Raw genomic sequence first — 56,167 nt, 5'->3', positions numbered from 1 at the left:
CGAAGAGCCCGCAGACGGCGGTGGCCGTCACGTGCTTGGCCAGGTGATGGGTGACCGTGTTGAGCCAGGACAGCAGTTGGGCGGGGCCGGCGCCCGTGACGGCGAGGCCGCGCAGCGCGTTGCGCAGGACGACCATGCCGGTGGCCGCTTCGATGCCGTGGCCCGCGACGTCGCCCACGGACAGCAGGATCAGCCCGGACGGCAGGACCACCGTGTCGTACCAGTCACCGCCGACGAGCGACTCGGTCTCCGCCGGCCGGTAGCGTACGGCGACCCGCAGGCCCGGCGCCTCGATCGCCGGTGGGGTGGGCGGCATGATGGCGTGTTGGAGCTGGAGGGCGAGCCGGTTGCGTTCGGCGGACTCGGCCTCGGTGTGGGCGAGCTGGTCCCTGGTCGCGGCCAGCGCGACCTCGGTCCAGTGCTGGGCCGAAATGTCCTGGTAGGCACCGCGTACGGCGTGCAGCCGCTGGTCCGCGTCGAGGACGGGCTCGGCGACGACCCGGATGTGGCGGGTGATGCCGTCGGGTCTGCGGAGGCGGAGGTTGACGGAGGCGGGCCGGCGGTGGCGGAGCACCGCCCGCAGGAAGCGGCCGAGGGCGGCGGAGTCGTCCGGGTGGGCGTGGCCGGGCAGGTCCCGCAGCCGTACCGGGGGCGCGGTGGCCGGCAGCCCGTGCAGAGCGTAGAGCTGCGCGTTCCAGGTGATCTCGCCCGTGGCGAGGTTCTCCTCGAAGCCGCCGATCCGGCCCAGGCGCTGGGCGTGCTGGAGCAGATTGGCCAACCGGGCCGTCTCGTCCTCGATCCGCCAGATCAGCAGGACGGCGGCGCCGTGACGGCTGACGCTGATGTCCGCGACCGAGGTGAGCGGGATCTGGTCGACGAACGCGGTCAGGCTCATGCGTTCGGCCCTGAACGGCTCGCCCGTCGCGTGGACGCGCTCGATGATGTCGAACAGACCGCTCTCGCCGGCGGCCGTCGGGTAGGCCTCCAGCAGCAGCGCGCCGTTGACGTCACCGCGCGGCCGGCCCACCGGGTCGACGAACCGGCTGCCCGCGTGGCGGATGCGGAAGTCGCTGAGCCGGCCCTCGGAGTCGAGGACCGGCGTGAGCACGATGGCGGGGTCCTTGAGTCCTTCGGCGAGGTCGATGAGTTCCGCCACGTCCGGGAGCACCGCCTCGCCGGCCGCGAGGTCGCGCGGGGGCGCGGTGTCCATGGTGCGGGCGCACAGCTCGGCCAGAGCCTCGACCTGGCGCTCGATCCGCGGCGGCTGCGGCGCGAGGGGCCGCGGCCAGCAGATTTCGAGGACGCCGTGGATCCGTCCGCCCGTCCCCGTCGGCACGGCCATCCGTCCGCCGTCGGGCCACTGGAGGTGGCCGATCGAGGGCATCCCCTCGGACTTGAGGCGCGCGAGGGTGACCAGTCGGCGCTCCCCCAGGGCGAGGCGGGCGACGGTGGAGACGCCGGGAGGCACGTGGCGCCAGCGAGCGGCCTCCCCGTGCGGGAACCCGGCGTGGCCGGCGAGCGTCAGCGAGCCGTCGGGCACCGCGGTCCACACGGCGACGGCGGTCGCGCCCAGGGGGCCCAACGCGTTCGTCAGGAGGGACTCGGCGACCGCCTGGGTGTCGGCGGCCGCGGCCAGCATGCCGCTCTCGGCGGTACGCAGCCGGACCGACACCGCGGAGTACCGCCCGGCCGGGGCGTCGGCGTGGGAGTCGGCCTCGGCCCGGTCCGTACCCGCATCCGTACCGGTGCGCTTGACGAACTCCGCGGCGATCTCGCTGACGTGGTCGCGGGACGCCTGGTTGACGATGTCGGCGGCGAGTTCGAGCGGGGACATCCCGCCTTCCCGGCACAGCAGGTCGAGCTGCCGGGCCGCCGCGGCCGGGGTGCAGTTCAGCTGCCCGATCAGGATGCCCTTGGCCAGTTCGATCAGGGCCCGGCCGTCGGCGGTCGCCTGCGCCTCCAACACCTCCCGGCGCAGCCGTTCGACGGTGGCGACGAGGCGTCCCATCGGGGTCGGGGCCTGGTGCGGGACGGTGCTCGCGGCCGGCTCTTCGCCGATGGGCGTGCCCGTGGGGCCGGCGCCGTCGTGCTGTCGCGTGTTCGCGGTCATCGCGTGAGCCAGTGACGGACGCGGGCGAGGAGGTCGGCCTCGGTGCCCACCTCGCGGGCCACGCGCGTCACCTCGGAGGTGAAGAGCGGGAGTTGGTCGACCATCCCGTTGAAGACGGTGGCGATCTCCCCGAGCAGCCCGTCCGCCGTGTCGGGCAGCCGGGTGCGGAAGTCCCCGTCCCGTACCGCGGTCAGCCCGGCCGGGAGCCGGCGCGGCTCGGACCCGCCGATCCCGCTCCCGCTCGGCACCGCCGGCAACGCGCCCGCTGAACCCGTGTCCGGCCGCTCGGCCATGACGCCAACCTCACTTTCGCTACCACCGCTCCGGCACCCGGGACAGCACGGCGCTCGCCGAGCGCCCGCCGCGGACCCGGCGCGCCGTTACGCGCTCGCGGCGTCCTCGACGCTCTCGTACAGGGAGAGGACGGTATCCGCGCCGGTCAGGGCGAAGAGCCGGCGCAGCTGCTCGCCGGGGGCGGCGATGCGCAGTGCGGTCAGCTGGTGCAGCCGCAGGAGCAGGTTGAGGAAGGAGGAGTCCCCGAAGGTGATGGCGCCCGCGTCCAGGACCACCACCGGGTGCCGGTCGGCGGCGGCGACGAGCGCCTCCTCCAGGGGGCCCAGCGTGTCCTGGTCGAGCTCGCCGCGGGCCGCGACCACCCAGCCGGCCCCGGCCGGGTAACTCTCCCCGACCACGCCGTCCTGGTACGCGTCCCTTGCTCCGGTCATGTCCGCCTCCCCGGATCGCCACCTGTAGGTTCTCCACAGGGAGTATGCCTGGTCCTCGCTCCGGCGAGTGACCCCCGGGTGCACAACCCCGGGGAAGAGATTCATGCCACCCACGTGTGTAGAGCGGCGGAGCCGGGGCAGAAGCGCCCCGGCAGTCGTCAGTCAATCGGGAGGGAGCGGCCACCATGTCTCGCTCGGCCACCGCAGTAGGCCACATCCGCGCAATCGAGGCACACGTTCCGGCGGGTGATCTGGGCCCCGCGGAGTCGCCGACGCCGGATGTGGCACCGCTGCGCGTGGACAACCCCCGCGAGATGGCGCCCTCCGACGCACGCGAGCTGTCGCGGGTCTTCTTCCAGCGGCTGCGCGAGCTGGAGGAGGGGACCCGGGAGTACCAGTACACGCGCAACTCGCTCATCGAGATGAACCTCTCCCTCGTGCAGTTCGCCGCGCGGCGGTTCCGCGCCCGCGTGCTGGGCGGCGGCATCGACATGGACGACATCATCCAGGTGGGGACCATCGGGCTGATCAAGGCCATCGACCGCTACGACCTCGACCGCGAGGTCGAGTTCTCCACCCTCGCCCTCCCCTACATCACGGGGGAGATCAAGCGCTACTTCCGCGACACCACCTGGGCCGTGCACGTCCCCCGGCGCCTCCAGGAGCTGCGTACGGAGCTGGCGAAGGCCCAGGAGGTCCTGACCGACGTCCTGGGCAGGGCGCCGACGGTCAAGGAGGTGGCCCAGCACCTGGAGCTGTCCGAGGACGAGGTCATCGACGGCCTGGTGGCCGCGAACGGCTACACGAGCGGTTCGCTGGACACCTCCGGCGCGGAGAGCGACGTACCGTCCACGGCGAGCCGGACGACCCGGCCGCTGGCGGAGCGCCTCGGCGAGGTGGATCCCGCGATGGAGCTCTTCGAGGAGTTCCACACCCTCGCACCCCTGCTGGAGCAGCTGGACGAACGCGACCGGCTCATCCTCGCGATGCGCTTCGGCCAGGACCGGACCCAGGCCGAGATCGGCGCCGAACTGGGCATCTCGCAGATGCAGGTCTCCCGCCTCCTGTCCCGGACGCTGGCGCGGCTGCGCACCGGCATGCTCGCGGAGTAGGCGCCGGCCATGGCGTCCGTCCACCGACCCGACGACTCCACCTCCCCCGCCGGCCCCCTTTCGGGCCGGGCCGACGAGGCGGGGGCGGACGTCGCGCGGTGCGCGGGAGCGCGGGCGGCGACGGGCTCGACGGCGCCGCTGACCGTCCTGCCGTTGCCGCACCTGCCCGGCGCGCGCCTGAGCGGCAGCTGCGACCTGGACTCGCGGAACGAGCTGTCGGCCGCGCTCGGTACCCTGACCGGCATGCCCGGCCCCGTCGTCCACCTCGATCTTTCCGCCGTGGCCTTCCTCGACCCGGCCGCTGTCGCCGCGCTGGTAGGGGCGGCGGCCGACCTCAACGGGCAGGGACGTCGTCTCTTGCTCCACGACCCGCCATACTCGCTGCGCAAGGTAGTGGAGATGTTCCCGGACGAATGCGCCGCGCTGGAGGTCGCAGCATGATCACTGTTCCTGCGACCGCCGACCCCGGGGCCTTCGTCCACCCCGCCCTCTTCTACCAGGACCTCGACGAGTACCTGGCCGGGGTGGGTGGTTTCGTACGTACGGCCCTGGACGCGGACGAACCGGTCCTCGTCGCGGTGCCCGGAGCGCACCTGGACTCCCTGCGCGAGAGCCTCGGCCGGAGCGCGTCGGAGGTCACTTGGACGGACATGACGGATCTGGGCCGCAATCCCGGCCGCATCCTGTCCGCCCTGCAGGACTTCGCCGACCGGCACGCGGGCCGCCCGGCCCGGATCGTCGGCGAGCCGATCTGGCCCGGGCGCTCCCCCGCCGAGGTGCGGGAGGCCACCCGCCACGAGGCCCTCATCAACACGGCCTTCGCCGGACGCCCGGCCACCATCCTGTGCCCGTACGACGTCGAGGCCCTGGCGCCGGCGGTCGTGGCCGACGCCCGGCGCACGCACCCCACGCTCATAGAGGGGGGCCGGGACGTGCTGAGCCCGGCCTACACGGATGCCGCGCGGGTCAGCGCGGACTGCGATCTGCCGCTGCCCGAACACGACGGCGACGTGCCCCGGCTCGACTACTCCCACGGTGAGCTGGCCGAGGTGCGCGAGCACGCCGAGCGCTGGGCACGCGGAACGGCCCTGACCCCTGCGCGGCGGGGCGATTTCGTCCTGGCGGTCAGCGAGGCGGCGGCCAACTCCCTCTCCCACGGGGGCGGGAAGGGCACCCTGCGGATGTGGATCGCCGCCGGGACCGGAGTGGTCGCCGAGATCCACGACGGCGGCCGGCTGGCCGATCCCCTCGCGGGGCGCAAGCGTCCTTCGCTGGCATCGGCGCGAGGCGGACGCGGGCTGTGGATGATCCACCAGCTCTGCGATCTGGTCGAGGTCCGTGCCATGGAAACCGGCTTCACGCTGCGGCTTCACATGGCGACGGCCTGAGACCGGCTGTCCCCTACACTGTCACGGGCACGTTCGCGTGCCCCCGCGCCGCCGGGGGGCGTACGGAAGATCCGGGACACCGGGCGCGGCCGCGCGCCGGGCAGGGCCCGTGAGCACAGATCATGTCGACGTGGGGGGCGAGAAACCGCAGTGGAGACCGTCGGACCGGAAACAGGCGATCCCGTGGGTACCGGCCTTCCCGTGCGAGGGCAGCGCCGCCGGCTCGCCCTGGCGGGCGTCCGCGGTCCGGTCGCCAAGGGCCGCGACTTCACGCGCGAGGCCCTGCGGGACTGGGGCTGGGACGGGAGCGAGACCGCCGAGGACACCCTGCTCCTCGTGTCCGAGCTGCTGACGAACGCGTCACTGCACGCGGGCGGATGCCTGGAGCTCGTACTCACGGCCGGCGAGGCCCTGCGCATCGAGGTGTACGACGGCACGACGACGCTCCCCCGCCGGCACCCCGCTCCGCAGCGCGGCGTCCCGGGCGGCCACGGCCTGTACATCGTGGAGCGCCTCTCCGATCGCTGGGGCGCGGCCGCGCACGACCACGGGAAGGCCGTCTGGATCGAGGTCGAGGCCACCCGGCTGAAGTCCGGCAGGCCCACCGGGCAGTGACCTCCGCGGCCCGCCCCGGCGGCCTCGCGCATGGGGCCCTCGGCGGCGGGTAGCCGCGCCCGTGGACGTCCTGACGGACGGACGGCCCGCACCTCGGGGGTGCGGGGCCGCCGACACCACGGAAGGGGTGCGCATGTCGCACGTCGAGGAGTATGTCGAGGTCAACGTTCCCGTACGCACGGCCTACAACCAGTGGACGCAGTTCGAGGACTTCCCCGCCTTCATGGAGGGGGTCGAACGCATCGACCAGCGCACGGACACGCTCACTCACTGGGTGACGAACGTGAACGGTGTGCAGCGCGAGTTCGACGCCCAGATCACCGAGCAGCTCCCGGACCGGCGCGTCGCGTGGATGACGGTCGACGGTGAGGCCCGCCAGGCGGGGCTCGTCACTTTCCAGCCGATCGACGCGACCACCACCAAGGTCGTCCTGCACATGAACTGGGTGCCCGACGGCCTGGCCGAGGCCGCCGCCGACAAGCTGGGCTTCGTCAAGCGTCAGGTGGCGGGCGACCTCAAGCGGTTCAAGCTGTTCATCGAGTCGCGCGGAGTCGCGACGGGCGCCTGGCGCGGCGAGGTCTGACCCCGGCGGGCGGGGGCAGTACGGGGCCGGCCTTCAAGGGGATTACCCGCCTACCGTGAGCACATCCTCGGAGCATCTCGGCCAAGTTGGCCGTACGCCCCTTCCCGCCCCCCGCAGTGACGTTCCATCACCCCTGTACGGGGGCACCCGCGAGGTGCCGTTGGTTCGTCTACTCGGGAGAACACGCGATGACGAAGGTCCTCGTCCTGCACAGCGTCAGCCTGGTCAGGTCAGCACTGGCCGCCCTACTGAGATCGGAAGGGCCCTTCGAGGTCGCCTCGGCGACCTGGCGGGCGGCGGCGCGTGAGGCCGAGACCTTACGGCCGGACGTGACGGTCGTCGACCTCGACTGTCCGGGCGCGACGGCCGTCCTGGACGACGACGGACGAGGGGACCGCCAGGTCCTCGCGTCCCCGTCCTCGGTACTGGTCCTCGCCTCGACCGGGGCACCGGGGACGTTGCACCGGGCGTTCCGGGCCGAGGCCCGCGGCTACGTCGACAAGGACGGCTCGCCGGGGCGCCTCGTACGGGCGGTCCGGAAGGTCGCCGCCGGAGAGCGCTTCATCGACGCCTCACTGGCGTCCGCCTTCATGGAGGCCGACCCCGTACCGCTGAGCCCGCGGGAACTCAGCGTGCTGGCCCGGGCGGCGGAGGGCGATTCCATCGCCGAGATCGCCCGCACCCTGCACCTGGCCAGCGGCACGGTACGCAACTACATGGCGGCGGCGACCCGCAAGACCGGCGCGCGCAATCTCATCGACGCGATCCGGATATCCCGGCGGGCGGGCTGGGTCTGATCCGCCCGGGAGCCCGCGCCCACGCGGCGGACGATCGCGGCCCCCCATGCCAGTCCCGTCGGAGTACGACGGCCGCGGCCCCGCAGGACGGCCGCGGCCCGGCCCGACAGACGCGGCCCCGTAGCACGGCGGCGGTGCGTCGCGCCGGACGCGTCATCCGTCCGTGAGCCGGTCCCAGGTCCCCACCAGATCGCGGTACAGGGGCGACCTGTCCGGGAGCTCCGCGTGCGTACCGCAGACGGCGCGGGTCCCGTCGAGGACGAGGACGCGGTCGGCGCGCGCCGCGGACGAGACGCGGTGGGCCACGACGACGAGGGTGCCGGGCCGATCCGCGAGGGCCCGTTCGGCACGCTCCTCCGCGCGCGGGTCCAGGTGGCAGGTGGCCTCGTCGAGCAGCAGCAGCGGGGCCGGTGAGAGGTAGGCGGCGGCGAGGGCGAGGTGCTGGCCCTCGCCCCGGGACAGCAGCCGGGGGGACACCTCGGCGTCCAAGCCGCCCAGCCGGTCCACCAGCGCCTCCAGCCCCAGGGCGGTGACGGCGCGCCGTATCCGGGCGTCGTCCGCCGCGGGGGCGCCCGGGCCGCGGGACAGGTGGGTCAGGTTCTCCCGCACCGTGCCGGTGAACACGTAGGCCTGCTGCGGCAGCAGGGTCCGCCGCGGGTCCGGTCCCCCGGCCCCCGCCTCCCGGCGGGCTGCCGCGCCGTCGACGAGGACCGTCCCCGCGTCGGGCGACAGCATCCCGGCGAGCAGTGCGGTGAGGGTGGACTTGCCGATGCCGCTCGGGCCGACCACGGCGAGGTGCTCCCCGGGCCGCACCACGAGGTCGAGCGAGTCCAGTACGGGGGCTGCGCCCGGTCCGTAGGCGAAGGTGACGCCCCTGAGCTCGGCGGCCGGGGCGGTGCGCCGCCCGGTGCGGGCAGGGGGCGGCGGTGGTCCGGTGGCCTCGCGGCCGCCGTCCGGGGCCGGGGTCGAGGGCTCACAGAAGCGTTCGAGGACCACCAGCAGCCGGGTGCCGGCGGAACCGAGCGCCGTCATCAAGGAGTTGAGGGCGGGCAGCATCGCCTGCACCAGGTACATGAGGCCGCCGGCCAGCGCGCCGGCGGTGACTCCTTGCCCGAGCAGCCAGGGGGTCGCGGCGAGCAGGGCGATCACCGGTAGTCGGCCCGCCGTACCCAGGGCCAGGGTGCGCAGGGCCGCCCAGCGGGCGAGCGTACGCGCCAACCGCTCCTGGGCGGCGATCAGCGGTTCGACACCGGCTCGCGCCCGGGCCTGTCCACCGCAGGCGACGACGTCGCGCAGGCCCTCCCCCAGCGCCGCCACCCGGTCGGCCAGCGCCTCGTCGGTGTCCAGGGACCGGCGCTGCACGGACGCCATGGGGCGCAGGGTGGCCAGGAACGCGGCCACGCCCAGCAGCAGGGGCGGCAGCACGATCAGGAGCAGTACGGGTGCCAGGGCCGCCATGCCTGCGAAGGCGCCGACCGCGGTGAACAGGAACGAACGGGTCGTCAGGACCAGTCCGGCGAAGGAGTCCCGGGCCATTTCCGTCTGCTGGGTCAACCGGGAGACCGCGCCCGTGTCGGCTCCGCGCGCCGGGTCGGCGACCGCGCGTTCCAGTGCCTGCCGCACCGCCCGCCGCACCAGGCCGTCCCGCAGCGGCTCCACGAGGTCCGCGAGGCCGCCGAACACACCGCGCAGCGCGAATCCGCCGAGCAGTGCTCCGGCTCCGGCCGCGCCCAACCAGGCGAGGCCGATGGCCGTGCGGCCGGCCAGGAAGCCGTCGTCGAGGGCGCGGGCGACGCCGTACCCGCCGAGGAAGGTGTGCGCGGATTCTAGGAGCGACCAGCCCGCCAGTCGTGCGAGGGCGCGCTTGCGGCCGCGCAGGAACCGCCGGCCCTCGGGCGCCACCCGGCGCCAGGTCTCGCTCTCGGTCACCGCGCCGCCTCCTGCACTCCGGTCTCGGCTGCCGGTTCCGCGTCGGCGGCGAACACCGCCCGGTAGTCGGGATCGCGCCGCCACAGCTCGTCGTGGGGGCCGACCGCCCGCACCCGCCCGTCCTCCAGCCATACGACGAGGTCGGCGCGGACGGCGGACGAGATGCGGTGCGCGACCACGATCCGGGTGCCGGGCCTGATCTCGCGGGCGAGCGCCCGCTCGACCTCGCGGGCCGTGACGGTGTCGAGGCTGGAGGTGGCGTCGTCCAACACGAGGAGTCGGCCCGCGTGGCAGAACGCCCTTGCCAGCCCCAGCCGTTGGAGTTCGCCTCCGGACATCGGGGCGTCGGCGAGGCGCGTGCCGTAGCCGTCGGGCAGGCGCCGTACGAACAGGTCGGCGCCCGCGGCACGGGCCGCGGCGCGCACGTCTTCGGGTCCTGGGTCCGGACCCGCGCCGAAGGCGACGGCATCGGCGACCGTGTCCCCGAACAGCACGGGCCGGTCGAACGCGTGCCCCACCTCGCGGCGCAGCGCTGCGGCGGTCGCCTCCCGCAGGGGCACGCCGTCCAGCAGCACCTGGCCCGCGTCGGGGTCGGTGAGCCGCCCGGCCACGGCGGCGAGCAGTGACTTTCCGGCGCCGGACCGTCCCACAACCGCGACCGTGCTGCCTCCGGGGACCACCAGGCTGATGTCGCGCAGGACCGCCGATCCGCCGCGCACGACCCGTACGTCGCGCAGTTCCAGGGTGCCGGGGCCGCCCTCCGGCAGTTCGGCCGCGCCGTGGTCGAGTACGGGCAGGGCCAGGAGCTCGGCGGTCCGGCGGGCGGCGGACCGGCCCCGAACGACGGCGGCGAGTCCGCCGGTGACGGCGCCGACCCCGGCCGCGAGGGCGGCGTAGCGCAGGGCGGCGAGCAGTTCGCCGACGCCGATGGCCCCGGCCGACAGGCGGATGCCGCCGACGGCGAGGACCCCGTACAGGAGCATCGGCATGAGGGCGCCGGACCGGGCCGTCGTGCCGCCGTAGACCTGCCACATCCGCCGGCCCTCGGCGCCGAGCGCCGGCAACCGCGCCAGGATCCGGGCGCGTTCGCGGTCGGCGGTACCGGCCGCCGCGATCGTACGCGCACCGGCGAGTGCCTCGACGAGGCGGCCGGCGGTCGCGAGCTGCACCTGCTGGTAGCGGGCGACGCTGGTGTGGGTGTCGCGGGCGAAGGCCCGCAGCAGCAGGATCAGCAACGGGAGGCCCGCGAGGAAGGCGAGCGCGGCCCACAGGTCGATCAGGAGGAGTGCGACCACGGCGCCGAGCGGCGGCAGCAGTGCGGCGAGGGCGTGCGCCACGGCGGCCGGGACCTTCCCCGCCTCGGTGGCGTGTGCCGTCAGCCGCGCGGCGATGTCGCCGGGGGCGTAGCGGGCCGCGTGGTGCGGGGCCGTCCGCAGCAGGCCGCCGAGTGCGAGGCGGCGCAACCGGGCGGTCGAGCGGCCGTCCACCTCGCCGGTCAGCCGTGCGGCGGCCGCGTCCAGCAGTACTTCGGCCGCGATGACCGCGGCGCACAGCAGGGTCCAGGCGGCGGCGGACGGGGATCCCCTGAGCAGCAGGTCGAGGGTGCGGCCGAGGACGGCCGGTTCGGCGAGGGCTGCCGCGGCGGCCGCGAGCTCGCATCCGAGGACGGCCGCGGTGCGCCCGCGGCTGTGCCGGGCCGCTGCCACGAGCTCCCTGTCGGCGGCGCGCGCTGCGGCCGACGGCCCCGCCGGGTCGGCCGCGGCGTCGGAGGGGCTCATCGGCGGATGCCTCCAGTGAGGTGGTGCGGGCCCGGTGGTGCGGGCCCGGGCGGCGAACCGCCCGGGCCCGGGGTGACCCGGTCAGTTACAGGTCGTGACGCTCAGGCTGCTGTCACCGCAGAGCAGCAGGCTGGCCCGGCTGCCGCCGCCCGTCATCGCGGCCTCGGTGGTCTCTTCCTTCGGGGTCTCCATCGACTGCAGGTCAAGAAGGGTCATGTCGGTTCCTCTTCTTCTCTTGAGTGGTGCGATGGGTCACGGTCCCGGACGGGACCGGCTCAGGGGCCGCCGCGCGATCGCGCAGCGGCGGGAGGAACGGCAGGTGCGCGCGCCCGCCGGGCGCCGCGCTGCCGAGGGCGAGGAGAGCGCCGGCGGTGCCCGTGGCGAGATCCATGGACAGCCGCATCATCTGCTCGCCGGGGAAGGCCAGATGCCCCTGGTACGGCACGGCGTGCCGGGCCAGGGCGTCGATCTGGCGGGCGATGGCGTCGGGCCCCGTGCCCGGGCCCGGGGTGGTGGTCCGGGCCAGGTGGAGGATCATGCCGGCGGCGCCGCGCAGCAGGCCGGGCTGGGCGTAGAAGGTCGCCTGCGCCGCCCGTACGATCTCGCGCCGGGCCTGTTCGAAGCGCTCGTCTGGACCGTGCTCCAGCCAGTCGTCGAGCACCATGCCGATGCCGACGCTGCCCTCGCCGAGGTACGGCATCGTGCGCCAGCCCTCGTTCACCTGGAGGGTGCCGTACGCGCTGGTGACGCAGCGGTCGAGGTCGCGGTGGAGCGCGCGGGCGGCCTGGAGCAGCAGTTCCTTGTCGCCGGTGCGCTCGTACATCCGCACGAGGAGCAGGGCGGGGCCGGAGTTGCCGTACAGGAGTCCGGCGCGGGTGGGCCGTTGCTCCGGCCGGGCGACCAGGTCGGCGCAGCGCAGGGCCGCGGCACGGAGTTCGCCCTCGCCGCTCGCGGCGCCGAGTGCGTCCAGGGCCAGGCCGATGCCGGCCAGTCCGCCGTGCAGGTCGGGGCCCGTGCTCTCCCAGGGCTGGTGCAGCAGCTGCTCGACGAGGGCGAGGGCGCGGTCGTGGTGGCCGAGCCGGTGCAGGGTCCATGCGGTGCCGGCCAGGCCGTCGTAAAAGCCGAGCGGTGTGCCGGAGGCCGGTTCCGCGGTCCGGGCGAGCAGCCATTCCTCGGCCTCGGGCCAGGATCCGGCTCCGGTCTCGGCGAGCGCGTGCAGCACTCCGGCGATGCCGTTGCCGAAGCCGACGCCTCCCCCGGCGGTCGCGAACTGGGCGATGTCGCCCGGGACCAGGCGGTCCTCGCGGTCCGGGGTGGCGCTCGCGCGCAACGCGGCCGTCATCGAGGTACGGGCGGCGGGCCACTCCCCCGGTTCGACGGGCAGGTAGGGACCGGTCGGGGCGGGCAGGGGGGCGTGGGCGCTGTGCGTCGCGCGGTGCGTCACCCCGTGGGATGCCCCCTGCGGTGCGCCCTGCGGTGCGCCGGCCAGGATCTCCTCGACGGCCTCGTCGAGGAAGCTCCGCGGTACGGGGAACTGCTCGGCGGCGACGGCGGCCAGGTGCGCGGCCTTGGCCCGGTCCAGGACCAGCAGGCTGGTCAGAGGAAGGAACAGGGCGAGCCGCAGGCAGGCGAGGGCGTAGCGGTCGACGGAGAACCCGCGCCGTTCGGCCGGTGCGACGAAGGCGGGGTTCGCCACCGTCTGCCGCAGTCCCTCGTCGACGTGAGCGGCGGCCTCGAAGTCCAGCAGCGCGACGGAGGGTTCACCCGTCTCGTCCTCCGCCACCATGATGTTGAAGAGGTGGAGGTCGTTGAACACCACTCCGCGGGCGTGCACCGCGTCGACGGCCTCGGTGACCCGCTGGTGGATCGTGAGCGCCCACTCGGTGTACGAGGCGAGCTCCGCGGGGTCGGGATCCGCCTCGATCAGGGGGTGGCGGCGGGCGAAGTAGGTGTTGAGCGGTTTGCCGGCGAGGTGTTCCAGCACGAGGAAGTGGTGGTCGCCGACCGTGAAGGTGCCGCGGACCGCGGGGACGCAGTCCAGGCCGGCCAGCCTTTCGAGCGCGGCCTGTTCGCGGTGCAGCCGGGTCACGGCGTCGGCTCCGTCGGCGGCGAGGCCGGCGTGCGGCCGGGCCTCCTTGAGGACCACGGGTTCCCCGGTGCGGCTGTCCTTGCCGGAGTAGACGCCGCCGCCGTTGGAGAAGTGCAGGGCCCGTTCCACCGTGAAGGGGACATCGGTCAGGGTGACCGCGGAGCGGGCGTCGAGGTGCGGTTTCAGGAAGGCGGGCAGGTCGAGCCACTCGGGCGGCTGGAAGACCGGTCCGCGCCGGTCCGGTACCAGCCGCCCCTCCGGGGTCTCGATCGCCGGGACCAGCTCGCCGCGCTCGTCGTAGCAGTGCCGCAGGGTGAAGCTGCCGTAGCGCAGGTGGACCGGTCCGGCGGCCCAGCGCAGATCACTGAGGATGTACGGGCCGGGCGCTCCGGCGAGCGCGGCGTCGAGGTCCTCGGCGATCCGGCGGCACTGCTGCTCGTCGGCCGGATAGACGGTGATGAACTTCCCGCTCGCCGCGCGGTCGGCGTACTTGGCGTTGCGCAGGTGCAGCAGGTACCGGCTCGGTACGAACTTGAAGGCGATGCTCCGGGCCGTGCAGTACTCGTACACCGTCGTCAGCACGGCCTCGGCGTTGTCGAGGGTGGCCGACACGTGGATCTTCCAGCCCTGGGAGGGCAGTTCGGCGTCGACGGGCCGCAGCGCGAGCCAGTCGCCGCTGCGGTGCGAGCGCCAGCCGGACGGGACGGGGGCGTGGGCGGCCGGGTAGCTCTCGCCGGTCCGCCGGTACGGCGCGTCGTAGAACCAGCGGTCGGCGTCGCAGAAGGCGGCGTACCCCTTGTTCACTCCTGCTCCCTCGGTCGGTGACAGACCCGACCGTGTCACGCCCGGCGGACGCGGCGACAGTCACCGCTGTCACCATTGGGGTGTGCAGTACTCACGAGTCACAAGTCGCGAGGCACGTGCCTTCGTTGTGGGTCCCGGTGGCCGGTGGCGAGCCGGTAGGCGTCGATCTCCGCCCAGACGGTCTTGCCGGCGCCATGGGTGGAGGAGCCCCAGCGGTCGGCGAGCCGCTGCACGAGGTGCAGCCCGTGGCCGCCGAGGGCTCCCGGCCGGCGCGAGGTCCAGGGGTGCGGCGCCGCCGTGGATCCGTCGAGTACGTCGATGCGCAGGGCCACACCGTCGGCGGTCAGTACGAGCTCGTGGCAGCCACCCGCGTGCAGTGCGGCGTTGGTGACGAGTTCGGACACGACGAGGACGGCGTCCTCGGCGCTCTCGTGGCGGTCCCATCCCCAGTCCCGCAGCGTCCGGCGGGTGAACTCGCGGCCTGTGCCGACCGCGCCGCGGACCTGCCGCAGGAAGAGCCGGCGGCTCTGGCCCATGACCGGCGATCCCGCCGTCGGAGGATCGTTGATGGTCGCTACCGTCATGTTCACTGTGCCTCTCCCCGACCGTTGCCGCTGTGGTGGATGGGGGCGGGCGACTCCATGTGCGCGCGCCACCCGGGGCGGTCGTCCTGTGACCGTCGCCCTCGGCCCCCGGATCTCGCGTATGCCCGCACCGACCGCCCGGACACATCGGTGCGTCATCGGGCGAAGCGGGGGCAAAGGCGGTACATGACCACAAGGAAGCAGTCTTGGTTACGGGACATCGGTGGCGCGGCGGAGGTCGGGGACGACCACGGGGACCACACGGACCACGGGGGGCGACGATGACGGCCGGTGGGAGTTTCACGGACGTCCCCGTATGGGTGCACCTGGCGGTGATGGCCGGGGCCCTGCTGATCCTCGTCTACAACCTGACCAGGGACGGCCGGTGACGGGTCCCCCGGGTCGCCCCGGGGGACCTCTCTCAGGAAGCGGGCGCGGCGGTGATGTCCGCGCAGCCCAGGACGACCGAGGCGAGGTCGCCCCGCGCGCTCAACAGCCGGCGCTGGACCCGGGCTCCGTTGCCCCGTTCCAGGAGATCGGCGATCCCCGCACTCACCCGTTCCTGGTCGCCGTGGTCCTCAAGTGCCTCGCGGACGTGTTCGTGGAGGGCCCGCACGGCGTCGGCGGGAGAGGTCTCGCGCATGGTCCGGGGGTCCAGCAGCGGTCCGTCGAGCCCCGACCGCCCGGCCCTCCAGGCCGCCAGCCGCAGCAGGCCCGTACTGACCCTGGCCGGCGGTTCCCCGGCCTGCCAGGCGCGAGCGGCGGTCTCGACGAGTCCGCGGGCGAGGGCGGCCAGGAGGACCGGGCCCGACGCGTCCAGGCAGACGTCCGCCACCCTGATCTCCACCGTGGGGTACGAGGCGGACAGCCTGGCGTCGAAGTAGATCATCCCGTCGTCGTGCAGCACACCGGTGTCCACCATCGTGCGGACCTGCTCGTGGTAGCGGTCGGCGGACCCGAAGAGGCCCACCGGCCCGGCCGAGGGGAACCGGTTCCACACCCGGCTCCGGTAGCTGCCGTAGCCGCTGTCCTCGCCCTGCCAGAACGGGGAGTTCGCGCTCATCGCGGTCAGTACGGGCAGCCAGGGGCGGATCCGGTCCAGGACGGCCACGCCCTCCTCGTCCGACTCGACCGAGACGTGGACGTGGCAGCCGCAGGTCAGCTGCTCCTGCGCGGTCAGGCCGAACTGCTCGGCCACCCACTCGTACCGCTTCCCCGGGCTCAGCGAGGGCTGTACCGGTAGGGGGGACGTACCGAGGGCCGCCGGGCGGGCTCCTGCCGCCTCGGCGTGCCGAGCCGCCTCCGCACGCCACCGGACGATCTCCTCCGCGAGCTCGCCCATCTCCGTCACCGGCTTGGTGGCGAACTCCACCTGCTCCTTCTGCAGTTCCTTCTCGAAGGCGTGCTCCTGCGGTTCTCCCGCCTCGGACCGCTGCCCCGCCGAGCGGTCGGCCTCCGCGAGAACGGCGCCCGACACGGCCAGCGGCTCACCGCTGGACGCGTCGACCAGCAGCAGTTCTTCTTCCACGCCCACGCTACGCATTGCTTCGTCACCCATCGATCCGTCATTGAGGGGCGGGACCCACGTACCGGGTCCCGCCCCTGCCTGCGACTGCTGTGTGTCCCTACGAGGTGTGTCCTCCGGGCGGCCGGTCGTCGCGCGCCGCGTCGCCGCGGGCGTGCGGTACCGGCCCGGGGCACCGGCTACCAATAGTGGCGGCGACCGCCGACCGCGTGGCCGACGGAGCCCAGGATCCACAGCACCGCGCCCACCACGAGCAGGACGATCCCGATGGTCCACAGGATCGAGATCCCGGTCAGGAAGCCGATGAGCAGGAGGATAAGTCCGATGAAGATCATGATTCTCTCGTTCTCCCGTTGAAAGGGCGGCGGACCGGTGGTCCGCCGTGCGTCTCAGCGGCCGTCTACCCTCGAATGCGGTCCTTATGACCGCGGCCGGAGCGGACGTCGACGTCGGCGCCGGTGTCGACGTCGGGATCGGTGTCGCTGCCGACGTCGCGCCGGCGTCGCTGCCGGCGTCCGGGTCGACGTCCAGGCCGAGCAGGGCGTTCTCCCGGACGGTGACCCGGTCGCGCACCCGCCGCCGGCGCACCGCTCTCAACTCGGCGTCCACCCTGGGTGGGGCGCGGCGGTGCGCGGCGTGCGGTGCGTGGAGCCTGGGCCACAGGATCGTCGTGGCGGGCCGCCGACCCGCAGTGCGCGAGAACCGGACGGTTCAGCTCCCTGCTCCTGCTGTCGATCGCCCACACAGGACCCGATCGCCCCTACGAAAGTCAGTTGTGGTCGAGCCGGCTGTGCACCAGAGCCTGGGCTTCGGCCGTGACCTCGGCATCGAGCTCGGCCAACGTCCTGTCCCCGTACTCGACGATGTCGTACTCGTCATCAAGCTCCGCGAGACGCTCGGCCAGGGGCAGTTGATGACCGAACCGCTGGTGGATACGCAAGGCAAGGTCTCGTGGTGTCAGCTTGCCCGCCATCAGCTGGTGCGCGAGTACCCGCACGGCAGCCTCTTGACCGGCCTCGCTGTCGCGCTGGTAGAACACGAGGTCCAGCTCATCGAGTACGAAGGGAAGCAGGTCCGGCACCTCGTGGTCCGCCTCGGCGCGGGTGTATCCGGCCAGAATGCGAAGTGCCGGGCTGTCGAGTCCGGCGACGAGTGCTGCGCAGGCAACGTCAACGACATCGTGCGCGCGGGCCTCGCCAACACTCCAGAGCACGGCAAGGTTCTGCAGGTCGTCGGCTGCTGTTTCTCTTGCTGCTGTTTCTCTTGTTACGGCTTCTCTTGCTGCTGCTTCTCTTGGCGACACCCCCACATGATCCCCGGCACACGGTGATCCCGTCGAACACATTTCGACCCGGCGCCGACCTGACAGACGATCCCTTCCGCGGACTGCCGCCCACGACCAGCACGAAGACGCCGGGGAGCCGTCACACCAGCCCTTTGACCTGCGGCTTCAAGGTGGCGGAGGCTCGTGGGTGCGCACCGCGGCGCGGCCATCGGGCCACGGCGGCGCGGACGGCGGTACGCGGCGGTGCACCCGTCCGCGCGCGGGGAGCCGGCGGAGAACGCACGTCCCCCAACGATCCGCCGGCGGGCGCCGGTCCGCCAGACGCCCACGGCTTCCCTCTCGGTACCCGTGCGTCCGATCGCCCGGCGGGGTCACCGGGCCGGGCACCGCCCCCTGTGTCCGTCCCGCCCCCTCGCGGAGGTAGGCCGCACCGGCGATAGGTTGTGCGCATGAGGAACGCACGCGCGACGGGTCCCACCGGCTTCAGGTAGCCCGCCAGGAGATACCTGGCGGTCGCTACCTACGGAGTCCCGTGGCACGCACCGCTCACCACCTGCCCCCGTCCGTCGGTCGGGACGTACACGACTGCCCACCCGGGAGCCCCTGGCATTCCGTCGATCTCCACGATCTCCGCTACAGCGCCGGCAGCCTCGCCGAGGCGGCGCGCGACCGCAGGAGGCCCCACCCGCGCCCCGTCCGCCGCACGGTGGACGTGTACTCGTACCCCCGCCACCGCGGGGACCGTTTCGTCTCCGCCTGGTCCACCGTGGAGGAGCGCCGCGCACGGCAGCGGCTGCGTCGGCGGGTGGGGGTTGTCCTCGGGCTGGTGAACTCGGCCGGCGGACTCGCCCTCGACGCTGCGGACGACGTGGACGTTCCGCCGGCACGTCACCGGCGCGGCGCGCTCTGGCTCGCCTGACGTACGCCCTCCGGCATCCCGGACGCCCTCGCGGTCACCTCGGACCGCGAGGGCCTCCGCCTCGCTCGCGGGAGCGCCAATCGGCGCCCTGGCCGGTATCACGGGAAGCACGCTCGCCTCCTTCGAGGCCAAGAACACGCACCGCGAGGAGGCCGGCCGGCGCGCGGCACGCTGACATCCGGCGGGCCGCGTGCGTCGGCCGTGATCTCGGGGCGTCGCCGTTACCGGGATGAAGCACCGGGAGGAAAGGCTCCGATTGGATCTTGTCCCGTTACGTGTAACCGAGAAAGAATCGTGGCATGTCCAGCGACCGTCTCATGCGCATCCACAGCGCCGAGTTCCAGGCCATGGCCGAGAGGGTCCTGCGGGTCACCGGGCTCACCTCCCGCCTGAACGTCCTGCCCTTCGAGGACGAAGCGGGCAAGGCCGAACTGTGGGAACAGATCCTCGGCAGGCCGCTGCCGCCGAGAGTCACGATCTATCCGCCTTTTTACACGGACCACGGTCTCCACCTCGACCTCGCCGAGCGCGTGTTCATCAACCAGAACTGCACGTTCCTGGACTACGCCGGTATCCGGCTCGGCGAGCGCGTGATGGTCGGCCCGAAGGTCACGTTCATCACCAGCGGCCACCCGGTCGATCCCCAGGAGCGGCGGCTGTACCTCACCGGCGCGCCCATCGACGTTGCGGAGAACGTGTGGATCGGTGCCGGTGCCACGATCCTGCCCGGCGTCAGCATTGGCCGTGACGCCGTGATCGCCGCCGGCGCGGTCGTTGCCGATGACGTTCCACCGGCAAGCCTGGTGACCGGCACCAAAGCCACCGTGCACCGACGGTGGTGACGACCTCTCCGAAGCCCCGCCAACCGCAGATGCCGGGATGAGACACCGGGAGGAAACGACCTCTCACCTTGCCGTTCGACCTCGACTTTTGGAAGGGTGGGAATGGAGCCGACGGTCTTCGAATCCATCAGGTATTCGGCCGGATGTCAGGACTGCGGTGCCGAGTCGGAATGCTGGGGTGTCCAAGCGCTGGTGCACGACTCCCTGACGTGGGACACGGAGTCCAGGTGTCCAAGCTGCGGGTTCACGGTGGCTTCGTGCGGTGATGATCTGCCTGCCGAACTGCGGGACCGACTGCTCTCCGAGCATGGGCCGGCGCGCCTCGAAGTAGATCCATCGGCACGGAACGCTGCGATCATGCGCGTTCTGCGTGCGGAACTCGGCATCGGCCTGGGCGACATCAAGTCCCTACTGAGCAAGGTCGTGGCGGGAGCCCACACCGGCACGATGCCCGAGATGGAGTTCCTGGCCCACAGGCTGCGAGCGTCCGGAATCGACGCCGCCGCTGCTCGGCCGTAGGAGACCGTGGCGCAACCTCCGTCCACGGGCCCAGATACCCCCGTACTACTGCTCCGCCTCCGCCCCTTCCAGAGCGGCAATCACCCGGCGCCGCCCCCGAGCGCCGGCAGCGGCGGCACATAACGCAGTCGTCGCGGTTTCCGGCAAGAGGCCGGCCCACCACGATCACTCGGCGGGCTCCTGCGTCGATGACGACCGGACTGGGTCGAGCAGCGGCCTGTGCCTGGACGGCTCCACCACCGAGCACACCGCCTCGCAAACCGTACGTTGAGCAGGCACCCCGATCACGGGACAGCCCTTACGTCGGCAAACCGACCACGGAGGCCGGCACCTCCCCCAGGGCCAGCTTCGCCCTGCACGAGATGACGGATCTCTCGCCCAAGCGCGCACGACAGCACCGCCCTCAGCCGCATCGCCAAGATTTTCGCCCCACCGTGCATCAACTCGCCCCGCGGCTCAGCTTGTCGCGCAACCTTTCTTCCGGCGCGTACTCGCAGTGCGATGATGTGCTGTGATCAGTCATGTCGAGTGGGGCCGAATCCGCGCCCAGTTGCGATTTGGGCAGGTGTTCACGGGAACGGTCGTCCACGTTCCCCGGCCGGGGACAATCGGCGTGGTCGTAGACATCGGGCTTGAGGTGGAGGGCTTCGTCGACGTACTTCTCCTGCCTGAAGAGACAGAGGCTTGGCCAACGGAAGGCGTCGTCACCCAGTTCGAGGTGTGGTGGACGGAATGGCCGCACCAAATACGTCTGAAGCCCCTGGATCCGAACTTCTTGCGTAAGGACTGGACCGAGTTCCTGACCAGGTGGCGACCTGGCTGGCCTGCGGAAATCGGCCACCCAACCGGCCCTTCACCGGTCGGCTAAGCAGGGCCGTTCTTGCCGTTCATCAGGTTCGTCGGGGTTTGGTACCGACCTTGTGGTGTGTCGGCCGAGATGCGCACGCGCTCACGGACCCGAAGTCGGCGCGCCGGGCTCCGGCATGCCCGCGGGCGGGAGTGGAGGAGGAGCCGCCGACGGCCGGAAGTTGGTATGGACCTGTCAGAAATCTAGGGCTAGTGTGACCGCCGAACTCTTGAGAGCGCTCTCAACCTTTCTGTGCCCCACACCAGGAGGTCTCGTGAAACGCACCGTGCCCCTCAGCTCCGCCGCCGCGGCGCTGATGCTGGTCCTCGGCCTCGGCTCCCTCGGCACCGCTACCGCCGCACCCCTGCCCGAGCCGCGCCCGTCCTCCCCCTCCGCCTCGGACGGACTGCTCGACGCGCTGCGCCGCGACCTCGGACTGACCGCCTCGCAGGCCGAGGAGCGGCTGCGTGCGGAGAAGGCCGCCACCGCCGTCGAGACGCCCGCCCGACAGGCCGCCGGCGACGCGTACGGCGGGTCGTGGTACGAGCCGGCCACGGGACGGCTCGTCGTCGCCCTCACCGACCGCACCGAGGAGGTCGAGGTGCGCGCGCTCGGCGCCGACACCCGGATCGTCCAGCACAGCGCGGCCGCGCTCGACCGGGCGAAGGCGCGGCTGGACACGCTCTCCGCCCCCGCAGGCGTGGCCGGCTGGCACGTCGACCCCCGCGCCAACAGCGTCGTCGTCACCGTCGTCCGTGCCGAGCGCGACGCACCCGCCGTTCGCGCCTTCGTGGAGAAGGCGCGCGGCACCGTCCCCGTCACCACGGCCGAGACCGCCGACGCGCCCCGCACGTACGCCGCCGGAACCGTCGGTGGCGACCCGTACTACACCGGCAACGTCCGTTGCTCGATCGGCTTCTCCGTACACGGCGGTTTCGTGACGGCCGGTCACTGCGGACGCGCCGGTGCGGCGATACGAGGCTGGGACGGCTCCGCCATGGCCACCTTCCAGGGCTCCTCGTTCCCCGGCGACGACTACGCGTACGCGAGCATCCACAGCGGCTGGTGGACGGTACCGGTGGTGCTCGGCTGGGGCGCCGTCCCGGACCGACTGGTACGCGGCTCGGCCGAGGCGCCCGTGGGCGCGTCGATCTGCCGCTCCGGCTCCACCACTCGGTGGCACTGCGGCGCCGTCCTGGCCAAGAACCAGACCGTCAATTACAGCCAGGGTGCGGTGCACCAGATGACGAAGACCAGCGTGTGCGCGGAGGGCGGCGACTCCGGTGGCGCGTTCATCAGCGGGGACCAGGCCCAGGGCGTCACCTCCGGCGGCTGGGGCAACTGCTCCTCCGGCGGCGAGACCTGGTTCCAGCCCGTCAACGAGATCCTCAACCGCTACGGACTGACCCTGCACACCGCCTGACCCTGCGCCGGGGCATGACGAAGGGTCCTGCCGGACGCGACCGCGCCCGGCGGGACCCTGTCCGATTCCCGGCTCCGGTCCCGATTCCGGTCCGATGCCCGTCACCGCGCCGCGGGCGCATCGCGGCGCAGGCGGCTGTCGCAGGATCGGCGGGGTCGCCCGAGGGGAGCGGTGCGCGATGTACGTCGTGCGCCGCCATCCGACGTCGCACCAGGAAGCCCGGCTGCCGGCTGGCGCTTCGGACCGCCGCTCACCCCTGGTCGGCTGACGTACGAGCATGCCCATCACCGCCCCGCGAACCATCGTCTCCGCACGCTTCGGGCCGGCCTGCACGGTCGCGTGCGAGGCGCCGGCGGGCGGTGGGCAGTGCGCGGTGAGTTACGACGAGGTCCATCCGTCGGCACACCCTCGTCCGCATGGTCACGGACGCCGGAGAACCGACGTGGCGATGCCCGCGCCCCTTCGACGGCACGCGCGAGGTACGAGGACGGCGACGACATGCCCGCCGCCCCATGGCAGTGCGCCGGGCTGGGGCGGGCGCGGCGGTCCCCAGTTCCAGTACGCGACCGGCGCGCTCGGGCGGGCAGCACCGGAGGCCGGGCTTCTCCGCGCGGGGCACGGGTCGGCATCGCCCCTCGGCGGAGCGCGGAAACTAGCCGCTTCCCACTCCTATCGCGAGAGCGTCGATCACTGCTACAAGTGTGACGCTTCAGCAACTCCCGATCCCCACAACACACCGAGGAGTTGCTTGTCATGCACACGCCCAGCGCGAGACAGGTTTTACCCACCCTGCTGACGCTGGTGGCCGCGACCCTGGGGCTGACCCAGCAGGCCTCCGCCGCCACGACAGCAGGGGAGCGCTTCGTCGCTCTCGGCGACTCCTACTCCTCGGGAGTGGGCGCCGGCAGCTACCTGCCCGACAGCGGCAGCTGCCAGCGCAGCAGCAAGGCCTACCCGTCCCTGTGGGCGGCGGCCAACGCCCCGGTCTCGTTCTCCTTCACCGCCTGTTCGGGAGCGACGACCAGTACGGTCAAGAACAGCCAGCTGACTCCGCTCAACAGCTCCACCACGCTCGTCAGCGTCACCGCCGGCGGAAACGACGTCGGGTTCGCGAACGTCATGCAGACCTGCGTCCTGCAGAGCGAGGCGACCTGCGTGAGCGCGGTGAACAACGCCGTCGCCCAGGTCAACAACGTTCTGCCGGGGAGCCTTTCGTCGCTCTACGGCGCCATCCGCAGCAAGGCGCCGCAGGCTCATGTCGTCGTCCTCGGCTACCCCCGCTTCTACAAGCTGAGCGGCGGTTGCATCGCCGGCCTGAGCGAAACCGAGCGCGCTGCGATCAACCGGGGCAGCGACGCCCTCAACGGCATGCTCGCGAAGCAGGCCGCCAACGCGGGATTCTCCTACTCCAGCGTCGTGGACGAGTTCACCGGCCACGAGATCTGCTCGGGCGACGCGTGGCTGCACAGCGTTTCGGTGCCCGTCTCCAACAGCTACCACCCCACGGCCACGGGCCACTCCGGCGGATACCTGCCGGCCTTCCGCTCCGCCGCCTGACCTCTCCCCCCCTCACCCGCTCCCGCTCCCCCTCCCCCTCTCCCGGACGGCATCCCCGGGGCCTTCCGCGCCAACGAGTCGACGCGGGTAGACCCCTCGGTCAGCCGCCCCGCACCGCCGCACGCATCAGCACAGCACCCATCCACCGAAATCCCGCACCCGGAGAAGAAACCGTATGAAAACTCCGCAGGCCCCCCTCGCTCCCCAGGCCGGTGTCACGGCCTCAAGCCGCCCCCGGGGAAACCCCCTTCGCGCGGTCCTCACCGTCCTCGCGCTCGTGCTCGGTGTCTTCTTCGCCCCCGGAATGGGCGTCCTCGGCGGTGCGACCGACGCACACGCCGCCACCAAGATCAGCCACGCCACGGCCACCTCGATGTTCCGCAACTCCGGAATCACATGGTCCTCGTCCGGCGGCTGCTCCAACCGGAACAACGCCACCTGCACCTCCTTCGACCAGCTCAACCTCGCCACCGCCCAAGGCGCCCAGACCCTCAGGAGCGCCAGCGGCTGCGCCCTGAACATCACCGGCGGCACCGAGACCGGCCACGCCGGTGGCACGTACTCGCACTGGAACGGCTACAAGCTCGACTTCAGCAAGTACACCTGCCTCGGGAACTACGTGAGGAACACGTTCACCTACATCGGTGTACGCGGTGACGGCGCCCCGCAGTGGAAGTCCGGAGCCGGCAACATCTACGCCGACGAGGGCAACCACTGGGACGTGACGTTCTACAACTGCGGTGGCTGCTGAGCCGGAGCCCGCTCCGCAACGGGGGGCACCCCGCTCGGGCCACGGCCCGGGCAGGGTGCCCCTCGTGCCGACCTGCAACGCGGCTCCGGAGACGACGGGTTGAGGGCCGGCGTGCCCGTCATCGCGGGCGCTACGGGCGCTCTTGACAGTGGGGACCCCCGCACGCCACTCTTTCACTACTTCCTTAGTGAAAGGAGGATGAACCGGCGTGATCGAGTACCGCATCGACCGGCGCAGTGGTGTGGCCACCTATCTCCAGATCGTGCAGCAGACCAAACAGGCTCTTCGCTTGGGCCTGCTGGAGCCCGGAGACCAACTGCCCACTGCCCGCGAGGTGGTCGAGGCCCTGGCCATCAACCCCAACACCGTGCTCAAGGCGTACCGGGAACTCGAACGTGAGGGCCTGGTGGAGGGCCGCCGAGGGCTCGGCACCTTCGTCCGCCGCACGCTGGGCGAGGGCAGGGCGGCGGACGGGGCGCTGCGCACCGAGCTCGCTCAGTGGCTGGCACGGGCCCGGCGGGCGGGCCTGGAGCAGGACGACATCACCGCACTGTTCACCTCCGTACTGAGCGGATCCGGCAGTGCACCGAACCAGGGGGACGAAGAATGACGGCAGCGATCGAAGCGAAAGGCCTCGGACGGAAGTTCCGCCGCGGCAATAGGGCTCTGAAGGACTGCTCCTTCCGTCTCCCCGCCGGCCGCGTGTGCGCCCTGATCGGCCCCAACGGTGCCGGCAAGTCCACTCTGCTGGCCTTGGCCGCGGGAGTACTGAGGCCCACCGAGGGCACCCTGACGACGCCGCCCCGCGAGGCCATTGCCTATGTCGCGCAGGACAAGCCGCTCTATCCGCAACTGACGGTCGCCGAGACCCTGCGCATGGGCGCCGACCTGAATGCCGGCCGCTGGGACCCGGCCGTCGCCGGCAAGGTGGTGGAGGCCGGCGGCCTCGATCCCGCCCGACGCGTGCGCGCCCTGTCCGGGGGCCAGCGTTCCCGGCTGGCCCTCGCCCTGGCGCTCGGCAAGCGGCCCACCCTGCTGCTCTTGGACGAAGCGCTGTCCGATGTGGATCCGCTCGGCCGACGCGAACTGATGGGGATCCTGCTGGCGGCGGCCGCTGAAGACGGCGCCACCGTCCTGATGTCCTCGCACATCCTCTCCGAGCTGGAGGACGCCTGCGACCACCTGCTCCTGCTCGACGGTGGACGCGTCCGGCTCGGCGGCTCGGTCGAGGATCTCCTGCGCGCCCACGCCCTGGTGTCCGGCCCGATCCGCGACCTGGCCCCGCACACCGTGGTCACCTCGCGCTCCACCGGGCGCCAACTCACCGCCCTGATCCGACCGGAAGGGTCCGTGTACTCCGGCAGCGACGGCTGGCAGGCCATCGAACCGACCCTGGAAGAACTGGTCCTCGCCCACCTCGGCGCCCCGGACGTCCCGGCCCTGCTCATCCCGCCCGTGGAGGTAGCGGCATGACCTTCCCCGACCTGCGCGGACCCCTTCGAGTCACCGTCGGTCTGCACCGCCACGCCGTGTGGGCCGCGATCGCCGTGGCGCTGCTCGCCGCCATCGCCCTGCCCACCGGCCGCTGGTACGTCCAGTCGCTGGCGGAGGACCTCGCCGCGACCGGCTGCGAGGTGGAGCACACCGTGCCCGGATGCGGCATCCGGGTTCGCGGCTTCCTCTCCCGCAGCTTGTATGTCGACAAGGTGTTCTTCTTCGTCGCGCTGGCCGTGAGTGCGCTGCCCCTTCTCCTCGGTGCGTTCGTCGCGGGCCCGCTGATCGGGCGCGAGTTCGAAGCCGGCACCTACCGACTCCAGTGGACCCAGTCGGTCAGTCCGGCCCGCTGGCTGGCCGCCAGACTGGCGGTGCCGGTCGCCGCCGTACTGCTCGTCCTGCCCGCGTTCGTGCTGCTGGTGGCCTGGACCCGGCGGGAAACACTGGACACCTGGTACCCGATCCCGTGGTACGGAATTCCCGTCTACGGGGCGATCGGGCCGGTGGCGGTGGGCTACGCCCTCCTGGGCATCGCCGTCGGCGCCCTGGCCGGCCTGCTGATCGGACGCACGGTGCCCGCCATGGCCGCGGCCGTGACCGCGGTCGGGATCGTGGGGACGGTCGTCGTGCAGCTCCGCCCCCGGCTCTGGCCCGCCCTCGACGGTCCGGCGCACGGCGGGGACCACTGGGACTTCTCCGGTCCGGCCGACAGCATCGGGAGCCGCTACCATCCCGAGTCCCACTTCTGGCCGCTGCAACTGGTGGAAAGCGCACTGCTGCTGACCCTCGCCGCCGTCGCGGCCGTCGCGGCCTTCGCGCTCCTGCGCCGCCGGCACCGCTGACCGATCCCCACCGGCAGCACTCCCGCGACCTGCGGAGCCACCGCCGTCCGCGCGCCCCGTGTCCGGGAGCGACTCATCGCGCCCCCGGACACGTTCGCGCGCCCCTGCCCCTGGCGCGCGACTTCCCTACCCGCCCAGCGGTCGGGTTTCCGTGATGCTCGCCCAGTCGTTCTCGGGGTTGGCCCAGAAGGAGATCTTCAGGTACCGCGCGTCCCTGGACCCTTGGCCGAAGAACACGGTTTCGGGCGACAGGGTCGTCCCTGAACTGCGGCCTTCCCAGACTTTGCTGTAGGAGATTCCGTCCGGTGAGGCGTGGATCGTGTAGTCGTTCCACCTGAGGTTTCCGCGGTGCCAGGCGGTAGAGGCGCCGCACAGTTGACGGACGGCGCCGGTGTCGATGATCAGGGCTGCCCCGAAGCCCTGGCCGGACCAGCGTGTCACCAGGTCGCCGTCGACCGCGCCGGCCGGAGGGTTGGCCGGCTCGTACGTGGTCGCCGACGCGGCCGTCACGGCAACCGGCCGCGTACAGGACCGCTGCGGGGAGACGTCCTGGTAGGCGGCACGTTCATCGCCCAGACGCAGGGCGTCGTAGTACATGACGCGCGCCGTAGTGCTGGAGGGAGCGCCGGTGTTCCAGTCCCACTTGTAGATCCCGAACTTGAAGTAGGGCGAGTACGGGCCCCCTCCGTGCGTCGCGCCCGTGCGATGCACGACGCGCTCGCCGTTCCTCCACACCTGGAGCAGGCCGGAGCTGTCCGTCCGCCAGGTCACGTGGAAGACCCAGTCGGCCCAAACTCCCGTCGTGTAGGGGCCCAGATCGATGATCTCGCCTCGGAAGTCGACCTTCCACCGGCCTTCGTCGGTGAGCAGCGCCAGGGGTGGGGAGCCGCCGGGGCAGCCGGAGTCGCACTGGTGCCACTGGCTGACGATCTCAGCGGAGCTGTCGGCCGCCCAGGTCGAGGGGAGCTGGATGCTGAAGCCGTACCAGCGTTCGGCGCCGGCGGGTTGCTCGTCACGCTGGGATATTTCCGCGCGCTTGCTGCTGGAGACGACCGGGTCGGTCTTGCGGAGTTCGAAGCGGGCGGCGTGGGAGCCGTCCCGCACGGGAGCCGTGACGTTGGTGGCGCCGTACGCCGTCCCCCACTGCTTGTTGAGTCCCGTGGGCGCCGAGGTGGGGAGGGTACGGTCCGCGGACTGCTCCCAGTCGAGGGTGCGAAGTACCCCGGCGGGGTCGGCTCGGGCCGTCTGTGCGGGTGCCAGGGTTACTCCTACCGCGGCTACGGCCGTTACCAGGGCGAGAAACCAGGCTCTGGCAAGCGATCGGTTCATCGTGCTCCTCCGGGACGCAGGGATCGTGCCGACGCTCTGCTGTGCTGGGCACGGACTCTGCTCCGCGGGATGATGCCGGGCAAGAGTCGCCGCCCCGGCGCGCGGGGGCATTCACCATCGCTGAACGCGCCACCGGAGGAGCACCGGCTCCTCTTCTGCGAGGCCGGCCGCCCACGCGGCCAGGGGCGCCAGTCGGGCTCCGGTCCGCCTACTGGCCCCTGGCCGTGGTGCGGCGTCCTCCACCGACCAGCGCCATCGCGACATGTGGCAACCGACCGCGGTCCAGATCGGCAGCGGCTACGAACAGCAGCTCCACATCTGCCCGGCGGCGCCGGAGCATCCCCACATCGAGCTGATGCGGTAGGCGGCCGGACCGCAGCCGCCCCGGCGCGGGGGACCGACCGTTTCCGCTGCGATGCTTCTCGCCCTCTGCCCGCCGACGGCGGGGCAGCTCATCGCTCGGCAGGGGTCGTTGCCGTGAGGACGCCGATCTTGTCGAGGCGGTGTTCGGGGTTGTTCTGGGCGTCACGCCAGAAGTTGCCCGCCGCGTCGTCCTCGGGTGTCAGGCAGGTGCTCACGGTGATCATCGCCCGCGTGGGGGCGGTGCCCGGAGAGCCGGGGACCGCGGCGCGTTGCGCGTCCATGGAGGCAGGCGACCGGAAGGACGTCGTCCGCGTCGCGGTGATGACGTACTCGTACCGCACGCCGTCCGCGGTCACGAACACGGACGCGCCCGTCTTCAGCGCCGGCAGCGACCACAGCGGTCCGCCGGCCGAGACGCGGTGGGCGGTCACGATGTAGTTGCCCACGTCTCCGGGGCCGACGCCGCCGCGGGGTCCGTACGGGCTGGCCGCGGCGCCGCGGTCCTGGATACGGGTGCCCGGCGCGTCGTCGGGACTGCCCCGGTACGGGATCACGGCCAGGTCGGACACCCCGATGGCGGGTATCGACAGTGCGGCCTGCTGGATACGGGCGACGGCCTGCGCAGGTACCGGATCCCGGTCGACCACCGGAGCGGCCACCGCCGGTGCGGCGAGCAGGAGGGCGAGTGCGGCGCCCGCGAGCGCCTTCGGCACGGTGCGGGAGGCGGGGGTCGGGTGCTGGGTCATGGCGGAGTCCATGGGTTCGACCGGGCCGCGCGGGGTGGGCGGCCCCGACTTCCACCCTCCCACGGGACAGCGGGACGGGCCAAAAGGCGGGAAGGCCCGAGGGTGGGGCGGACGGGCCACACGTCGGGGAGCAGGGCCGGACGGGCTTCGGGTGGCGGGGTGCGGCCGTGTCGTCGGCGGCGGGGGTGCGGGTCCTGCCATGGTGGGCCCCCGCGCTCCGTCTTCCCGGGAGGTACCTCCGTGTTCCCACGCCCTTACGGCCAGGCCCGCCGCCCGCGTCCGTCACTGCGCCTGGCTGCCGCCACCGCCGTGTGCGGCGCCCTGCTCGGCGCGACCGTGCAGCCCGCGCAGGCCGGATCGGACCGCAACCCCCCGCCCGGGGGCTCCCTCCACCAGGAGCTGCGGGAACTGGTGGAGAGGCCCGACGGACCTCCCGGCGCCATCGCCGTCCTGCGCGACGGGGACCGTACCGAGGTCTACCGTGCCGGCGTCGCAGACCTGGAGAGCGGGCGTCCGCCGCGGGCGACCGACCACATGCGGATCGCCAGCGTCGCCAAGGCGTTCAGCGGAGCGGTGGCCCTGGGGCTCGTCGACCGCGGTCGGCTGCACCTGGACGACACGATCGGCGAGGTACTGCCCGGCCAACCGGCCGCGTGGCACGAGGTGACCTTGCGTCAACTGCTGAACCACACCAGTGGCTTGCCCGATTACTCGGCGTCCCCGGAGTTCATCGACATCGTCTCCGAGGACCCCCGCCACCGCTTCGACTCCCGGCGGCTGCTGGAGTTCGTCGCCGACGAGGACCTCGAATTCCGGCCGGGCAGCCACTACCAGTACTCCAACTCCGACAACATCGCCGTCGCCCTGATGGCCGAGGCCGCCACCGGACGCCGCTACGAGGCGCTGCTGCGCGAGCTGGTCTACGAGCCGCTCGGCCTGGACGCCACGAGCCTGCCGCAGGGGTACCGACTGCCTGCCCCCTTCCTCCACGGCTACCAGATCGACCCGCAGGACGGGCCCGTCGATGTCAGTGAGGCCATCAGCGCCTCCGGGGCCTGGGCGGCGGGGGGCATCGTCTCGACGCCGAAGGACCTGACCGCGTTCATCCGGGGTTACGCGGGTGGCGCGCTGATCTCGGAGGGGACCCGCCGGCAGCAGTTCCGGTTCATCCCCGGCGCACTGTCCCAGCCGCCCGGGCCCGGCCGGACGGAGGCGGGACTGGCCATCTACCGCTACAGCACGCGCTGCGGAGCGGTGTACGGCCACACCGGTAACACGCCCGGCTACACGCAGCTGGCGGCGGCCACGGCGGACGGCCGGCGCTCGCTGACCTTCACGATCACCACGCAGACCTCCCTCACCAGCAACCCCGACCTGCTGGCCCAGGTCCGCGACGTCCAGGAGGACTTCGTCTGCGCGCTGCTGCGCAGGTGACGGCGCCGCTCGCGAAGCTTCCGCAGGGGCGGATCAGCACGTTCCGTACGTACTGCGTCCGATCCTGTCACCAGGGCGTCTTTGCCCATGTCACTGCGGCCCAGTCGGCGTAATCTGGTCGAACCGCCACAGAAGGCTCACGAGCAGCACGGTGCGCGCCGTGCACCCCGCCCGCGAACGACCGAGGGAGGCGGCGCGTGACCGATCCGTTCGGCTTCCTCAGGATTCCCCGCGAGGCCGTGCCGGCCCGCCCCGTCGAGGAGAGGCTCGGCGACTGGCGCGAGGTCCACGCGGGTCAGGCGCTGCTGCCGCTCGTCTCCCGGCAGGCCGACCGCTGCATGGACTGCGGCATTCCGTTCTGCCACACCGGCTGTCCTCTCGGGAACCTCATACCCGAGTGGAACGCCTTCGCGGCGCGCGGCGACTGGGAGGCCGCCTACGAGCGGCTGCACGCGACCAACAACTTCCCGGAGGTCACGGGCCGGCTGTGTCCGGCCCCCTGCGAGGATGCCTGTGTCCTGACGATCAACGCGGATCCGGTGACCATCAAGAACGTCGAGCAGACGATCGTGGACGAGGGCCGGCGGCGCGGGTACATGGCGCCGAGGCCGCCCGAGCGGCGCAGCGGCAAGACCGTGGCCGTCATCGGCTCCGGACCGGCGGGCCTGGCCGCGGCGCAGCAGCTGACCCGGGCCGGGCACGCGGTGACGGTGCACGAGCGGGCCGACCGGGTCGGCGGGCTGCTGCGCTACGGCATCCCCGAGTTCAAGATGGAGAAGGCGCAGCTGGACCGCCGGATCGAGCAGATGCGGGACGAGGGCACCCTCTTCGTCACGGGTACGGATGTCGGCGGCGCGGACGGAGGCCGGGAAGGGGACCGGGGCGAGGGTCGGCCCGGGGACATCGGCCCTACGGGCGCCGGCACGGGCAGCGGCACCGGCGCCGGCAGGCGCGACACAGCGGGCGTCGGCGGCGCGGCCCGGACCAGCGCGGCCGCGTTGCGGAGCCGGTGCGACGCCGTCGTCGTCGCGATCGGCGCCGGCGAACGCCGGGAACTGCCGGTCCCCGGCCGCGCCCTGCTCGGCATCCACCAGGCCATGGACTACCTGACCTGCGCCAACCGGGTCCGCGAGGGCGACTATGCGCTGTCACCCGTCACCGCCGAGGGCCGGCACGTCGTGATCGTGGGGGGCGGTGACACCGGCTCCGACTGCCTGGGGACGGCTCTGCGCCAGGGTGCGATCTCGGTGGTCCAGCTCGACATCAACCCCGAGCCCGGTCCGGGCCGGACCGAGGGCGAGCCCTGGCCGGTGTACCCGAGGACGTACCGGATCTCCCACGCCCACCAGGAGGCCCGCGGGCGCGCCGGCCGCGACCCCCGGCTGTTCTCCAGCGCCACCCTGCGCTTCGAGGGGGATGCGTCGGGGAGGGTACGGGCCCTGCACCTGACCGCGGTCGAGCCGGTGGCCCGGGGCCCCCTGGCCGGCACTGAGCGCGTGATACCGACCGGCTTGGTCCTGCTGGCCCTCGGCTTCTCGGGCCCGGAGCGGGCGGGCGGCCTGCGCGAGGAGTTGGGGCTGGAGCTCGACGAGCGCGGAAACTTCGCGCGGGACGCCGGTTTCGCGGCGGGCGGAGGGCACGCGCCCGGAGTGTTCGTCGCGGGCGACGCGGGCCGGGGGCAGTCACTGGTGGTGTGGGCCATCGCCGAGGGCCGGTCCGCGGCAGCCGCCGTGGACCGCTACCTGACCGGCTCCACGTGCCTCCCGAATCCCGTCGCCGCCCACGACCGGCCGATGACGGCCCTGGGGCGCATGCGCTACGGGGACCTTTAGAGCCCCGGCGTACCCGAGTCGGGTACCGGGGAAACCGGATCGGGCGGTCACGTCCCTGCATCCCGTGGCGTGACGCCTGCCGGGGGTGCCGCCAGGGACGAGCCGCCCCGGAGCGACCGGCCCCCGCGCTCCGGCCGGCCCCGTGAGGCCGGCCCGGGGCCCGCGGCGCCAACCGGGGCCCGCGGCGCCAACCGGGGCCGCGGCGCCAACCGGAGCCGCGGCGTCCGGGTCAGCGGGTGGCGAGGAGCGTGAGCGTGTCGATCACGCGGTTCGAGAAGCCCCACTCGTTGTCGTACCAGGCGACCACCTTGACCTGGCGGCCGTCGACGCGGGTCAGGGCCGAGTCGAAGATCGACGAGGCGGGGTTGCCGGTGATGTCGGAGGACACGAGCGGGTCGTCCGAGTACTCCAGCACGCCGGCCAGCGGTCCCCGCGCCGCCGCACGGTAGGCCTCCAGGACCTCCTCGCGCGAGACCTCGCGGGCGACGGTCGTATTGAGTTCGACGATCGAACCCACCGGGACCGGCACGCGGATCGAGTCGCCCGACAGCTTGCCGTCGAGGTTCGGCAGCACGAGGCCGATCGCCTTGGCGGCGCCCGTCGTCGTCGGCACGATGTTGACGGCGGCGGCGCGGGCGCGGCGGGGGTCGCGGTGCGGCCCGTCCTGCAGGTTCTGCTCCTGCGTGTAGGCGTGCACCGTCGTCATGAAGCCGTGCTCGATGCCGGCGAGGTCGTCGAGTACGGCGGCCAACGGCGCGAGCGCGTTGGTCGTGCACGAGGCGTTCGAGACGATGGTGTGCAGGGCCGGGTCGTAGGCGTCGGAGTTGACGCCGAACGCGAGGGTGACGTCGGCGCCGTCGGACGGGGCGCTGACCAGTACCTTCCGCGCGCCCGCCTTGATGTGCCCGCGGGCGGCCTCGGCCGAGGTGAACCGGCCGGTGGCCTCCAGCACGAGGTCGACGCCGAGCTCGGCCCACGGCAGCTGCTCGGGCTCCCGCTCGGCGAGCACCGTGATGCGGCGGCCGTCGACGAGGAGGTCGTTCCCCTCGACGGTCACCGGGCGGCCGAGCCGGCCGGAGGTGGTGTCGTAGGCGAGCAGGCGGGCGAGGGTGGCGGGCTCCGTGAGGTCGTTGACGGCGACGACCTGGAGGTCGCTGTCGCGTTCGAGGAGCGCGCGGAGCACGTTGCGGCCGATGCGGCCGAATCCGTTGATGGCGATGCGAGTCATGAGCGATGTCCCTTTCGTTCGCCATCAGGTTCGCGCCCGGCGCGCGCCGGCGACAGCGGCGTGATCGCCACGGTTCAAAAGGATCTCGCCAGGCGGTGGCGCGGCGGACGGTGACCTACTCGCCCTGGGTGAAGGTGCGCCGGTACTCGCTGGGGGTGGTGTCGAGGATGCGCTGGAAGTGTGTCCGCAGGTTCGCGCCGGTGCCGAGACCGACATCGGCGGCGATCTGCTCCACGCCGCGCTGCGAGCGTTCGAGCAGCTCGCGGGCCACGTCGATCCGGGCGCGCATGACCCACTGCATCGGCGTGTATCCGGTGTCCTCGGCGAAGCGTCGCGAGAACGTGCGGGGTGAGACTCCTGCGTGCCGGGCGAGTACGTCGAGGGTGAGGGGCTCGCCGAGCCGGTGGAGCGCCCACTCGCGTGTGGCGGCGAACCGCTCGCCGAGCGGCTCGGGCACGCTGCGCGGCACGTACTGCGCCTGGCCGCCGCTGCGGTAGGGGGCCGCGACCAGTCGGCGGGCCGCGTGGTTGGACGCGGACACGCCGACGTCGCCGCGCAGGATGTGCAGGCACAGGTCGATGCCGGAGGCGGCGCCGGCCGAGGTGAGGAGGCTGCCCGCGTCGACGAACAGGACGTTCTCGTCGACCCGGACGAGGGGATGCCGGGCCGCGAGGGCCCGGGTGTAGTGCCAGTGGGTCGTGGCGCGCCGGCCGTCGAGCAATCCCGTGGCGGCGAGCGCGAAGGCGCCCGTCGAGATGGCGGCGAGCCGGGCACCCCGGTCGTGGGCGGCGATCAGGGCTTCGATGACGGCCGGCGGCGGGTCGTCGCGGTCCGGGAAGCGGTAGCCCGGGACGAAGACGATGTCGGCCCACGCGAGGGCGTCGAGCCCGTGCGTCACGTGGTACGAGAGGCCGTCGCCGCCGGTCACGAGACCCGGCGCGGCGCCGCACACGCGCACCTCGTACGGCATGCTCGCGCGGGTCGTGAAGACCTGCGCGGGGATACCGACGTCGAGCGGCTTCGCCCCTTCGAGTACGAGGACGGCGACGCGGTGGAGACGTGAGGCGGGCACGGGACGAGCGTACGCGGACCCGTGGTCGGTGGCGTCAGGCCGGGGGCGGGGTCCGGGTGAGGGCGCGGGCCGCGGCGAATTCCTCGCGGGAGGCCTGTTCGGCCAGGTCCAGGTATCCGTAGGCGTCGTCGCCGACCGGGATCCGCAGGGGCGTGGGGGTCTCGGCGGCGACGATCGCGAGGACGCGTGCCGCGAAGTCCTCGGGGCGGCCGGTCTCGGGGTGGTCGGCGAGGCCGCGGGCGCCTTCGAGCATGTCGCGGTTGGTTCCGTCGTAGGCCGGGATCCGGTCGTGCGCCTGGGTCATGGAGGTGCCGTAGCGCGTGGCGAACATGCCCGGTTCGAGCACGGTGACGCGGATGCGGTGGGGGGCGGCTTCGGCGGCCAGGGCCTGGCTCATGCCTTCCAGGGCGTGCTTGCCGGCGACGTAGGCGCCCAGGCCCGGGAAGGCCATCCGGCCGGCCACGGAGGAGACGTTGAGGATGTGACCGTGTCCTTGGGCCCGCATCAGTGGCAGGACGAGCCGGGTGAGCCGCCAGGGGCCCACCACGAGGGTCTCCAGCTGGTCGCGCAGCTCGGCGTCCGAGACCTCCTCGACCGCGCCGAACAGTCCGATGCCGGCGTTGTTGACGAGGACGTCGATGCCGCCGAGGCGGTCGGCGGCGGTGCGGACGGCCTCTTCGCAGGAGGCGGCGTCGCGCAGTTCGAGCGGGATCGGGATGATGCGGCCGGGCCAGGCGGCGGCCAGGTCCTCCAGGTCGGCGGTCTTGCGAGCGGTGACCGCCAGTTCGTCACCGGCGCGGGCCGCGGCGGTGGCCAGGGCGTGCCCGAGGCCGGAGGAGCATCCCGTGACCAGCCAGCGTCGTCCCATCGTTCCCCCTGTGATGACCGAGTTGCTTCGAAAGGTCGTGGCACGCCGGTCCTGCCCCGCGGTGGCGGTCGCTCGGCCGTCGGCGGCAGTTCATGGTCAGGGGGGTGGCGTCCGTCGGTCATCCCTCCTGCGGGGGCGCGCGGAGGCGCGCAGGCGCGTGTCCGGGCGCGCACGCGCCGCTCATCGGCTCCCCCGTTCGGGAGGCGAGCGTGCGGCCTCTCCTGCCGCTGTCGACGCCCCGGCGCCGCGGCGTCGCCGTTCCCCACGGCACCGGGGGTTCGGTTCGCGCCCGATCGCGGAGTGGTCGTCGTACCCGGACAGCGTCCGCGCGAAGACCTCGATCAGACCACCGAGACCGCGATGACGCCGACCATCCGGCGCAGCCGGGCCTGGACCCGTTCCTCCTCGGCCGCCGGCACCACGACCTCGACGGTGGCCAGGCCGGGTTCGGCCGATTCGTAAGTGAACGTCTCGACGCGGTGGTTGTTCAGGACACAGGCCACCCGGGCGAGCGCCCCGTGGCCGTGCCGGAGCCGTACGAGGAGGCGGCGGGGACCGGTCGCGAGCTGGTGCGGCGGGAGTTCGAGGACGCTGGTGTCGGACATCGGGCTTGGCTCCTGTCGTGGGCGGAAAACAAAAAGACCCCTCGCGGAGTGCGAGAGGTCTGGCGTGCGGACGGTGGGCTGCCGGGCGGGTCGGCCCGGTCAACTCGGTGTCGGCACGCCGTCGTCGATAATCATCGGCTGACGCTGCATGGACACCGAAGGTGGCAGATGGGCCCGGCGCGCGTCCATCGGGTCTCACGATGCGGACGCGCGCCCGGAGCGTCAGTCGACGTCGAGGTGGTACGCACCTGCCTCGGCGTCGGCGAAGAGGGTGAACCGCACCTGCGGCCCGGTCTCGCCCGGGGTGTCGGAGTCGGTCTCCATCTCGACGGGTTCCGCATCGACGAGGACGAACTCGCCGTACCCCTCGAAGTCGCCCGGTCCGTCCGCGACTCCGATGTGGATCGGTGTGTCGTCGGGTACGTCCGCCAGCGCCGCGCGCAGCCGGGCCGCGGTCCACACCTGGGGAATGTGATCGAACATCTCAGCCATGCGCAGAGGTTAGAACCACCCGCCCCGGGATCCCGGCACGCCGCGCCGGGCGCAAGCGGAGCGCGCCGGGCGGGCGGACGCGTGACCGCGGGCGCGGCGGATCGTTTCTTTTGTTGTCGTGCGGGGTGCGGCCCGAGTGGAAGCGGATCTTGCGGGGAAGGACCTACGGCAACCTCGTGGTGAGTAGCATCCGGCAACACCACAACAGGTACGAGGAGAGCGAGCAGATATGGCCGACGAGCCGGACACCATGCCCATCCAGAGCCTGTACGCGCAGCGGTTCGCCAGCGACCTGGAGACCAACCGGAAGGAACAGGAGGACGTTTCCGCCCGGATCGCCGAGCTGGAGGTACGCCTGGAGCAGTTGAAGGCGGACGAGAACTGGCTGAGCGGTCTGCAGGGGGCGCTGCCGGGGACCACCGCCGGTGGGGCGGCGGCGGAGAGCACCGACTCCGTGGAGGCCGGACCCGCGCGGTCGGCGCTGCCGGGGTCCGTACCGCGGCCTCGGCGCGGGAAGAGGACCGGCGGTGGTACGACGAGCGGCAGGAAGGCGGCGCGGCCCGCGGCGCAGTCCTCCGCCGACACGCCCGCCGAGGTACCCGGGACCGGGACCGCCGAGGTCCCCGTACCCGCGGCCGCACCTGCCGCGAGGGTGGGCGGTAGGGGTGCGCGGAGCGGCACGCCGGTGGCGCGCCGGCCCGCGAAGGCGGCGGCGCGCAAGACCGCGCCGCACACGGCGGTGCGGAAGACGGCGGCCGGGCACGCCGCCGCACAGGAACCCGCGGTGCGGGAAGCCGCAGTTCAGGACACGGCGGCGCGGGACACCGGGGTGCACGAGGCCGGGGCACACGAGGCCGGGGCACAGAAGACCGCAGCGCAGGACACCGCGGTGCACGTGACCGCGGCGCCGGAAGCCCCGGCACGGGAGGCCGGTGCGCGGGACACCGCCGTGCGCGACACCGCGGCGCCGAAGTCAGCGGCGTCGAAGTCAGCGGAGCCGAAGGCCTCGGGGCGCAAGAGGCCCCCGGCGAAGAGCACGGCGGAGAAGCCCGCCGCGGAGAAGCCCGCCGGAACCGCATCCGGCCGGACCGGGGAGCCGCCGCTGCGCGAGCTCGTGCTCGCCCTCCTGGTCGGCGCCGCCGAGCCCCGCATGGTCAGCGAGGTCGCCGCCGAACTGACGGCCGCCCACGCCGATCGCGCGACGTCCACTCCGGTGGTGCGCAACACCCTGGAGGGCCTCGCCAAGAAGGGCGTCATCGAGAAGGAGCATCGGCAGGGGTCGGTGATGTACACCGCCCCGCAACCCTCGGTGAAGGAGGCGGCCGCGACGCCCGTGCCCGATGCCGCGGGTACGAAGACTCCGGTGCGGGCCTGATCCGTCGCCGCGCCCGCTCAGCGGGTACGCCGGGGACCGCCGCGGTGGGGACGGCGGCGGGCCACGGCCTCCGGTGCGGCCTCGGGTGACGAGAAACCGCCGGGTACGGCCACCCGGGCGGCCGCGGCCGGCCCGGCGGAGACCGCCGGAGTCGGGGCGCCGGCCGCGCCGGCCGCAGCAGCGGTCGCCGGACGCTGGGCGCGGCCGAGCACGGTGATGTGCGGGATCAGCCGCGCGCACTCCTGGCAGACCTCGGCGAGCGTCCACACCTGGCCGATGGCCGGGTTGTGGACGAGGACGAGCATCGGCGTACCCGAACAACCGGACCGAGTGCTGTCGTGGAAGGCGCATTCGGCGGCGCGGCAGGCGCACGCGGCGTGCGGGCGGACGGTGGCGAGCCGGGCGTGCGCGCGGGCGTGCTCGGCGGCGAAGCGCCGCATGCCCGCGGTGTCCTTGGACCGCGGCGGCATACGGCACGCCTCGACGCTGCAGGTGACGGAGACGGTGTGGTCGCCGTGCCCGGTGAGGCGGACCGTCCAGGTCCGTCCGGCTGCACGGGATCCGGGAATCAGAGTCAAGGGAGAGCCGTCCGTTCACGTATGCGGTGGTGTGCCGACTGTTCGACAGTTTCGCGTGCGGGGACAGGAGGTTTCGCACGGCCCCCGGTCGGCACCCGCTCCACCGCCGTGGCCGGCCGGGTCGCGAGGTGAACGTCGCGTCGAGGAGAGGGGACACATGGCCGAACGCGGCCTACTTGTCTTTTTCGCACGTGAGCGGGCGGCTGTCAACGACTCCTCGCCCCTCGTCGCGGCCGGGTGGACGGCCCGGTCGGCCGGGAAGCGTCCGGTGGTCGGTTTCAGGAGGTCGGCGTGCCCGATCGGGACGGCTCCGGTAGCCCGCAACCGGGCGACCCGGGGCGCGTCGGCGCGCGCCACCAGCGCGCGGAAGCACTTCACGCCGAAGGTGGTCGCCGCCCCCTCGCACGAAGCCCGCACCCTCCTCGCCCCGGCGGGCGGCCACCGCTCACGTCCTGATCGGCCACCTCACTCCGCGGGAGGCACAGGACGTCCCGCACCGGCACCTGGCCGGCCTCCGGTCGCGCGACGCGCGCGGGCTTTCTTAGCGGGACGTTAGATCTGCGCGGCGGACCTTGTCCGGGCACGACGGCGGGCCCCATGCTCTGGGTTCTTCCCCACCGCCGGGGCGCGCTGGGGCACCCTCCCGTCCCTCATCGGGGACTTCCGTCTGGAGCCGCCATGTCCTCGTCCGCCGTCATGCCCGCCTCGCCACCCGAGGACGAGCGCAAGAAGCGCCGTCTCGCCCTGATCGGGGGGTCGCTCGGCAATCTCGTCGAATGGTACGACTGGTTCGTCTACGCAAGCTTCGCGATCTACTTCGCCGACTCCTTCTTCCCCGGTGACAACCCGACCACGCAGCTGATGAACACGGCGGGCATCTTCGCGGTCGGCTTCCTGATGCGCCCCGTCGGCGGCTGGGTCCTGGGCCGCGCCGCCGACCGCCACGGCCGCAAGAGCGCGCTCACGCTCACCGTCACCATGATGTCGGTGGCCGCCCTGCTGATCGCCGTCGCCCCGACGTACGACCAGGCCGGCTACTTCGGCGCGCTGGTGCTGCTCCTCGCCCGGCTGCTCCAGGGGATGAGCATCGGCGGCGAGTACGCGGCCAGCGCCACCTACCTCACCGAGGCCTCGGCCCGGAACCGGCGCGGCCTGGGCTCGTCGTTCCAGTACGTGTCGATGACCTGCGGCCAGCTTCTCGGTCTGGGCATCCTCATCACGATGCAGCACACGCTCACCACGGCCCAGTTGGAGAGCTGGGGATGGCGCGTCCCGTTCGCCCTCGGCGCGTTGTTCGCGGTCGTCGTGTTCTGGCTGCGGCGGCGGCTCCAGGAGACGGACGCGTTCAAGGAGGAGTCGGAGGGCGAGGAGGGGCACGACGACAGCGCGCGCGGCACCTTGAAGGTGCTGTGGCAGCACCGGCGGCAGGCGGGCCTGGTCATGGCACTCACCCTGGGCGGCACGGTGGCGTACTACACGTACACCACCTACCTGACCAAGTACCTGGTCGGCAGCGCGGGAATGGCGAAGACGACGGCCACCCTCGTCAGCTTCACCGCGCTGACGCTCTTCGCCGTGCTCCAGCCCTTCGCGGGGATGCTCTCCGACCGGATCGGCCGCCGGCCGCTGCTGATCACCTTCGCCGTGGGCTGCACCGTCGGCACGTACCCGATCATGACCGCCCTGGGGTCGGCGTCCTCGTACTGGTCCGCGCTGGGACTGTCCCTGCTCGCCCTGGTCATCGTCACCGGCTACACCTCGATCAACGCGGCCGTGAAGGCGGAGCTGTTCCCCACCCGGGTGCGGGCCCTGGGCGTGGCCGTGCCGTACGCCATCGCCAACGCGCTCTTCGGCGGCACGGCGGAGTACGTCGCGCTGTGGTTCAAGAGCAGCGGCCACGAGACGATGTTCTTCTGGTACGTCTCGGGGTGCGCGCTGGTCTCCCTCGTGACATACGTTCTGATGCCTGACACACGCAACGTCGCGCTCAGCCGCGCCGAGGCCGAGGCCGACGCCGCGCGGGCCGGGGGCGAGGACGGCGGGAAGCAGCAGGCCGCCGCTTCCGTCGAGTCCGCCCGCTGATCCGCGCCGGTGACCCGGGGCGGCCGCTCCCGTAAGCTGCTGCCCCGGGTCGGCGGACGGCCTACGGGCCCCGGAGCCGAAGGCCACCGAGCGGAAACCCACCGGTCAGCGGTCCCGGGTCAGAGGTCACGGGTCACGGTCAGGGGTCACGGGGAACTGTCGATGCACGCGCTTCTGGTCGAGGACGACGACCGCATGGCCCAGGCCCTCGGCACCGCGCTCGCCCAGCGCGGACACACCGTCCGCCGGGTGGGCCGGGCCCTGGACGCCCTGCGGCACGTCCACGAGGCGGACTTCGTCCTGCTCGACATGGGGCTGCCCGATCTGGACGGCCTCGAACTGCTGCGGCGGCTGCGGACCGTCTGCGACGCCCCGCTCATCGTGGTCACCGCGCGCTGCGAGGAGCGCGACATCGTGCAGGGGCTGCGGGCGGGAGCCGACGACTACGTCGTCAAACCCTTCCGGATGGCCGAGCTGATGGCGCGCATCGACACCGTACGCCGCCGCACCGGAGTCCCCTCCGGCCGCACCGGCGCCGCCGCCGACGCCGGTGGCGGGCCCGTGCGCACAGGTGACGTGGAGGTGGACCTGGCGGGCCGTACGGTCGTCGTGGCGGGCACCGAAGTGCGGCTGACCCGACGTGAGTTCGACGTGCTGGCCTTCCTGGCCGCGCGGCCGGACGAGGTGCACTCCCGCGAGGTGATCCTGGACCGCATCTGGGGCGACGCCTTCCTCGCCGCGTCCAGGTCCCTGGACGTCCACGTGGCGGGCATCCGCTCCAAGACCGGCCGCTCGGGGCTGGTGCGTACCGTACGCGGGTTCGGCTACCAGCTCGGCCCGCCGGCCGCGTGGCCGGAACAGGGCGGCCCGCAGGACACCCGGCGCGGGCTGGGCCCGTGAGGCGCAGGCTCCTCGCCGTCCTGATGGTGCTCATGGGGGTCGCCGCGCTGCTGCTCTGCGTCCCCCTGGCCGATGCCTACGCTCGGGGTCGGACCGAGCACCTGCTCCTGCAACGCCGCTCGGAGGCGGTGCGGTTCGCCGATCTCGCCGACCGGGTGCGCACGGGGCCGGACCGGCAGGAGCTGTCCGCCGAGATCGGCCGGTACGCCGAGCTGTACGGCGCCGGGGTGGTCGTCGTCGACACGGCGGGCGCGACCGTCGCGCGGGCCGGTGCGGGGCCCGCCGCCGATGCGGCCGTCGGCGCGGCGACGGACGCGGCGGCGGCCGGCGCCTCCCCGCACGCGGTCTCCGGGGCGGCGGACGCCCGCCGCCGCGCCCTCACGGGCCGCTCCACCGACCGGCTGCCCACCCTGCGACCCTGGGGCCCCGGGATCGTGCTGCTCGCCGAGCCCGTGGGCCGGGACGAGCGGGTCAGCGGGGCGGTCCTGATGGCCGTGCCGACCGGGGCGGCCCGCCGGGACGTGGCGGTCCGCTGGGCGCTGATCGGCGCGGGCGCGGTGGCCGCCTTCGCTGCGGCGGCGCTGGTCGCGGCGGGGATCACGCGCTGGCTGATGCGTCCCGTCCTCGATCTGGACCGGGCGGTGGAGGGGCTGACGGCGGGCAGTCTCCAAGCCCGCGCCGTGTCGGACACCGGACCGCCGGAACTGCGCCGTCTCAGACGGCACTTCAACACCATGGCGGAGGCGGTGGCCCACTCCATCGGCCGTCAGCGCGACTTCGTCGCCGATGCGTCCCACCAGCTGCGCAATCCGCTGGCGACCCTCGTGCTGCGGCTGGAGAACGTGGAACCGCACCTGGCCCCCGGCCCCGGCCGGGCGGAGCACGCCGGCGCTCTGGACGAGGCGGAACGCCTGGAGGAACTGCTCGACGGGCTGCTGGCGCTGGCCCGGGTGGAGTCCGGGACGGCCGAGTCGCAGGACCAGGACGTGTCGCGGGCGGTACGGGAGCGGGTGGCCGCCTGGAGTCCGGTCTTCGCTCACGCCGGGCTGGAACTGAGCGCCACCGTCCTGCCGGGGGAACTGCGGGTCCGGGCCCTGCCCGACGCGGCGGGCCGGGTCCTGGACGCGCTCCTCGACAACGCCGTGAAGTTCGTACCGGCCGGTGGTCGCGTCGAGGTGTGCGCGACGTACGGCGCGGACGGGAACGCCGTGGTCCGGGTGGCCGACGACGGCCCGGGCGTTCCCGAGGACCAGCGGGAACTGCTGCTGCGGCGCTTCGCGCGCTCCCCCGACCACCAGAACGTGCCGGGCAGCGGCTTGGGGCTGGCCATCGCCGACGAGATCGCCCGCGTCAGCGGCGGCCGGCTCGATGTCGGCGGCAACACGCCGCGCGGTCTGGTCGTCGAACTCCGGCTCCCGGCCGCGCCGTGATCGCCCGGTCGCGGTCGGCGGCGTACGGCTCCAAACGTGGCACCGATCGGCCCTGACTCCGATCCCGGCCCTGGCTCCGGTGCCGACTCCGGCACCGGCTGCGGCTGCGGCTGCGGCTGCGGCTGCGGCTGCGGCTGCGGCTGCGGCTGCGGCTGCGGCTGCGGCTGCGGTCAACCGTAGACGGACCGGTAGTAGGTGACGGCGCCCGCGTGGAGCGGTACGTCTCCGGTCGAGATGGCGAAGCGGGGCTCCAGCCGCGCCCCTGCGGTCACTTCGCGCAGCAGGTCGCGCCACCGGTCGAACACCACCTGGAGCACGTCGCGCACGGCATCGTGCGGTACGTCGGCTCGGGCCAGGAGGTAGTTGCCGACGCCGATGGTCGCGACCGGCTCGGTCAGCCCGTACACCCCTTCGGGAAGCGTGACCGCCGTGTACACGGGTCCGTGGCGCTCCCGCAGCGCGCCCACGTGGCCGTCCAGCGCCAGGAACCGCAGCGGCACCTCGCGTGCCAGGTCCGCCAGCGCCGGCGTGGGCACGCCACCGGACCAGAACAGCGCGTCGACCGCGCCGTCCCGCAGGGCCCGGACGGACGGGGCCAGGCCGAGCTGCCGTTCGCGGGCGGCCGTCGGGCCGTCGCTCAGGCCCGCCGCCCGCAACACCCGGTCGGCCACCACCTGCACCCCCGAGCCCGCGGCGCCCGCGGCCACCGGGCGGCCCTCGAGATCGCGCACGGCCCGTACCGGCCCGTGCGCGGGAACGAGCAGGTGCGTGTAGTTGACGTAGATCCGCGCCAGCGCCGTCACGGCGGCGGGTCGGGCGAACGGATCTCGGCCCCGCGCCGCGTCCGCGGCCACGTCGGCCATGGACAGGGCGAGCTCCACGGAACCGTCGTCGAGCTCGCGGAGGTTGTCCACGCTCGCCGCGGTGCTCACCGGTACGATCTCCAGCCGGCGGCCGCTCATGGCGACGGCCCGGGCCAGGGCCTCACCGAAGGCGTTGTACGGACCGCCCTCCGGCCCCGTAGCGAGCCGCAGCCGCCGCACCGGGCAGGCGCTCCTTGAACATCCGGGCAGCGCCGCGGCGACCGCGGCCGCTCCCGCGCCGATCACCCGCCGCCGGCTCCACCGCGCCCTGTTCACCCCGGCAGCCTAGCCCGGTGCCCGGTTCGCCGGGTCGGTCCCGGACGGCGTCGGTGTCTGACGGCGGCCGAGGACATCGGGGTGCCGATGCGGCTGCGCGAGCGTGACGGTGGCAGGCGCGGGGGTGTGCGCGTGCGCGGGTGTGCGAGGGCGAAAGGGCGTGACGGTGGTGGGCGCCGGTCGTTGAACCGTGTGGTCGAGCGAAGTGGGCCCACCGGCCCCGGGACGTCGTGGTCCCGGGGCCTCGCCGCCGCCCCGACCCTGCGGCCACCCGCCGCTTGCCGGCCCCGCGCGTACGGGGTGCTACTCGGCGGAGAGCCGCCCGCTCATCCATTCCAGCGCCGGCGGTATCTCCCGGTTCCACGTCTTGAAGTTGTGGCCTCCGTGATCCAGCGTGATCGAGGAGACCCGCCCGGGATCCCTCACCTTGCTGATGAACTGCTGGGTCGGTCCGTAGTTCTCCTCGCCCTGCAGCGAGGAGGTCACCAGGTACGAGGCCTTGCCCTGCGGCCGGTTGTCCAGGTGCCACAGCAGGTCGGATCGTTTCTCCTCGTCCTCGTCGCCATGGAAGAGGTCACCGGAGTCCGCGTCGATCTCCGGCTTGTACTCGGCCGACAGGCCCACCCCGGCCGAGTAGGTCTCCGGATGCTGCACCGTCATCTTCAAGGCGCAGTAGCCGCCGGTCGAGTTGCCGATGATCCCCCAGTTGCGCGCCTCGCCGCCGACGCGGTACGAGGCCGAGATCGCCTTGGGCACATCACTACCGAAGAAGGTCTCGCTCCGGGGGCCGCCCCGAGGGACGTCGACGCACTGGGTGTTGTTCGGTGCGACGGTGGGCCGCATCATCACCAGGATCATGGGCTGGGTCTTCTTCTGCTTGACCTGGGTCCAGGCAGTCTTCGGGTACCTCAGTCCGGCGAGCAGGTTCTCCGCAGTGCCGGGGAAGCCGGTCAGGACGACGGAGGCGGGGAACCTCCGGTGTTCGCCGCCCTTCTGGAAGTACTCGGGCGGCAGGTACACATAGGCCTGGGAGGCGATCCCGGAGCGCTCGCCGTGCACCAGCACCTTCTCGATGACCCCGCTCACCTGCGGGTTCCCTCCGCCGGGCACGTTCGGGGCCTGCCGCCCCAGGATCTCCACGGCCGCGCCGCCGGGCGCCGCCGCCTGCTGCTTCTGCCCGGCCAGGTCGGCCCAGGAACCGTAGATCAGGTGACTCCGGTTGGCCGCGAGCGCCACCGAGGCGAACACGAACACCTGCACCGCGACGAGCAGCCCCATCCGTCCCAGCACCCGTCTCCAGCTCCCGCGCGCCAGTCGTGGCCACGACCACACCGTGGCGGCGAACAGGAGCACCGTGCCCAGCACGACGCACATGAGGAGCGTGCTACTCGTCAGACCCATGGATTGGTGAAACCTCTGAGACGTCATCGTCCGGACCCGCCGGCCCGGAGTGCCCCCGACCGGTGCACATGTGGCTAGAGCGGCGCGTGGGGCAATCCGTTCCGTCCGTCCGGGAGTTGGCCGGAACTTCCCCGTCACGTAGGGGACGGCCTCGGGGTCGTCTCCTGGCGATCACCCATGCCGAGGACCGGGGGCGGCCGAGAGGCTGGGGTCATGACAGAGCGAGCAGCAGCACTCACCCGGTTCTCCTTCATCGCGGCCCCCGTCCTCCTGATCGCCTACGGCTGCGTACGGCTGTTCGTGGAGGGGTCCAGGGCTCCCGGAGCGGGGTGGACCGCAGGACACACCGCCTTCCTCCTGAGCGTGCTCTTCTTCGCCGTCGCGTGCACGGGGCTGCACCGCATCGCGGCCGCCGGCGGCGGACCCGCCCGGCGCCGGGTGGCCCGAGGCGGGCTGGTGGCCGGTCTGGTGGGGTCCGGTGCCGCCTTCGCCCAGGCCGCCATCGACCTGTACGTGGGTCTGCGCGCCACGGACAAGGCGGAGATGAGGGAGCTCTTCGCACAGGTGCAGGACGTACCGGGCGTGCTGCCGGTCGTGTACACGGTCGGCCCGGTCTTCCTCTACGTCGGGCTGATCACCCTGCTCGCCGCACTCACCGGCCGGGACGCCCGCCTTTCCCTGCCGCTCGTCGTGGTGGGCACGGTCGCGATGGCCTCCAGCCTGGACTTCCTCCCTGTCGGCGGCCTCTGCTACCTCCTGGCGTTCGCCCCTCTGGTCCGTCGGGTCGAAGCCTCTCGTGGTCCCGACTCCGCGACGGCGCACCCCCTCGCCTGCTGAGGCGCCGAGTCCCCCTGCCGCGCGACGCCCGCCGGACGTTGCGTGCGTACGGAGCGCGGGAGCGCCCTCGCCCGCTCCCCGTTCTTCCGAATCTCGGTCGCCCGCCGGGACCGTACCGCTACCCGCGAGCCATCATCGCCGCGCGGCCGTGAAGGCGGCGGTCGTCACACCGCCCCGAGAGGAGCACGACGGCGTCAGGCTCGGCGGCAGCGATCCCGAAGCTCGGAGATGACGGCCTTCTTGCGCGCGCCGGCGGCACCGGCCACCGCGGCCACCCGGTCGGCCACGTCGAGGAGGTCACTCAGGTCCCCCGGCTCGGCGTCCAGGCGTCGCCACACCTCGGCGCGATCGATGTCGACAAGGCGAGCGAGTCTTTCATCGACCACCTGGTGTCGATCCCGGACCAGCCTCACCAGGTGCCGCATCAACAGCGCCTCGTCGTCGGCAATCTTGTGGTCCGCCGTGATGACGAGCCACGCGACCCACAGCATCAACTGCGGGTGCCGACTCCGCTCGCTCAGGCCCTCGGCGATTTCGATCACCCGCGCATCGTTCCGGAAGACGGCTTGCGCGTGCCGCCCCGCGAGCAGCGTCGTATAGCGGTTCAACACCACCGCAAGGGGAACGCCGACCACGGGGATGCCTATCTTGATGACGTTGCGCTGCAGAAGAAACCTCCCGACGAAGGGGAGGCCCTTTGCGGCGCTCAGTACCGCTTTGGAGTAGAAGCGCTTGATCAACGGCCGCATCATGACCGGAACCGCCTTGACCACGCCTTCCCGGACCACTTCCCCACTCTTGATCGTGAAGGCCACGCGAATGAGCTTCCACATGTCATCGGGGTCGGACAGGTCGAGCGGGACCCGGTAGAGGACCGAGATGTCGTAGGCCAGGCGGAGCTGGAGTCGGGTGATGAACGCGACATCGACCATGACGGTCGCGACGGCGGCCGGGACGGTCGCCGGCGAGGCACCACCAAGGCTCCCGAGAGTGGCGACGACGGCCGCCGTATAGGCGCCGGCGGAGAGCCCGCCTTCGAGTGCGGCGTACCGAGCGGCCATCTTGACCCGCTGATCCACAATGGCGTCCGCGGGGACGCCCTCGTACCGCTTCTGGAAGTACTCCCAGTCGGCCTTGTCGGTGTAGGAGCTCATGGCCTGAGCGCTGAGTTTGGTGAACCAACTGCCCGACTTGATGTCGTCCGCGCTCAACCCCCTGATGAACTCCCGCATCTCGGCCCGCTCACGCTCGACCGCCTCCCGGTCGGCGTCGTCGTCGCCATGGGCATCGACAGCGTCAATCAGGGCTTCGGTCATGGGGAATCCTCCTCGGCGGGTCAGCGTCCAGCCAGGTTGCCAGGTTTTGGACAGCCTCGCTGACGTCTCCACAAGGTGACTCAGTAACCAGCCGTTTGTCGACGTATGTCCTGGTGAGCTGCACCCCGAGCGCGCCATCATGCGGCGGGCGCCACCGCGTCGACCTCGCACCGTAGCGCCCCGGGGGCGTAGGGCGCGCCGGACGGACCGTGATGTCGGTCGGGGGTCTTGTGGTGCGGACCCGGAGGCTGCTATTCCCTTCGTTAGGAAAGTTTCCTTACGGTCCCCGCACCCCTCACGAGACGGAGACACCTTGCGACCCCCACACGTCCGGCCCCGGTCCCTCGCCGCAGCCGCGAGCCTCATCGGCGCACTGCTCGTCAGCCTCACCACGGCGCCCTCGTCCGCGACAGCCGCGCCCGTCACCCACGAAGCGGAGAGCGCCACCGTCTCACGGGGCGCGGTCGAGTCCGACCACGCCGGCTTCACGGGCACCGGATTCGTCAACTACGACAACGCGAGCGGCAGTTACGTCGAGTGGACGGTCAACGCCGCCCGGGCCGGCGACGCCGCGATCAATCTGCGCTACGCCAACGGGACCACGAGCAACCGCCCCCTGACGATCACGGTCAACGGTGCGACCGCGGCATCCGGCAAGGCGTTCAACGGTACGGGCGCCTGGACCAACTGGGCCACGAGCGGGCTGACCGCCGCGCTCAGGGCCGGATCGAACACCATCCGGGCCACCGCCACCACGACCGCCGGCGGGCCGAACATCGACCATCTCAGCGTCGACACCGGCGCCGTCCCGCCGCAGCCCGCCACCACCCCGGTCGGCGTCAACGGCCAGCTCACCGTCTGCGGCACCAAGCTGTGCAACCAGTACGGCAAGCCGGTGCAGCTGCGCGGCATGAGCACCCACGGCACCCAGTGGTACGCGCAGTGCCTGACCGGCGGTTCGCTCGACGCCCTCGCCAAGGACTGGAACGCGGACGTGCTGCGCGTGTCCACGTACGTACAGGAGGGCGGCTACGAGAGCGACCCGCAGCGGTTCACCGACCTCGCGCACTCGCTCATCGAGCAGGCGACGGCGCGGGGCATGTACGTGATCGTCGACTGGCACATGCTCGACCCGGGCGACCCCCACGTCAACCTCGCCAGGGCGAAGACGTTCTTCTCCGCCGTGGCGAACCGGCACAAGGGCAAGAACAACGTCCTCTACGAGGTGGCCAACGAGCCCAGCGGCGTGAGCTGGGGCCAGATCAAGAGCTACGCCGAGCAGATCATCCCGGTCATCCGGGGCATCGACTCCGACGCCCCGGTCCTCGTCGGCACGCGCGCCTGGTCCTCCTTCGGCGTCTCCGAGGGCGGGAACGAGAGCGAGGTCGTCGCCCAGCAGGTGAACGCCTCCAACATCATGTACACCTTCCACTTCTACGCGTACTCGCACCGCGAGGAGTACCTGGAGACGCTCTCCCGCGCCGCCGACCGGATCCCGGTGTTCGTGACCGAGTTCGGCACCCAGAACTACGCGGGCGAGGGCAGCAACGACTTCGCGATGTCGCAGAAGTACCTCGACCTGATGGCGGCGAAGAAGATCAGCTGGGTCAACTGGAACTTCTCCGACGACGGCCGCACGGGCGCCGTGTTCAAGACGGGTACCTGCGCCGCCAACGGCCCGTGGGCCGGCACGGGCCGGCTCAAGCCGGCCGGGGTCTGGATCCGCGACCGCGTCCGCAGCGCGGACGAGTTCCCGACGGGCTGACGGTTGACGGGTTGACCCGCTGACCCGCTGACCCGCTGACGCGCTGACGGACGGGGCACGGCATCCCGTCCGCCCGTGCCGGGCCACGGGCGGACGGGGGTCGTCGGCCTCATGTGACGCAGTTGAACCCGTGGGGTCCACGTGACTCCCGTCACTTTTGGTGACGGTGGGGATATGACCGCCGGAACTGCGGGCATGCGCGGTGATTCCAGACTGCCGCGGGTCCGCCGCGGTGTCGGAACCGGAGGTACAGCGCGTCGTGTCGGAGCAGAAGACCATGTACACAGGCGGGACGTGGCGGTCCGCCGCGTCGGGAGCCACCAGGGAGATCCTGGACCCGGCGGACGCCACCGTCCTCGCGGTGGTGTCCGAGGGCGGCGCCGCCGACGCCGACGCCGCTGTCGCCGCGGCACGGGCCGCCTTCGACGACGGAGCGTGGCCGGGCACCCCGGTGGCGGAGCGCGCCGCGCTGCTGCGCCGTACCGCCGACCTGCTCCAGCGCGACCGCGAGCGCATCGGCCTCCTGGAGAGCCGGGACGCGGGCAAGACCCTGGAAGAGGGCCGCGTGGACGTGGACTGCGTCAGCGACGCCTTCCGCTACTTCGCCGATCTCGTCGCGGGTGAGGGCGCCGGCCGCGTCGTCGACACGGGTTCCCCCGAGGTCCACAGCATCGTCGTGCACGAGCCCGTCGGGGTGTGCGCCCTGATCACCCCGTGGAACTATCCGCTGCTCCAGGCCAGCTGGAAGATCGCCCCGGCCCTCGCGGCGGGCAACACCTTCGTCGTCAAGCCGAGCGAGCTGACGCCGCTTACCACGGTGGTCCTGCTGGAACTGCTGGCGGAGGCCGGCCTGCCGGGCGGCGTCGCCAATCTGGTCACCGGGGCCGGCGACCCGGTCGGCGCGCGGCTCGCCGCCCATCCCGACGTCGACCTGGTCTCCTTCACCGGCGGCTTCGCGAGCGGTACGAAGGTCATGCGCGCGGCGGCCGACACGGTCAAGAAGGTCGCCCTCGAACTGGGCGGCAAGAACCCCAACGTCGTCTTCGCCGACGCCTGCGCCACCGAGGAGGGCTTCGACACCGCGGTGGACCAGGCGCTCAACGCGGCCTTCATACACAGCGGCCAGGTGTGCTCGGCCGGCTCGCGCCTGATCGTCGAGGAGTCCGTCCGGTCGCGCTTCGTCACCGAACTCGCCCGCCGCGCCGAGAAGATCCGCATCGGCCGCGGCACCGACGCGGGCGTCGAGTGCGGACCGCTCGTCTCCGCCTCCCAGCGGGAGCGCACCGAGTCGTACGTGGCCGCGGCGCTCGCCGAGGGCGCCGTGCTGCGCGCCGGAGGCGAACGGCCGCCGGGTCCCGGGTACTTCTACCGGCCGACGGTCCTGGACCGCTGCCACCGCCGTATGCGCGTCGTGCGCGAGGAGGTCTTCGGACCGGTGCTGACGGTCGAGGGATTCCGTACCGAGGCCGAGGCCGTGGCGCTCGCCAACGACACCGAGTACGGCCTGGCCGGCGCCGTCTGGAGCGCCGACGCGGACCGCGCCCGGCGGGTCGCGGGCCGCCTGCGCCACGGCACCGTCTGGATCAACGACTTCCACCCCTACCTGCCGCAGGCCGAGTGGGGCGGCTTCGGGAAGTCCGGCATCGGGCGCGAGCTGGGCCCGTCCGGACTCGCCGAGTACCGGGAGACCAAGCACGTGTACACCAACCTCGCGCCGCGCCCCGTGCGCTGGTTCGCGGGCTGACGGGGGAGGAAAGACATGACCACGCACACCGCACACCCCACGCAGTCCACGTCGCAGGAGTACGACTACGTCGTCGTCGGCGGCGGCACCGCCGGCTCGGTGATCGCCTCGCGGTTGACGGAGGACCCGGACGTCACCGTCGCCGTCATCGAGGGCGGGCCCAGCGACGTCGACCGCCCCGACGTCCTCACGCTGCGCCGCTGGATGGGCCTGCTCGGCGGCGAGCTCGACTACGACTACCCCACCGTCGCGCAGCCGCGCGGCAACTCGTACATCCGGCACAGCCGGGCCCGCGTCCTCGGCGGCTGTTCCTCGCACAACACCCTCATCGCCTTCAAGCCGCTGCCCTCCGACTGGGACGAGTGGTCGGACGCGGGCGCCGAGGGCTGGCACGCGGCGGCCATGGAGCCGTACTTCGACCGGCTCCTGAACAACATCGTGCCGGTGGCCGAGGCGGACCGCAACGCCATCGCGCGCGACTTCGTCGACGCGGCGCGCAGCGCGCTCGGGGTGCCCCTCGTCGAGGGCTTCAACCAGAAGCCCTTCCACGAGGGCGCCGGATTCTTCGACCTCGCCTACCACCCGGAGGACAACAAGCGTTCCTCGGCCTCGGTGGCGTACCTCCACCCGGTCATGAACGACCGCCCCAACCTGCACCTCCTGCTGGAGACCTGGGCGTACCGCCTGGAGCTCGACGGCACCCGGGCCCGCGGCGTCCACGTCCGGGCCGCGGACGGCGCCACGTCGCTTATCACCGCCCGGCGCGAGGTCCTGGTGTGCGCGGGCGCGGTGGACACCCCGCGGCTGCTGCTGCACTCCGGCATAGGCCCCCGCGGGCAGTTGGAGGCGCTCGGCATCCCGGTGGTGCACGACCTGCCGGGGGTCGGGGAGAACCTGCTCGACCACCCGGAGTCCGTGATCGTGTGGGAGACGGACGGCCCCATCCCGGAGAACTCGGCGATGGACAGCGACGCGGGGCTGTTCGTCCGGCGCGACCCGCGGTCCCCCGGTCCGGACCTGATGTTCCACTTCTACCAGGTGCCGTTCACCGACAATCCGGAGCGGCTCGGCTACGAACGCCCGGCGCACGGAGTCTCCTTGACGCCGAACATCCCCAAGCCCCGCAGCCGCGGCCGGCTTTACCTCACCAGCCCGGACCCCGAGGTCAAACCCGCACTGGACTTCCGCTACTTCACGGACGAGGAGGACTACGACGCCCGTACCCTCGTGGACGGCATCAAGCTGGCCCGCGAGATCGCCGCGTCCGAACCGCTCGCGGGATGGCTGCGGCGCGAGGTCTGCCCCGGCCCCGAGATCACGGACGACCGGGCGCTGAGCGCGTACGCCCGCTCGGTGGCGCACACCGTCTACCACCCGGCGGGTACCTGCCGGATGGGCGCCGCCGACGACGACATGGCCGTTGTTCGGCCGGACCTGAGGATTCGCGGCCTCGACGGCATCCGCATCGCCGATGCCTCGGTCTTCCCGACGATGCCCGCGGTCAATCCGATGATCGGAGTGCTCATGGTCGGCGAGAAGGCCGCCGAGCTGCTGGGCGGTGAGGTCCGGTGAACCCGGTGCACGGCGACTCCGAGGGCGCGCCCGTCTTCTCCGTCCGGGGCTTGTGGAAGGTCTTCGGGCCGTCGCGCGCGGCGGCCCGGGTGCCGGGCTCCGCGGACGCCGCGCTGCCCGCCGCCGAGCTGCGCGAGCGGACCGGCTGTACGGCAGCCGTCCGCGACGTCACCTTCGACGTCCGCAAGGGCGAGGTCTTCGTGGTGATGGGTCTGTCCGGCTCGGGCAAGTCCACCCTGGTGCGGTGCCTGACCCGGCTGATCGAGCCCACGGCGGGATCCCTCGCCATCGACGGCGAGGACGTCCTCGCCATGAACCCGGCCCGGCTGCGCGAACTGCGGCGCCATCGGGCCGCCATGGTCTTCCAGCACTTCGGTCTGCTGCCGCACCGCAGCGTCCTCGACAACGTTGCCTACGGTCTGGAGATCCAGGGCATGGGCCGCGCCGAGCGGCGTCTCAAGGCGGCCGAGATGGTGGCCAAGGTCGGCCTCGACGGCCTGGAGGAGCGCCGGCCCGGGCAGCTGTCCGGTGGTCAGCAGCAGCGCGTCGGTCTCGCCCGGGCGCTGGCCGCCGACCCGGAAGTCCTGTTGTTCGACGAGCCGTTCAGCGCCCTCGACCCACTGATCCGGCGCGAGATGCAGGACGAGGTGGCGCGGCTCCACCACGACGAGCACCGCACGATGGTCTTCATCACCCACGACCTGTCGGAGGCGCTGCGCCTGGGCGACCGGATCGCGCTGATGCGCGACGGCCGCGTCGTGCAGCTCGGCACCCCCGAGGAGATCGTGGGCTCGCCCGCCGACGACTACGTACGGGACTTCGTCCGCGACGTGCCGCGCGAGCAGGTGCTCACCGTACGCAGCGCGATGCGTCCCGCCGCGCCCGGCGAGTCCGACCGCGGCCCCGCCCTGGCTCCCGCCACCACGGTGGTGGAGGCCATCGAGGCCGTCGCCCGCAGCGGCGGCCCGGTGCGGATCGTGGACCACGGCCGCTGCCTCGGTGTGGTCGACGACGCGGGCCTGCTCGCCGTGGTGGCCGGTCTGCCCGCCGCCGGCCAGGAGGTGGCCGCATGACGCACGGCACGCCCAGCACCCACCGCGCGCTCAGCACGCACCGCACGCTCAGCACCGCACCCGGCCCGCGCGGGGTCCGTACCGCCGCGCCCGCCCCCGGCACCGGAGGGTGGCTCGGATGACCACGACGACGAGACGAACGAACCCTCCCGCCCCGACCGCGCCCGTACGCGAACCCGGGAGGCGCGGGCCCGTCGAGCACAGGGTCCCGGCGCAGACCGGCCGGCCGCCCCGGGGCTCGGGGCCCGCGCGGCCGCCGGCCGGGGCCGGGACCCCGCCCCGCGGCCGGCCGTGGGCACCGCTGCTCCCCCACCGGGCCGGCCGCGGGGTCCTCCTGCCGCTGGCCGTCGCCGGCGCGGTGCTGCTCCCGCTCGCGCTGCTCTTCCCTGGCGCGGGCAGTTGGCCCGGCGCCCTCGCCGTCGACCTTTCGGGACCGCTCGGCCGGGCGGGTGACTGGATCGTCGACCACCGCGACGGCCACCCCGTCTTCCTCTACTTCTTCGGACACGTCAGCAATGTCGTGGTCGTGTCCGTCCGCGCGGTGTACACCGTCCTGCTCGCCTTGGGCTGGATCGGTGTCACCGCGCTGGCCGGCCTCGTCGCGCTGCGGCTGGCCGGTGTCCGGCTCGCCGCGACGTGCGTCGCCGCCTTCGCCGCGTGCGGTCTGCTCGGCATGTGGGTGCCCACGATGCAGACCCTCGCCCTGATGGCCGTGGCCGTCGTGGCCGCGGTCGTGGTCGGCGCCCTCCTCGGCCTCGCCGCCGGACTGTCCCCGCGCGCCGACCGCGCGCTGCGCCCGGTGCTCGACACCATGCAGGTGCTGCCGGCCTTCGCGTACCTGCTGCCGATGGTGCTGGTCTTCGGCATCGGTGTGCCCGCCGCCGTGCTCGCCACCGTCGTGTACGCGGCCCCGCCGATGGCCCGGCTCACCGCGCTCGGCCTGCGCGAGGCCGACGCCGGAGTGCTGGAGGCCTCGGCCTCGCTCGGTGCGACCGGGCGGCAGCGGCTGCTCACCGCGCGGCTGCCGCTGGCGCGCCGACAGCTGCTGCTCGGCGTCAACCAGGCCATCATGACGGCGTTGTCGATGGCCGTCATCGCGTCCGTGATCGGTGCGGGCGGCCTCGGCGACCGGGTGTACCAGGCCCTCGCCTCCGTCGACGTCGGTGCCGCGCTCGCCGCCGGCGTCCCCATCGTGCTGCTCGCGGTGGTCCTCGACCGCACCGCCGCCGCGGCGGGCGCCCGGCTGGGCTCCGATCCGCTGCCTGCGGAGCGGCAGTGCCTGCTCCGCCGCGTCTTCGCCGGCTGGTACGGCCGGCTGCTCACCGTCCTCGCCGCGGTCGCAGCCGCCGTCGCGGGCCGTATGGCGGGCACCTCGCAGTGGCCCGACTCCTGGACCGTGCCGATCGCGGGACCCGTCAACCGGGCGGTGGCGTGGATGACCGACCACCTCTACTCCGGCGTGCCCGTGGTGGGCGGCACGGCCGACTGGGCGGCCCGCTTCACCGGCTGGATCCTGGACCCGCTGCGCTCCGGGCTGCAGGCCACCCCCTGGTGGCTGCTCCTGCTGCTGGTCGGCGCGCTCGGCCTGCTCGTCGGCACCTGGCGCACCGCCCTGACCGCCGTCCTCGCCCTGGCCGCCATCGGGGTCCTCGGCGTGTGGGAGTCGTCCCTCGACACCCTCTCGCAGGTACTGGCCGCGGTCGCGGTGACCCTGGTGCTCGGTTTCGCGATCGCCGTCGCCGCCGCCGGCAGCTCCCGGGCACGGCGTCTGCTGCGCCCCGTACTGGACGTGTGCCAGACCATGCCCCAGTTCGTGTACCTCATTCCGGTGGTCGCGCTGTTCGGCGTGGGCCGCGCGCCGGCCGCGGCCGCCGCCGTCGTCTACGCCCTGCCCGCCGTCGTCCGCATCACCGCGGACGGGCTGAGCGGGGTCGACCCGGCGACCGTGGAATCGGCCCGTTCGCTCGGTGCCACCCGGTCCCAACTGCTGCGCCAGGTCCAGCTTCCGCTGGCCCGGCCCGCGCTGCTGCTGGCCGTCAACCAGGCGGTGGTGCTGGTGCTCGCGGTCGTCGTCATCGGCGGCCTGGTCGGCGGCGGCGCGCTCGGGTACGACGTCGTCCTCGGTCTCGCCCAGGGCGACCTGGCCACCGGACTGGTGGCCGGAGCCGCGATCGTCTGCCTCGGCCTGCTGCTCGACCGTGTCACCCAGCCCGCGAAGGAGGCCTGACATGCCGATCCGCCACCCCGGACCCGGCCGGGGCCGGCGCCTCGTCGCCGCGCTCACCGCCACGGCCGCCCTCGCCGCCCTCACCGGATGCGGCGCGGCCGACATGACCCGCCAGTCCTCCCCGTACGCCGCCGCGCGCGGCGCGAAGACCGTCACCCTCTCCGTCCAGTCGTGGGTCGGGGCGCAGGCGAACACCGCCGTCGCCGCCTACCTGCTCGAACACGAACTGGGCTACCGGGTC

General features: G+C 72.8%; 51 protein-coding genes and 1 pseudogene (2 of these 52 running past the window's edge). 30 read left to right on the top strand and 22 right to left on the bottom strand.

Going from position 1 to position 56,167, the window contains the following annotated elements; translation table 11 throughout:
* From ACWFQ8_RS14280 to ACWFQ8_RS14270, 3 genes and pseudogenes are all read right to left on the bottom strand, one after another.
* On the bottom strand, window positions 1–2,110 hold the 5' portion of the coding sequence (locus tag ACWFQ8_RS14280; protein WP_453786504.1) for a SpoIIE family protein phosphatase. It extends 353 nt beyond the left edge of the window; only the first 2,110 of its 2,463 coding nucleotides appear in the window; the start codon lies at window positions 2,108–2,110; the stop codon falls past the left edge of the window.
* Window positions 2,111–2,139: 29 nt separating this feature from the next.
* Window positions 2,140–2,403: pseudogene (locus ACWFQ8_RS14275) on the bottom strand (hypothetical protein); the annotation flags it as partial.
* An 87-nt stretch (window positions 2,404–2,490) separates the two neighbouring features.
* Window positions 2,491–2,835, bottom strand: a complete 345-nt coding sequence (locus ACWFQ8_RS14270) for an STAS domain-containing protein (protein WP_453786503.1) — start codon at window positions 2,833–2,835, stop codon at window positions 2,491–2,493.
* Window positions 2,836–3,020: 185 nt separating this feature from the next.
* On the opposite strand from ACWFQ8_RS14270, the gene ACWFQ8_RS14265 reads away from it, so the two are divergent.
* The 6 genes from ACWFQ8_RS14265 to ACWFQ8_RS14240 all read left to right on the top strand — a co-directional run bounded on the left by ACWFQ8_RS14265 (window position 3,021) and on the right by ACWFQ8_RS14240 (window position 7,330).
* On the top strand, window positions 3,021–3,947 hold the full coding sequence (locus tag ACWFQ8_RS14265) for a SigB/SigF/SigG family RNA polymerase sigma factor (protein ID WP_453786502.1): 927 nt from the start codon (window positions 3,021–3,023) through the stop codon (window positions 3,945–3,947).
* A gap of 9 nt (window positions 3,948–3,956) precedes the next feature.
* Window positions 3,957–4,388, top strand: a complete 432-nt coding sequence (locus tag ACWFQ8_RS14260; RefSeq protein ID WP_453786501.1) for an STAS domain-containing protein — start codon at window positions 3,957–3,959, stop codon at window positions 4,386–4,388.
* Entirely contained in the window at window positions 4,385–5,335 is a 951-nt protein-coding gene (locus ACWFQ8_RS14255; protein ID WP_453786500.1) for an anti-sigma factor RsbA family regulatory protein, read from the top strand. Before ACWFQ8_RS14260 ends, ACWFQ8_RS14255 begins: the two co-directional genes overlap by 4 nt.
* Window positions 5,336–5,536: 201 nt before the next feature.
* Window positions 5,537–5,950 carry an ATP-binding protein gene (locus ACWFQ8_RS14250; protein ID WP_453786499.1) on the top strand — a complete coding sequence of 138 codons (414 nt, stop codon included), beginning with the start codon at window positions 5,537–5,539 and terminating at the stop codon, window positions 5,948–5,950.
* Between the two features lie 133 nt (window positions 5,951–6,083).
* On the top strand, window positions 6,084–6,533 hold the full coding sequence (locus tag ACWFQ8_RS14245) for an SRPBCC family protein (protein ID WP_453786498.1): 450 nt from the start codon (window positions 6,084–6,086) through the stop codon (window positions 6,531–6,533).
* A gap of 188 nt (window positions 6,534–6,721) precedes the next feature.
* The gene (locus ACWFQ8_RS14240; protein WP_453786497.1) at window positions 6,722–7,330 is read left to right on the top strand and encodes a response regulator transcription factor; all 609 of its coding nucleotides are present in this window, start codon (window positions 6,722–6,724) and stop codon (window positions 7,328–7,330) included.
* Between the two features lie 153 nt (window positions 7,331–7,483).
* On the opposite strand, the gene ACWFQ8_RS14235 is transcribed toward ACWFQ8_RS14240, so the two are convergent.
* From ACWFQ8_RS14235 to ACWFQ8_RS14200, 8 genes are all read right to left on the bottom strand, one after another.
* Window positions 7,484–9,259, bottom strand: coding sequence for an ATP-binding cassette domain-containing protein (locus tag ACWFQ8_RS14235; RefSeq protein WP_453786496.1), 1,776 nt, complete (start codon window positions 9,257–9,259; stop codon window positions 7,484–7,486).
* Window positions 9,256–11,037 carry an ATP-binding cassette domain-containing protein gene (locus tag ACWFQ8_RS14230; RefSeq protein ID WP_453786495.1) on the bottom strand — a complete coding sequence of 594 codons (1,782 nt, stop codon included), beginning with the start codon at window positions 11,035–11,037 and terminating at the stop codon, window positions 9,256–9,258. The genes ACWFQ8_RS14235 and ACWFQ8_RS14230 overlap by 4 nt, the downstream gene beginning before the upstream one ends.
* 81 nt (window positions 11,038–11,118) lie before the next feature.
* Window positions 11,119–11,253: a SapB/AmfS family lanthipeptide gene (locus ACWFQ8_RS14225; RefSeq protein WP_376196603.1), complete on the bottom strand. Its 135-nt coding sequence runs from the start codon at window positions 11,251–11,253 to the stop codon at window positions 11,119–11,121.
* Window positions 11,240–13,930 (bottom strand): class III lanthionine synthetase LanKC, encoded by a 2,691-nt coding sequence (lanKC, locus tag ACWFQ8_RS14220; protein ID WP_453786494.1) that lies wholly within the window; start codon window positions 13,928–13,930, stop codon window positions 11,240–11,242. Before lanKC ends, ACWFQ8_RS14225 begins: the two co-directional genes overlap by 14 nt.
* Before the next feature lie 98 nt (window positions 13,931–14,028).
* Entirely contained in the window at window positions 14,029–14,514 is a 486-nt protein-coding gene (locus ACWFQ8_RS14215) for an ATP-binding protein (RefSeq protein WP_453786493.1), read from the bottom strand.
* 421 nt (window positions 14,515–14,935) lie between these two features.
* On the bottom strand, window positions 14,936–16,057 hold the full coding sequence (locus ACWFQ8_RS14210) for a glutamate--cysteine ligase (RefSeq protein ID WP_453786582.1): 1,122 nt from the start codon (window positions 16,055–16,057) through the stop codon (window positions 14,936–14,938).
* Between the two features lie 161 nt (window positions 16,058–16,218).
* Window positions 16,219–16,374 carry a DUF6131 family protein gene (locus ACWFQ8_RS14205; RefSeq protein ID WP_384539237.1) on the bottom strand — a complete coding sequence of 52 codons (156 nt, stop codon included), beginning with the start codon at window positions 16,372–16,374 and terminating at the stop codon, window positions 16,219–16,221.
* 434 nt (window positions 16,375–16,808) lie between these two features.
* Window positions 16,809–17,252, bottom strand: a complete 444-nt coding sequence (locus tag ACWFQ8_RS14200; protein WP_453786492.1) for a hypothetical protein — start codon at window positions 17,250–17,252, stop codon at window positions 16,809–16,811.
* A gap of 604 nt (window positions 17,253–17,856) precedes the next feature.
* Between ACWFQ8_RS14200 and ACWFQ8_RS14195 the strand changes: the two genes are divergently transcribed.
* The 10 genes from ACWFQ8_RS14195 (at window position 17,857) to ACWFQ8_RS14150 (ending at window position 26,518) form a co-directional block, all read left to right on the top strand.
* Entirely contained in the window at window positions 17,857–18,243 is a 387-nt protein-coding gene (locus ACWFQ8_RS14195) for a hypothetical protein (protein ID WP_453786491.1), read from the top strand.
* A gap of 299 nt (window positions 18,244–18,542) precedes the next feature.
* The gene (locus ACWFQ8_RS14190) at window positions 18,543–19,085 is read left to right on the top strand and encodes a DapH/DapD/GlmU-related protein (RefSeq protein WP_453786490.1); all 543 of its coding nucleotides are present in this window, start codon (window positions 18,543–18,545) and stop codon (window positions 19,083–19,085) included.
* Between the two features lie 357 nt (window positions 19,086–19,442).
* A complete protein-coding gene (locus tag ACWFQ8_RS14185) occupies window positions 19,443–19,604 on the top strand; it encodes a hypothetical protein (protein ID WP_453786489.1) in 162 nt (53 codons plus the stop codon).
* 511 nt (window positions 19,605–20,115) lie between these two features.
* The gene (locus ACWFQ8_RS14180; protein ID WP_453786488.1) at window positions 20,116–20,472 is read left to right on the top strand and encodes a hypothetical protein; all 357 of its coding nucleotides are present in this window, start codon (window positions 20,116–20,118) and stop codon (window positions 20,470–20,472) included.
* Window positions 20,473–20,725: 253 nt separating this feature from the next.
* A complete protein-coding gene (locus ACWFQ8_RS14175; RefSeq protein WP_453786487.1) occupies window positions 20,726–21,874 on the top strand; it encodes a S1 family peptidase in 1,149 nt (382 codons plus the stop codon).
* A 753-nt stretch (window positions 21,875–22,627) separates the two neighbouring features.
* Window positions 22,628–23,431, top strand: coding sequence for an SGNH/GDSL hydrolase family protein (locus tag ACWFQ8_RS14170; RefSeq protein ID WP_453786486.1), 804 nt, complete (start codon window positions 22,628–22,630; stop codon window positions 23,429–23,431).
* A 175-nt stretch (window positions 23,432–23,606) separates the two neighbouring features.
* Entirely contained in the window at window positions 23,607–24,182 is a 576-nt protein-coding gene (locus ACWFQ8_RS14165; RefSeq protein ID WP_453786485.1) for a hypothetical protein, read from the top strand.
* A gap of 208 nt (window positions 24,183–24,390) precedes the next feature.
* The gene (locus ACWFQ8_RS14160; RefSeq protein ID WP_453786484.1) at window positions 24,391–24,792 is read left to right on the top strand and encodes a GntR family transcriptional regulator; all 402 of its coding nucleotides are present in this window, start codon (window positions 24,391–24,393) and stop codon (window positions 24,790–24,792) included.
* Entirely contained in the window at window positions 24,789–25,655 is an 867-nt protein-coding gene (locus ACWFQ8_RS14155; RefSeq protein WP_453786483.1) for an ABC transporter ATP-binding protein, read from the top strand. The genes ACWFQ8_RS14160 and ACWFQ8_RS14155 overlap by 4 nt, the downstream gene beginning before the upstream one ends.
* Window positions 25,652–26,518 (top strand): hypothetical protein, encoded by an 867-nt coding sequence (locus ACWFQ8_RS14150; protein WP_453786482.1) that lies wholly within the window; start codon window positions 25,652–25,654, stop codon window positions 26,516–26,518. Before ACWFQ8_RS14155 ends, ACWFQ8_RS14150 begins: the two co-directional genes overlap by 4 nt.
* A 126-nt stretch (window positions 26,519–26,644) precedes the next feature.
* On the opposite strand, the gene ACWFQ8_RS14145 is transcribed toward ACWFQ8_RS14150, so the two are convergent.
* Entirely contained in the window at window positions 26,645–27,847 is a 1,203-nt protein-coding gene (locus ACWFQ8_RS14145; RefSeq protein WP_453786481.1) for a heparin lyase I family protein, read from the bottom strand.
* 452 nt (window positions 27,848–28,299) lie between these two features.
* On the bottom strand, window positions 28,300–28,956 hold the full coding sequence (locus ACWFQ8_RS14140) for a sortase domain-containing protein (RefSeq protein ID WP_453786480.1): 657 nt from the start codon (window positions 28,954–28,956) through the stop codon (window positions 28,300–28,302).
* Window positions 28,957–29,196: 240 nt separating this feature from the next.
* Between ACWFQ8_RS14140 and ACWFQ8_RS14135 the strand changes: the two genes are divergently transcribed.
* Entirely contained in the window at window positions 29,197–30,390 is a 1,194-nt protein-coding gene (locus tag ACWFQ8_RS14135; protein ID WP_453786479.1) for a serine hydrolase domain-containing protein, read from the top strand.
* A gap of 197 nt (window positions 30,391–30,587) precedes the next feature.
* On the top strand, window positions 30,588–32,222 hold the full coding sequence (locus tag ACWFQ8_RS14130; RefSeq protein ID WP_453786478.1) for a glutamate synthase subunit beta: 1,635 nt from the start codon (window positions 30,588–30,590) through the stop codon (window positions 32,220–32,222).
* Window positions 32,223–32,451: 229 nt separating this feature from the next.
* Here the strand turns inward: ACWFQ8_RS14130 and gap are convergent, their stop codons facing one another.
* The 5 genes from gap to ACWFQ8_RS14105 form a co-directional block, all read right to left on the bottom strand.
* The gene (gap, locus tag ACWFQ8_RS14125; protein ID WP_453786477.1) at window positions 32,452–33,450 is read right to left on the bottom strand and encodes a type I glyceraldehyde-3-phosphate dehydrogenase; all 999 of its coding nucleotides are present in this window, start codon (window positions 33,448–33,450) and stop codon (window positions 32,452–32,454) included.
* 115 nt (window positions 33,451–33,565) lie between these two features.
* A complete protein-coding gene (locus ACWFQ8_RS14120; RefSeq protein ID WP_453786476.1) occupies window positions 33,566–34,522 on the bottom strand; it encodes a GlxA family transcriptional regulator in 957 nt (318 codons plus the stop codon).
* A gap of 34 nt (window positions 34,523–34,556) precedes the next feature.
* On the bottom strand, window positions 34,557–35,390 hold the full coding sequence (locus tag ACWFQ8_RS14115) for an SDR family oxidoreductase (RefSeq protein WP_453786475.1): 834 nt from the start codon (window positions 35,388–35,390) through the stop codon (window positions 34,557–34,559).
* Between the two features lie 341 nt (window positions 35,391–35,731).
* Window positions 35,732–35,995: a hypothetical protein gene (locus ACWFQ8_RS14110; protein ID WP_453786474.1), complete on the bottom strand. Its 264-nt coding sequence runs from the start codon at window positions 35,993–35,995 to the stop codon at window positions 35,732–35,734.
* A gap of 222 nt (window positions 35,996–36,217) precedes the next feature.
* Complete coding sequence (locus ACWFQ8_RS14105) at window positions 36,218–36,487, bottom strand: DUF6225 family protein (protein ID WP_453786473.1); 270 nt, start codon at window positions 36,485–36,487, stop codon at window positions 36,218–36,220.
* A 229-nt stretch (window positions 36,488–36,716) separates the two neighbouring features.
* Between ACWFQ8_RS14105 and ACWFQ8_RS14100 the strand changes: the two genes are divergently transcribed.
* Window positions 36,717–37,862: a hypothetical protein gene (locus tag ACWFQ8_RS14100; protein ID WP_453786472.1), complete on the top strand. Its 1,146-nt coding sequence runs from the start codon at window positions 36,717–36,719 to the stop codon at window positions 37,860–37,862.
* Between the two features lie 17 nt (window positions 37,863–37,879).
* On the opposite strand, the gene ACWFQ8_RS14095 is transcribed toward ACWFQ8_RS14100, so the two are convergent.
* Entirely contained in the window at window positions 37,880–38,440 is a 561-nt protein-coding gene (locus tag ACWFQ8_RS14095) for a hypothetical protein (RefSeq protein ID WP_453786471.1), read from the bottom strand.
* A gap of 696 nt (window positions 38,441–39,136) precedes the next feature.
* Between ACWFQ8_RS14095 and ACWFQ8_RS14090 the strand changes: the two genes are divergently transcribed.
* From ACWFQ8_RS14090 to ACWFQ8_RS14080, 3 genes are all read left to right on the top strand, one after another.
* Window positions 39,137–40,522, top strand: coding sequence for an MFS transporter (locus ACWFQ8_RS14090; protein ID WP_453786581.1), 1,386 nt, complete (start codon window positions 39,137–39,139; stop codon window positions 40,520–40,522).
* Between the two features lie 162 nt (window positions 40,523–40,684).
* Window positions 40,685–41,422, top strand: a complete 738-nt coding sequence (locus ACWFQ8_RS14085) for a response regulator transcription factor (protein WP_453786470.1) — start codon at window positions 40,685–40,687, stop codon at window positions 41,420–41,422.
* The gene (locus tag ACWFQ8_RS14080; protein WP_453786469.1) at window positions 41,419–42,852 is read left to right on the top strand and encodes an ATP-binding protein; all 1,434 of its coding nucleotides are present in this window, start codon (window positions 41,419–41,421) and stop codon (window positions 42,850–42,852) included. The genes ACWFQ8_RS14085 and ACWFQ8_RS14080 overlap by 4 nt, the downstream gene beginning before the upstream one ends.
* A 170-nt stretch (window positions 42,853–43,022) precedes the next feature.
* Here the strand turns inward: ACWFQ8_RS14080 and ACWFQ8_RS14075 are convergent, their stop codons facing one another.
* The gene (locus tag ACWFQ8_RS14075) at window positions 43,023–43,991 is read right to left on the bottom strand and encodes a TAXI family TRAP transporter solute-binding subunit (protein ID WP_453786468.1); all 969 of its coding nucleotides are present in this window, start codon (window positions 43,989–43,991) and stop codon (window positions 43,023–43,025) included.
* A 303-nt stretch (window positions 43,992–44,294) separates the two neighbouring features.
* On the bottom strand, window positions 44,295–45,392 hold the full coding sequence (locus tag ACWFQ8_RS14070; RefSeq protein ID WP_453786467.1) for an alpha/beta hydrolase: 1,098 nt from the start codon (window positions 45,390–45,392) through the stop codon (window positions 44,295–44,297).
* Window positions 45,393–45,605: 213 nt separating this feature from the next.
* Here ACWFQ8_RS14070 and ACWFQ8_RS14065 point away from each other — a divergent pair, with 213 nt between their 5' ends.
* On the top strand, window positions 45,606–46,229 hold the full coding sequence (locus ACWFQ8_RS14065; RefSeq protein ID WP_453786466.1) for a hypothetical protein: 624 nt from the start codon (window positions 45,606–45,608) through the stop codon (window positions 46,227–46,229).
* Between the two features lie 194 nt (window positions 46,230–46,423).
* Here the strand turns inward: ACWFQ8_RS14065 and ACWFQ8_RS14060 are convergent, their stop codons facing one another.
* Window positions 46,424–47,545 carry a hypothetical protein gene (locus ACWFQ8_RS14060; RefSeq protein ID WP_453786465.1) on the bottom strand — a complete coding sequence of 374 codons (1,122 nt, stop codon included), beginning with the start codon at window positions 47,543–47,545 and terminating at the stop codon, window positions 46,424–46,426.
* Between the two features lie 139 nt (window positions 47,546–47,684).
* Between ACWFQ8_RS14060 and ACWFQ8_RS14055 the strand changes: the two genes are divergently transcribed.
* From ACWFQ8_RS14055 to ACWFQ8_RS14025, 7 genes are all read left to right on the top strand, one after another.
* Complete coding sequence (locus tag ACWFQ8_RS14055) at window positions 47,685–49,310, top strand: cellulase family glycosylhydrolase (RefSeq protein WP_453786464.1); 1,626 nt, start codon at window positions 47,685–47,687, stop codon at window positions 49,308–49,310.
* A 277-nt stretch (window positions 49,311–49,587) separates the two neighbouring features.
* Complete coding sequence (locus ACWFQ8_RS14050; RefSeq protein ID WP_453786580.1) at window positions 49,588–51,054, top strand: aldehyde dehydrogenase family protein; 1,467 nt, start codon at window positions 49,588–49,590, stop codon at window positions 51,052–51,054.
* A gap of 15 nt (window positions 51,055–51,069) precedes the next feature.
* Window positions 51,070–52,626, top strand: coding sequence for a GMC family oxidoreductase (locus ACWFQ8_RS14045; protein WP_453786463.1), 1,557 nt, complete (start codon window positions 51,070–51,072; stop codon window positions 52,624–52,626).
* On the top strand, window positions 52,623–53,699 hold the full coding sequence (locus ACWFQ8_RS14040) for a quaternary amine ABC transporter ATP-binding protein (RefSeq protein WP_453786462.1): 1,077 nt from the start codon (window positions 52,623–52,625) through the stop codon (window positions 53,697–53,699). The genes ACWFQ8_RS14045 and ACWFQ8_RS14040 overlap by 4 nt, the downstream gene beginning before the upstream one ends.
* Window positions 53,696–53,821: a hypothetical protein gene (locus tag ACWFQ8_RS14035; protein WP_453786461.1), complete on the top strand. Its 126-nt coding sequence runs from the start codon at window positions 53,696–53,698 to the stop codon at window positions 53,819–53,821. The genes ACWFQ8_RS14040 and ACWFQ8_RS14035 overlap by 4 nt, the downstream gene beginning before the upstream one ends.
* Entirely contained in the window at window positions 53,818–55,926 is a 2,109-nt protein-coding gene (locus tag ACWFQ8_RS14030; protein WP_453786460.1) for an ABC transporter permease subunit, read from the top strand. The genes ACWFQ8_RS14035 and ACWFQ8_RS14030 overlap by 4 nt, the downstream gene beginning before the upstream one ends.
* Window position 55,927: 1 nt before the next feature.
* Window positions 55,928–56,167: the 5' end (the start) of an ABC transporter substrate-binding protein gene (locus ACWFQ8_RS14025; protein ID WP_453786459.1), read on the top strand. The gene runs 744 nt beyond the window's last position; the window shows 240 of its 984 coding nt (coding positions 1–240); its start codon is at window positions 55,928–55,930; its stop codon lies beyond the right edge, outside the window.

The organism is Streptomyces sp. NPDC055254 (assembly GCF_053606025.1).
Note: the sequence above shows the minus strand (reverse complement) of the source record. Positions and strands in the feature narration are given on the sequence as shown.

What these genes read in the sequence shown, in the direction of transcription:
- ACWFQ8_RS14065 (WP_453786466.1), top strand. Translation starts at nt 45,606, where the DNA reads ATGACAGAGCGAGCAGCAGCACTCACCCGGTTCTCCTTCATCGCGGCC.
- ACWFQ8_RS14140 (WP_453786480.1), bottom strand. Translation starts at nt 28,956, where the DNA reads ATGACCCAGCACCCGACCCCCGCCTCCCGCACCGTGCCGAAGGCGCTC.
- ACWFQ8_RS14090 (WP_453786581.1), top strand. Translation starts at nt 39,137, where the DNA reads ATGCCCGCCTCGCCACCCGAGGACGAGCGCAAGAAGCGCCGTCTCGCC.
- ACWFQ8_RS14100 (WP_453786472.1), top strand. Translation starts at nt 36,717, where the DNA reads ATGGCCGACGAGCCGGACACCATGCCCATCCAGAGCCTGTACGCGCAG.
- ACWFQ8_RS14115 (WP_453786475.1), bottom strand. Translation starts at nt 35,390, where the DNA reads ATGGGACGACGCTGGCTGGTCACGGGATGCTCCTCCGGCCTCGGGCAC.
- ACWFQ8_RS14260 (WP_453786501.1), top strand. Translation starts at nt 3,957, where the DNA reads ATGGCGTCCGTCCACCGACCCGACGACTCCACCTCCCCCGCCGGCCCC.
- ACWFQ8_RS14105 (WP_453786473.1), bottom strand. Translation starts at nt 36,487, where the DNA reads ATGGCTGAGATGTTCGATCACATTCCCCAGGTGTGGACCGCGGCCCGG.
- ACWFQ8_RS14150 (WP_453786482.1), top strand. Translation starts at nt 25,652, where the DNA reads ATGACCTTCCCCGACCTGCGCGGACCCCTTCGAGTCACCGTCGGTCTG.
- ACWFQ8_RS14255 (WP_453786500.1), top strand. Translation starts at nt 4,385, where the DNA reads ATGATCACTGTTCCTGCGACCGCCGACCCCGGGGCCTTCGTCCACCCC.
- ACWFQ8_RS14225 (WP_376196603.1), bottom strand. Translation starts at nt 11,253, where the DNA reads ATGACCCTTCTTGACCTGCAGTCGATGGAGACCCCGAAGGAAGAGACC.
- ACWFQ8_RS14085 (WP_453786470.1), top strand. Translation starts at nt 40,685, where the DNA reads ATGCACGCGCTTCTGGTCGAGGACGACGACCGCATGGCCCAGGCCCTC.
- ACWFQ8_RS14155 (WP_453786483.1), top strand. Translation starts at nt 24,789, where the DNA reads ATGACGGCAGCGATCGAAGCGAAAGGCCTCGGACGGAAGTTCCGCCGC.
- ACWFQ8_RS14265 (WP_453786502.1), top strand. Translation starts at nt 3,021, where the DNA reads ATGTCTCGCTCGGCCACCGCAGTAGGCCACATCCGCGCAATCGAGGCA.
- ACWFQ8_RS14045 (WP_453786463.1), top strand. Translation starts at nt 51,070, where the DNA reads ATGACCACGCACACCGCACACCCCACGCAGTCCACGTCGCAGGAGTAC.
- gap (WP_453786477.1), bottom strand. Translation starts at nt 33,450, where the DNA reads ATGACTCGCATCGCCATCAACGGATTCGGCCGCATCGGCCGCAACGTG.
- ACWFQ8_RS14030 (WP_453786460.1), top strand. Translation starts at nt 53,818, where the DNA reads ATGACCACGACGACGAGACGAACGAACCCTCCCGCCCCGACCGCGCCC.
- ACWFQ8_RS14185 (WP_453786489.1), top strand. Translation starts at nt 19,443, where the DNA reads ATGCGCGTTCTGCGTGCGGAACTCGGCATCGGCCTGGGCGACATCAAG.
- ACWFQ8_RS14190 (WP_453786490.1), top strand. Translation starts at nt 18,543, where the DNA reads ATGTCCAGCGACCGTCTCATGCGCATCCACAGCGCCGAGTTCCAGGCC.
- ACWFQ8_RS14050 (WP_453786580.1), top strand. Translation starts at nt 49,588, where the DNA reads ATGTACACAGGCGGGACGTGGCGGTCCGCCGCGTCGGGAGCCACCAGG.
- ACWFQ8_RS14245 (WP_453786498.1), top strand. Translation starts at nt 6,084, where the DNA reads ATGTCGCACGTCGAGGAGTATGTCGAGGTCAACGTTCCCGTACGCACG.
- ACWFQ8_RS14060 (WP_453786465.1), bottom strand. Translation starts at nt 47,545, where the DNA reads ATGACCGAAGCCCTGATTGACGCTGTCGATGCCCATGGCGACGACGAC.
- ACWFQ8_RS14240 (WP_453786497.1), top strand. Translation starts at nt 6,722, where the DNA reads ATGACGAAGGTCCTCGTCCTGCACAGCGTCAGCCTGGTCAGGTCAGCA.
- ACWFQ8_RS14270 (WP_453786503.1), bottom strand. Translation starts at nt 2,835, where the DNA reads ATGACCGGAGCAAGGGACGCGTACCAGGACGGCGTGGTCGGGGAGAGT.
- ACWFQ8_RS14205 (WP_384539237.1), bottom strand. Translation starts at nt 16,374, where the DNA reads ATGATCTTCATCGGACTTATCCTCCTGCTCATCGGCTTCCTGACCGGG.
- ACWFQ8_RS14145 (WP_453786481.1), bottom strand. Translation starts at nt 27,847, where the DNA reads ATGAACCGATCGCTTGCCAGAGCCTGGTTTCTCGCCCTGGTAACGGCC.
- ACWFQ8_RS14165 (WP_453786485.1), top strand. Translation starts at nt 23,607, where the DNA reads ATGAAAACTCCGCAGGCCCCCCTCGCTCCCCAGGCCGGTGTCACGGCC.
- ACWFQ8_RS14170 (WP_453786486.1), top strand. Translation starts at nt 22,628, where the DNA reads ATGCACACGCCCAGCGCGAGACAGGTTTTACCCACCCTGCTGACGCTG.
- ACWFQ8_RS14210 (WP_453786582.1), bottom strand. Translation starts at nt 16,057, where the DNA reads ATGCGTAGCGTGGGCGTGGAAGAAGAACTGCTGCTGGTCGACGCGTCC.
- ACWFQ8_RS14215 (WP_453786493.1), bottom strand. Translation starts at nt 14,514, where the DNA reads ATGACGGTAGCGACCATCAACGATCCTCCGACGGCGGGATCGCCGGTC.
- ACWFQ8_RS14110 (WP_453786474.1), bottom strand. Translation starts at nt 35,995, where the DNA reads ATGTCCGACACCAGCGTCCTCGAACTCCCGCCGCACCAGCTCGCGACC.
- ACWFQ8_RS14070 (WP_453786467.1), bottom strand. Translation starts at nt 45,392, where the DNA reads ATGGGTCTGACGAGTAGCACGCTCCTCATGTGCGTCGTGCTGGGCACG.
- ACWFQ8_RS14230 (WP_453786495.1), bottom strand. Translation starts at nt 11,037, where the DNA reads ATGAGCCCCTCCGACGCCGCGGCCGACCCGGCGGGGCCGTCGGCCGCA.
- ACWFQ8_RS14055 (WP_453786464.1), top strand. Translation starts at nt 47,685, where the DNA reads ATGCGGCGGGCGCCACCGCGTCGACCTCGCACCGTAGCGCCCCGGGGG.
- ACWFQ8_RS14035 (WP_453786461.1), top strand. Translation starts at nt 53,696, where the DNA reads ATGACGCACGGCACGCCCAGCACCCACCGCGCGCTCAGCACGCACCGC.